The sequence below is a fragment of the Bradyrhizobium sp. LA6.8 genome, assembly GCF_040547935.1.
GTDB classification, from domain to species: Bacteria; Pseudomonadota; Alphaproteobacteria; order Rhizobiales; family Xanthobacteraceae; genus Bradyrhizobium; species Bradyrhizobium barranii.
On sequence record NZ_JBEPQQ010000006.1, the window covers coordinates 1 to 57,671 of the forward strand.

General features: G+C 62.6%; 41 protein-coding genes and 4 pseudogenes (1 of these 45 running past the window's edge). 32 read left to right on the forward strand and 13 right to left on the reverse strand.

Translation table 11 applies throughout. The features are described from left to right. Nucleotides 1-464: 464 nt before the first annotated feature. Nucleotides 465-692 (forward strand): annotated as a pseudogene (locus ABIA90_RS26575) (DNA-binding protein); the annotation flags it as partial. 870 nt (nucleotides 693-1,562) lie between these two features. Beyond that, nucleotides 1,563-2,294, forward strand: a complete 732-nt coding sequence (locus ABIA90_RS26580; protein WP_354121844.1) for an FkbM family methyltransferase — start codon at nucleotides 1,563-1,565, stop codon at nucleotides 2,292-2,294. A 28-nt stretch (nucleotides 2,295-2,322) separates the two neighbouring features. On the opposite strand, the gene ABIA90_RS26585 is transcribed toward ABIA90_RS26580, so the two are convergent. After that, nucleotides 2,323-2,481 (reverse strand): hypothetical protein, encoded by a 159-nt coding sequence (locus tag ABIA90_RS26585; protein WP_354121843.1) that lies wholly within the window; start codon nucleotides 2,479-2,481, stop codon nucleotides 2,323-2,325. 433 nt (nucleotides 2,482-2,914) lie between these two features. On the opposite strand from ABIA90_RS26585, the gene ABIA90_RS26590 reads away from it, so the two are divergent. From ABIA90_RS26590 to ABIA90_RS26610, 5 genes and pseudogenes are all read left to right on the forward strand, one after another. Then, on the forward strand, nucleotides 2,915-4,348 hold the full coding sequence (locus ABIA90_RS26590; protein WP_354121842.1) for a hypothetical protein: 1,434 nt from the start codon (nucleotides 2,915-2,917) through the stop codon (nucleotides 4,346-4,348). A gap of 301 nt (nucleotides 4,349-4,649) precedes the next feature. Continuing rightward, nucleotides 4,650-4,901: pseudogene (locus tag ABIA90_RS26595) on the forward strand (T6SS phospholipase effector Tle1-like catalytic domain-containing protein); the annotation flags it as partial. Between the two features lie 15 nt (nucleotides 4,902-4,916). Then, nucleotides 4,917-5,336 (forward strand): annotated as a pseudogene (locus ABIA90_RS26600) (DNA-binding protein); the annotation flags it as partial. Nucleotides 5,337-5,521: 185 nt separating this feature from the next. Next, nucleotides 5,522-6,301, forward strand: a pseudogene (locus ABIA90_RS26605) (methylase); the annotation flags it as partial. A gap of 20 nt (nucleotides 6,302-6,321) precedes the next feature. After that, complete coding sequence (locus ABIA90_RS26610) at nucleotides 6,322-6,573, forward strand: thiamine pyrophosphate-dependent enzyme (RefSeq protein ID WP_354121841.1); 252 nt, start codon at nucleotides 6,322-6,324, stop codon at nucleotides 6,571-6,573. Nucleotides 6,574-6,614: 41 nt separating this feature from the next. On the opposite strand, the gene ABIA90_RS26615 is transcribed toward ABIA90_RS26610, so the two are convergent. After that, entirely contained in the window at nucleotides 6,615-6,926 is a 312-nt protein-coding gene (locus ABIA90_RS26615; RefSeq protein ID WP_354121840.1) for a hypothetical protein, read from the reverse strand. 17 nt (nucleotides 6,927-6,943) lie between these two features. On the opposite strand from ABIA90_RS26615, the gene ABIA90_RS26620 reads away from it, so the two are divergent. Continuing rightward, the gene (locus tag ABIA90_RS26620) at nucleotides 6,944-8,029 is read left to right on the forward strand and encodes an ABC transporter substrate-binding protein (RefSeq protein ID WP_354121839.1); all 1,086 of its coding nucleotides are present in this window, start codon (nucleotides 6,944-6,946) and stop codon (nucleotides 8,027-8,029) included. A 588-nt stretch (nucleotides 8,030-8,617) separates the two neighbouring features. On the opposite strand, the gene ABIA90_RS26625 is transcribed toward ABIA90_RS26620, so the two are convergent. The 3 genes from ABIA90_RS26625 to ABIA90_RS26635 all read right to left on the reverse strand — a co-directional run bounded on the left by ABIA90_RS26625 (nucleotide 8,618) and on the right by ABIA90_RS26635 (nucleotide 12,856). Continuing rightward, nucleotides 8,618-9,046, reverse strand: a complete 429-nt coding sequence (locus ABIA90_RS26625; protein ID WP_354121838.1) for a GlcG/HbpS family heme-binding protein — start codon at nucleotides 9,044-9,046, stop codon at nucleotides 8,618-8,620. Next, a complete protein-coding gene (locus ABIA90_RS26630; protein ID WP_354121837.1) occupies nucleotides 9,039-12,014 on the reverse strand; it encodes an FAD-binding and (Fe-S)-binding domain-containing protein in 2,976 nt (991 codons plus the stop codon). The genes ABIA90_RS26625 and ABIA90_RS26630 overlap by 8 nt, the downstream gene beginning before the upstream one ends. 104 nt (nucleotides 12,015-12,118) lie before the next feature. Next, nucleotides 12,119-12,856 carry a GntR family transcriptional regulator gene (locus ABIA90_RS26635; protein ID WP_304490682.1) on the reverse strand — a complete coding sequence of 246 codons (738 nt, stop codon included), beginning with the start codon at nucleotides 12,854-12,856 and terminating at the stop codon, nucleotides 12,119-12,121. 133 nt (nucleotides 12,857-12,989) lie between these two features. On the opposite strand from ABIA90_RS26635, the gene ABIA90_RS26640 reads away from it, so the two are divergent. From ABIA90_RS26640 to ABIA90_RS26670, 7 genes are all read left to right on the forward strand, one after another. Then, entirely contained in the window at nucleotides 12,990-14,192 is a 1,203-nt protein-coding gene (locus ABIA90_RS26640) for a pyridoxal-phosphate-dependent aminotransferase family protein (protein WP_502916680.1), read from the forward strand. Nucleotides 14,193-14,244: 52 nt separating this feature from the next. Then, nucleotides 14,245-15,528, forward strand: coding sequence for an MFS transporter (locus ABIA90_RS26645; RefSeq protein ID WP_354121835.1), 1,284 nt, complete (start codon nucleotides 14,245-14,247; stop codon nucleotides 15,526-15,528). Nucleotides 15,529-15,654: 126 nt separating this feature from the next. After that, a complete protein-coding gene (locus tag ABIA90_RS26650; protein ID WP_212102430.1) occupies nucleotides 15,655-16,854 on the forward strand; it encodes a pyridoxal-phosphate-dependent aminotransferase family protein in 1,200 nt (399 codons plus the stop codon). 41 nt (nucleotides 16,855-16,895) lie between these two features. Continuing rightward, the gene (locus ABIA90_RS26655; RefSeq protein WP_354121834.1) at nucleotides 16,896-17,693 is read left to right on the forward strand and encodes an enoyl-CoA hydratase/isomerase family protein; all 798 of its coding nucleotides are present in this window, start codon (nucleotides 16,896-16,898) and stop codon (nucleotides 17,691-17,693) included. Between the two features lie 298 nt (nucleotides 17,694-17,991). Further along, entirely contained in the window at nucleotides 17,992-18,966 is a 975-nt protein-coding gene (locus ABIA90_RS26660) for a Bug family tripartite tricarboxylate transporter substrate binding protein (protein ID WP_354121833.1), read from the forward strand. A gap of 205 nt (nucleotides 18,967-19,171) precedes the next feature. Continuing rightward, nucleotides 19,172-19,714: a tripartite tricarboxylate transporter TctB family protein gene (locus ABIA90_RS26665; protein WP_354121832.1), complete on the forward strand. Its 543-nt coding sequence runs from the start codon at nucleotides 19,172-19,174 to the stop codon at nucleotides 19,712-19,714. Between the two features lie 9 nt (nucleotides 19,715-19,723). After that, a complete protein-coding gene (locus ABIA90_RS26670; RefSeq protein WP_354121831.1) occupies nucleotides 19,724-21,241 on the forward strand; it encodes a tripartite tricarboxylate transporter permease in 1,518 nt (505 codons plus the stop codon). Between the two features lie 46 nt (nucleotides 21,242-21,287). On the opposite strand, the gene ABIA90_RS26675 is transcribed toward ABIA90_RS26670, so the two are convergent. From ABIA90_RS26675 to ABIA90_RS26685, 3 genes are all read right to left on the reverse strand, one after another. Beyond that, complete coding sequence (locus tag ABIA90_RS26675; RefSeq protein WP_354121830.1) at nucleotides 21,288-23,102, reverse strand: chloride channel protein; 1,815 nt, start codon at nucleotides 23,100-23,102, stop codon at nucleotides 21,288-21,290. A gap of 383 nt (nucleotides 23,103-23,485) precedes the next feature. Beyond that, complete coding sequence (locus ABIA90_RS26680) at nucleotides 23,486-24,679, reverse strand: CaiB/BaiF CoA transferase family protein (RefSeq protein ID WP_354121829.1); 1,194 nt, start codon at nucleotides 24,677-24,679, stop codon at nucleotides 23,486-23,488. A gap of 130 nt (nucleotides 24,680-24,809) precedes the next feature. Beyond that, the gene (locus ABIA90_RS26685) at nucleotides 24,810-25,136 is read right to left on the reverse strand and encodes a hypothetical protein (RefSeq protein ID WP_354121828.1); all 327 of its coding nucleotides are present in this window, start codon (nucleotides 25,134-25,136) and stop codon (nucleotides 24,810-24,812) included. Nucleotides 25,137-25,337: 201 nt separating this feature from the next. On the opposite strand from ABIA90_RS26685, the gene ABIA90_RS26690 reads away from it, so the two are divergent. Both ABIA90_RS26690 and ABIA90_RS26695 read left to right on the forward strand, forming a co-directional pair. Continuing rightward, the gene (locus tag ABIA90_RS26690; RefSeq protein WP_354121827.1) at nucleotides 25,338-28,454 is read left to right on the forward strand and encodes a CARDB domain-containing protein; all 3,117 of its coding nucleotides are present in this window, start codon (nucleotides 25,338-25,340) and stop codon (nucleotides 28,452-28,454) included. Between the two features lie 729 nt (nucleotides 28,455-29,183). After that, nucleotides 29,184-29,537: a hypothetical protein gene (locus ABIA90_RS26695; RefSeq protein ID WP_354121826.1), complete on the forward strand. Its 354-nt coding sequence runs from the start codon at nucleotides 29,184-29,186 to the stop codon at nucleotides 29,535-29,537. Nucleotides 29,538-29,553: 16 nt separating this feature from the next. Here the strand turns inward: ABIA90_RS26695 and ABIA90_RS26700 are convergent, their stop codons facing one another. Together ABIA90_RS26700 and ABIA90_RS26705 are read right to left on the reverse strand one after the other, a co-directional pair. After that, nucleotides 29,554-29,790, reverse strand: coding sequence for a hypothetical protein (locus ABIA90_RS26700; RefSeq protein WP_354121825.1), 237 nt, complete (start codon nucleotides 29,788-29,790; stop codon nucleotides 29,554-29,556). 188 nt (nucleotides 29,791-29,978) lie between these two features. Beyond that, the gene (locus ABIA90_RS26705; protein ID WP_354121824.1) at nucleotides 29,979-30,320 is read right to left on the reverse strand and encodes a hypothetical protein; all 342 of its coding nucleotides are present in this window, start codon (nucleotides 30,318-30,320) and stop codon (nucleotides 29,979-29,981) included. A 167-nt stretch (nucleotides 30,321-30,487) separates the two neighbouring features. On the opposite strand from ABIA90_RS26705, the gene ABIA90_RS26710 reads away from it, so the two are divergent. After that, entirely contained in the window at nucleotides 30,488-31,840 is a 1,353-nt protein-coding gene (locus ABIA90_RS26710) for a hypothetical protein (protein ID WP_354121823.1), read from the forward strand. 388 nt (nucleotides 31,841-32,228) lie between these two features. Here the strand turns inward: ABIA90_RS26710 and ABIA90_RS26715 are convergent, their stop codons facing one another. Further along, a complete protein-coding gene (locus ABIA90_RS26715) occupies nucleotides 32,229-33,068 on the reverse strand; it encodes a class I SAM-dependent methyltransferase (RefSeq protein ID WP_354121822.1) in 840 nt (279 codons plus the stop codon). Between the two features lie 184 nt (nucleotides 33,069-33,252). Here ABIA90_RS26715 and ABIA90_RS26720 point away from each other — a divergent pair, with 184 nt between their 5' ends. From ABIA90_RS26720 to ABIA90_RS26740, 5 genes are all read left to right on the forward strand, one after another. Continuing rightward, on the forward strand, nucleotides 33,253-33,456 hold the full coding sequence (locus ABIA90_RS26720; protein WP_354121821.1) for a hypothetical protein: 204 nt from the start codon (nucleotides 33,253-33,255) through the stop codon (nucleotides 33,454-33,456). A 482-nt stretch (nucleotides 33,457-33,938) separates the two neighbouring features. Next, nucleotides 33,939-35,042 carry an acyltransferase family protein gene (locus ABIA90_RS26725; RefSeq protein ID WP_354121820.1) on the forward strand — a complete coding sequence of 368 codons (1,104 nt, stop codon included), beginning with the start codon at nucleotides 33,939-33,941 and terminating at the stop codon, nucleotides 35,040-35,042. 446 nt (nucleotides 35,043-35,488) lie between these two features. Further along, on the forward strand, nucleotides 35,489-35,872 hold the full coding sequence (locus ABIA90_RS26730) for a tetratricopeptide repeat protein (RefSeq protein ID WP_354121819.1): 384 nt from the start codon (nucleotides 35,489-35,491) through the stop codon (nucleotides 35,870-35,872). A gap of 573 nt (nucleotides 35,873-36,445) precedes the next feature. Beyond that, entirely contained in the window at nucleotides 36,446-38,506 is a 2,061-nt protein-coding gene (locus ABIA90_RS26735) for a LamG-like jellyroll fold domain-containing protein (protein WP_354121818.1), read from the forward strand. A gap of 313 nt (nucleotides 38,507-38,819) precedes the next feature. Beyond that, nucleotides 38,820-41,321: a hypothetical protein gene (locus ABIA90_RS26740; protein WP_354121817.1), complete on the forward strand. Its 2,502-nt coding sequence runs from the start codon at nucleotides 38,820-38,822 to the stop codon at nucleotides 41,319-41,321. Between the two features lie 375 nt (nucleotides 41,322-41,696). Here ABIA90_RS26740 and ABIA90_RS26745 read toward each other — a convergent pair whose 3' ends face one another. Together ABIA90_RS26745 and ABIA90_RS26750 are read right to left on the reverse strand one after the other, a co-directional pair. Beyond that, entirely contained in the window at nucleotides 41,697-42,293 is a 597-nt protein-coding gene (locus ABIA90_RS26745; RefSeq protein WP_354121816.1) for a prepilin peptidase, read from the reverse strand. Nucleotides 42,294-42,382: 89 nt separating this feature from the next. Continuing rightward, entirely contained in the window at nucleotides 42,383-45,979 is a 3,597-nt protein-coding gene (locus ABIA90_RS26750) for an autotransporter domain-containing protein (protein WP_354121815.1), read from the reverse strand. 409 nt (nucleotides 45,980-46,388) lie between these two features. Here ABIA90_RS26750 and ABIA90_RS26755 point away from each other — a divergent pair, with 409 nt between their 5' ends. From ABIA90_RS26755 to rfbF, 9 genes are all read left to right on the forward strand, one after another. Further along, nucleotides 46,389-47,003: a hypothetical protein gene (locus ABIA90_RS26755; RefSeq protein WP_354121814.1), complete on the forward strand. Its 615-nt coding sequence runs from the start codon at nucleotides 46,389-46,391 to the stop codon at nucleotides 47,001-47,003. A gap of 340 nt (nucleotides 47,004-47,343) precedes the next feature. Continuing rightward, nucleotides 47,344-48,894, forward strand: coding sequence for a lipopolysaccharide biosynthesis protein (locus ABIA90_RS26760; RefSeq protein WP_354121813.1), 1,551 nt, complete (start codon nucleotides 47,344-47,346; stop codon nucleotides 48,892-48,894). A 3-nt stretch (nucleotides 48,895-48,897) separates the two neighbouring features. Then, entirely contained in the window at nucleotides 48,898-50,736 is a 1,839-nt protein-coding gene (gene asnB / locus ABIA90_RS26765; protein WP_354121812.1) for an asparagine synthase (glutamine-hydrolyzing), read from the forward strand. Between the two features lie 3 nt (nucleotides 50,737-50,739). After that, complete coding sequence (locus ABIA90_RS26770; RefSeq protein WP_354121811.1) at nucleotides 50,740-51,825, forward strand: glycosyltransferase family protein; 1,086 nt, start codon at nucleotides 50,740-50,742, stop codon at nucleotides 51,823-51,825. 103 nt (nucleotides 51,826-51,928) lie between these two features. Next, complete coding sequence (locus ABIA90_RS26775) at nucleotides 51,929-52,552, forward strand: acyltransferase (RefSeq protein WP_354121810.1); 624 nt, start codon at nucleotides 51,929-51,931, stop codon at nucleotides 52,550-52,552. Nucleotides 52,553-52,580: 28 nt separating this feature from the next. Then, the gene (locus ABIA90_RS26780) at nucleotides 52,581-53,390 is read left to right on the forward strand and encodes a class I SAM-dependent methyltransferase (protein ID WP_354121809.1); all 810 of its coding nucleotides are present in this window, start codon (nucleotides 52,581-52,583) and stop codon (nucleotides 53,388-53,390) included. Between the two features lie 2 nt (nucleotides 53,391-53,392). After that, entirely contained in the window at nucleotides 53,393-54,325 is a 933-nt protein-coding gene (locus ABIA90_RS26785; RefSeq protein ID WP_354121808.1) for an NAD-dependent epimerase/dehydratase family protein, read from the forward strand. Continuing rightward, the gene (locus ABIA90_RS26790; RefSeq protein ID WP_354121807.1) at nucleotides 54,318-55,514 is read left to right on the forward strand and encodes a glycosyltransferase family 4 protein; all 1,197 of its coding nucleotides are present in this window, start codon (nucleotides 54,318-54,320) and stop codon (nucleotides 55,512-55,514) included. The genes ABIA90_RS26785 and ABIA90_RS26790 overlap by 8 nt, the downstream gene beginning before the upstream one ends. 1,413 nt (nucleotides 55,515-56,927) lie before the next feature. Further along, nucleotides 56,928-57,671: the 5' portion of a glucose-1-phosphate cytidylyltransferase gene (gene rfbF, locus ABIA90_RS26795; protein ID WP_354121806.1), read on the forward strand. 27 nt of this gene lie beyond the right edge of the window; the window shows 744 of its 771 coding nt (coding positions 1-744); the start codon lies at nucleotides 56,928-56,930; its stop codon lies beyond the right edge, outside the window.

Below are 57,671 nucleotides of genomic sequence, written 5' to 3' on the forward strand. Positions count from 1 at the left end.
GCCCCGTTCCCGGGTGCCGCTATTGAACCGGTCTCGTCGCTGCACTCGGACCCGCGTGCCCCTTCGGGTCGCTATGCTCACGCTCTCCGGGTGCCATTTTCGGTTGAGGCGACGCGCCGTTGGCGCGCGCCTGGTCACGCCTGCGGCCCTAGGCACCTCAAGCCCATCAAGAATGGGACGGAGGGCGGTCTGCGTCCTAGATTTCGCATGCTCTGATGCAGACGCCAATCTGCCTTGGCCGGGTTATACGGCTGCCTTCGAAGACAATCGCGCGATTGTGCGAGCTTCTTCACAAGCTAGCATGGTCATGAACTAGCTCCTTGGAGTCTTGCCGGAGCCCGCGGTCGACATGACGACCACGAGCGGAGCGGGAGGCGGGAGGAGAGTGAAAGGGTTGCGCGGTTTTCCGCGATGGGTTGGAGGCCGAGAGAGAGGCTCCCGGCCGCCCGTCGTGGAGAATCGAGATGACGAAGGATGTCCAAAAGATCACCCTGTCGCCTTCGCGCGACATCCCCTTCAACAAACTGGTACTCAGACAATCGAACATTCGGCGGTTCAAGGCCGGAATTTCGATCGAGAAATTCGCCAATAGTATCACGCACCGTTCGCTGCTGCAGAGCCTCAACGTATGGCCGATTGTGGAGGCGGTAGGCAATGAGACTGTCATGTTTGAGGTGCCGGCGGAAGGTCGACTCCATGAGGACAAAATAAGAACATGCACCGTCGACGGTCAACCTGGAACAGGGCCATGTCCTCGGTCTCAAAGCCGAACGATCAGGACGATGGGCTGGATGCCGCCGTCGAGCAGGCGATCGCCGTTTGAGGCGGCGATATGCGTGCTGCTGTTCGCGCTCTGATCATTGCGAACAACTTCCTGGAATCGGAGATCTCGGAGTTGAAGAAGGCCGTTTCGCATGCCTACACGCGGGGGCGCTTTCGGACCTACACCGGTTAGATGCCGTGCACTGAGGTGACGATGAAACATCCGGACAAGTATTACTTTGTGGCGGACGATCAGACACCGATATGGCTATCCAGCTCATGCTGGTGACCGAGAGCGAGCCCTGAATGTGCAAGCTCTAACCAACCGGAAGTATAGCAAACCAAATCAGATTGGAGTTGCGCGCGGCGAGGAACTCGTCGCGGTAGAGGGCGGACCTGTGGTAGTTGCTCCAGTCCTTGCTCGGCGCCTTTTCAAACGCGTCCATGTAGTCGCGGTTAAGACCGCGAGGAGGAGGCGCCAGAAGACGATACCGACGGTATCCCGTGGGCTGACACTGCATTCACAGAGGTGTGGGGCTATTTCACGATCTACGAAAACGGCCGCTGGCAAAAGATCAGGATCTCCGTGGAAGAATTATACGGCGTTGATCCTGAGTCTCCAGATCCTGAACCACCCCCACCTCACCGTCCTTCCGGAAAGGTGCTGCCGTTTAGGCGCCGCAAGTAATCAAGACTCCTGTCGCGGCAGCCGCGCTGCTCGGGCTTTCACAACTCACTCGCCTCTTGGCTCGCGAAGGTTGAGGGTGTATGCAGTTTCCCGGGTTGGGAGGGGCTGAGGTGTGAATTTCGAGGACCTACATTTTTTGGTTCGTTGCCTGCGCTACCGATTCCGAACGGAGCAGTTGCAGATCAAGACCCTACTGAGCCTCAATCTCAAGGGTGGGACCGCTATCGATATCGGCGCGAACAAGGGTATTTATTCGTATTGGCTTGCGCGAGCTGTAGGACCATCTGGCAATGTCGTGGCTTTCGAGCCCCAACCTGAAATGGCGCTCTACATCGATGACCGGAAGCGCGCTTTCAAATTGAAGAACGTCAGGGTTCTAAACACCGCTCTGTCGAACCGGGCCGGAACTGCAACACTCACTCGACGGCGCGCCGGAGACGGAAGCGCTTCGCTTGAACCGAACCGATTGCAGGCCGATCAGCTTGAGGTGTCGCTCACTGCACTCGACAGCATGTACATGCCGAATCTGAGGTTCATCAAATGCGACGTTGAGGGACACGAACTTGACGTGTTTTCAGGAGGAGAGCGGACGATCAAGACCCACCGTCCGGTTATTCAATTTGAAGCCGTGCCTGCCGAGGCAGAAAAGCTGTTCTCCTACTTTGACAGTCTCGGCTATTCAGGCGTGATGTTTCTCGGAGGGCGCTACCTGCCTCCGTCCAACCCGGATCAAGTCGAACATTACAAATTCGGGTCGGGCGGCCATCGTGATTTTCTGTTCTTCCCGCCGGAGGCGATTGGCACAACTATACCAAGCGGATTAGCAGAGCAGTTTCCTAGATAATCCGGGTTTATAGCACGAACGCTGTGCGCTAAGCTTCAACGCGCATAATTTCGGAATGCTCTACCGCAAGCGCACGATAGTGCGCGGCCATCTCTCGATAGTGCGCCCGCGAAATTGCATCCTTTGCCTCGTCCGCACGCTTCTCAAACATTGCCGCGCGGTTTCGAAGTTCCACGGGGTCGGCCATCAACGATCTCCACAATCCCAACTGCCCACCCTCACACAACTATATGGGACGCGAGCGGTGTTGGAGCCAGTCGAAATCTCGTGACATCACGGAATTGGGTTTGTCGAACCGCGAATGAAGCAGGCCGCCCGTCAAATAAGTCCCCTAGCGAGGATTTGCGTCCCTCACGGCCGGCCGACTTGATGGGGACTCATTCAGGTCACGAGCCCAAAGGGGCAGCCGAATGGCCGTCGGCTTAGACGTGGCCAGATCAGTGCTCAGACAAGTGAAGTAAGCGATCCGAGAACGACCAAAGACGCTTGCTATCCGCTGCGGTTCGGCGCCAAGACCCTGTCAGGCAGCGCAGTGGCAAGCGACCGCTGAAGATCGAACGCCTCATAAGCGTTCGCAAATTGATAAAGCGCGAGTGAGGCGGCTGTGCTATTCAACTTTCATGAACAATGTTCCCAAAGCACTCGCCCCCGACGGCGAGCCATTCGCCGTCGAGGGCTACTATGATGGCGTGCCTTACAGGTTCGTTGACGGTACGGCGATCGAAGCGGTTGTGCGCGGAGAGGTCGTTAGGTTCGAGTCCTTTGAAGAGTTCGTGCAGCCGTCGGCCAACCCGGGCACCAGATATTGGGGCAGCTTCGTCTTTGCAGCTCAAATATGTGTCTGTTGGGTCTCGGCTTTCTTCGTTCGAATCTATTATTCCTACATGCTCGATCTGCACCCTCCGGCGTTCGGTCAGGCCGCTAGCCTGATCCAGATCTTGCCCTTTGTTTGTCTGGGCTTCGTGTTCTTGTTCGCCCGAATCAGTTTCGGGTATTTCGCTTGCTATTATTTTTTTAGTGTTCTTTTGACCTATGTGACGCTCACGGAGGCAACTTCAAGCTGGGAGATGCTGGCCGCTGCCGCAGTGTTATTTCTGCCGGCGATGTTCCTGCCGCTACGCCGGCCTCCGGTCCCTGAGCTTTCAGTTGGTTTGCTGCAAAAGCTGTTAATTGGCGCTCTCGCGCTTAGCGCGGTGGTTCTTATCGCGGCATCGCAATATCATTTCAAATTCGTCAGTTATGAGAACATCTACTTGTACCGGTCGGGGATCGTGCTGCCGACGCCACTCGCGTATCTCATGGGCATCGTGACTGGCGCTCTGCTCCCGTTTACCTTCGCGTGCTACGCGTTCTCAAGGCGGTGGTTAGGAGCCGGCGCCGCTCTTGCGCTCCTTTTCCTAGGCTATCCAATAATGCTCACAAAGATGAATCTTCTCGCCCCGGCCTGGATGTTGTTCCTGTTGCTGCTGTCTACGAGGAACGGGCCGCGTGCAACCGTGATGCTCTCGCTGCTCATCCCAATGGTGGTTGGGCTGCTGTCGATTTCCCTAGTCCTGGTCCCCGGGCTACCCGATGACTATCTCCCCATCTTTGGCCTCTTCAATTTCAGGCTGATCGCGGTTCCGGCTATTTCCATAGACCTCTACGACCGCTTCTTTGCTACCCATCCTCTCACGTATTTTTGCCAGATATCATTTTTGAAGCCTTTCCTTCATTGCCCCTACAGCGAGCAACTGGGCGTCGTGTTGGAGCGTGAATATCGGTTTGGTACACTAAACGCCTCTCTGTTTGCCACGGAGGGGATTGCGTCGGTGGGTCCGCGGTTAGCGCCGCTCAGCGTCTTCGGTTGTGGCTTGGTACTCGCCTTCGGCAATGCCTGCTCATCTCGACTCCCCGCTCGCTTCGTAATCGTCTCTGGTGGGATGGCTGTGTTAGCGCTGCTCAACGTTCCCCTGTCTACCGCACTACTGACGAGCGGACTTGGAACTCTCTTCTTGCTTTGGCTGGTGATGCCGCGAGCCTATTTCGATCGGCCTGCCTCGGGGCCATGTTGATAAGCCAGGGCCCTGCTCCGCTTGCGGCAGCCTTTTCGGCGTTGGGGTAGCCAGCTAGTCCATCAGCCGGATAGCTCTAAAAGGAACGACAAGGGCGGGCGAATATTTGAGTCGTCGCTGGCTCGTTCCCAGAACTGGCGGAGCGGCCCCGGCCTATCCCTTGATCCCCCGCAGTCGGGGCCGTCTCTCCGCCATTGTAGTATCGGAGTAGCGATCGTGCCGGCCGACCGCCTCGACTGCGACATCTAGCTGGTGCTTGAAGACTTCGGCGCGCGCGCCGGTTGCGCCTAGCGCGAGACGGATGAGGCAAGCTGACAGAGCAGGAAAAGTTGCTGCTCAAATATTCCCAGCCGGCGAAGTGAAAGTTGTCGGCGTGTGGGATACCGTTGGATCCGTCGGCGTGGCGGCCGGAAATATTCCGGGCATTAGCCGTTCTCAGTTTGATTATCTGCAGACGGGATTACGCATCCACATCCTGAACGGCTATCACGCGCTTGCCATCGATGAGCACCGCAACGATTTCGCTCCGACGGTGTGGGACGTTCGCCATCCGAAAGATCCGAACGCGGTCAACCGCTACAATCAGGGCCGCGTCTCCGCCCACGGCGTCCGCACGCGACTCGACCATGCCGATGTGCTGGCGCGCGCCGTCTGCCTCGACATGGTGCAGGCTGGCTGGAAACCGACCGTCGACAACTATCTCGGCAGGGTCACGAAGCCTCGCATTCTGGAGGCGGTCCGGGAAGCCAGAGGCGAATCTTCCGCGCAACTGATCGACCACTTGAAGAAGGGCGATATGGCCAAGGAGGCCGAGCGTCTTCTGGATGGATCGGGCTGGTTGCCGGAGCCGCTGCGTTTCGTCGATCCCACTGCGTCGCCAGCGGAGCAAGAGGCCGAAGCGGGGCCGCTGCCCGAATTCCTCGCCGACGCGGAGGATCAAGAGAACGCCAGCGACGATGATCCGCAACAGCTCGACGCGGCTGAGTGACATCATGAAACGGGGTGGCTCCGGCTGTCCTGCGGTTGCTCGGGGACCGGTGCACAGCGCCGGTCCCCATTCTTATGGCCGAGGGTTGAGAGGTCGAGTCTGGCCGCGAAGGGTTTGAATCGCCGTGGTCTTAAGGAGAGCGCCGGGCGGTTCGACCCGTTCCTGCTCTCCTGAGAAATCCTGCCATGACCGAATCTCTCTCCGGCCTCGCTGCCGTTGCGCCGCCCTCGATGCGTGCCGCTGCACGTCTCACCTCTGCCGCCGTCAGGGCAGCGCGACAGCTCCTGACCGATCTCGAACGTGGCCGTCGCATCGATGCCGCCGTTCTGCGTAGCGCCATGGAGGCTGCCTTCGGCGCCTCAGACGCGGCCGGCGTCTGGAACTGGAAGACCGCCTATGACGTCTGCGAGGCGGCAACCGTCCTGTTTCTTCGCAAGTTCGGCCCGGCCATACCGGCCAGGGCTGGCTCGACGACCGCCATGCTGTCGATGCTTGCAAGAGTCGCGAGCTACCTGCCGACTCACACGCGGCGTTCCGAGGACAGTAAGACACTTCAGCAATTCTCGACGCCGATCCCGCTCGGGCTGGTGGCATGTACCGCAGCCGGCATTACGCCTGCCGATCGAGTTCTGGAGCCCTCCGCGGGGACCGGTTTGCTCGCCATCTTTGCCGAGCTCGCTGGCGGCGCTCTGATGTTGAACGAGTTGGCCGAGGCCCGCGCGGAGCTGCTCGATCATCTATTCGCAGACGCTAAGGTCACGCGGTTCGATGCCGCACAGATCGATGATCATCTCGATGCGGGTGTCGCACCTACCGTCGTCCTGATGAATCCGCCGTTCTCGGCGGTGGCGAATGTCGATCGACGAATGGCGGATGCGGCTCTCCGGCACATCTCTTCGGCGCTCGCGCGTCTTTGCGACGGTGGACGCCTCGTCGCCATCGCTGGCGCAACCTTCGCGCCGGATATCAGAAGGATGCCGAGACGGTGAAGTTCGGAGCCTACACCACTGCCTGCCACTTTGCTCCGGTCGATCACGTCGCGATCGCCCGAGCCTGCGGTAGCGTCGGCACGCGCGTCGAGACACCTGCGGAGATCCTCCCGGCGCTGCGCGACGCCTTGCAGGGAGAGCGCTCAACCCTGGTCGAGATCACCACCGATCCGGACGCGCACCCGGCGATTTCTCTCTATGATGGCACGCTCGATCCAGCAGTCGCCCTCGAACTGGAGCTCGTCTGATGGAACGCGCCCCTAGCGTCGGTGTCATCTCCAGTGGCAGCTCAGGCATTTCCCTCGCCACAGCCGAAGTCGTTCGGATGGAAGGCCGGGCGGCCGCTTTGTTCAGCCTGCAGCGCCTTCATTTCCAGCAGATGGGGGAGGCTCGGCAGAGCGTTTCGGCCGAGGCATTGGGCGATGGCCGATTCGTACCGGAAGGGCGTGATCTGAAGAACGAGCCTGCCGAGCTCGGGAAAGCAGCGGTTCCTCGATCCGGCCAACCTCACCATGCTCGCGACGAGCGTGCCTGGCTTCACCCAGGATCCGGCCGCGTTCCGCAGCTGGGCATCGATCTCGCCGGCCAAATCAATGGACATCGATGGGGCTTCCAAACATGATCAAGCCAAGCACACGCGGCCGTCGTCGACCCACCGGCGCAGAGCTCGTCCGGCAGATCGGGCTGAGCCTACTGCTTACAACTGCGGCGGTTGCTCAGTCAGGCGAGATAGTCGTCGCTACCACAGGCGGCGTCTACGATAGGACACTAAAGGAGGTTTGGTTCGAGCCCTTCACGAAGGCGACCGGGATCAAGGTAAGCACCATCGTCGGCACCGATTCCGAGCAGCGGGCGCGGGCCCAGGCCATGGCGAACACAGGTCAAGTCACGTGGGACATCATTAACAACGTCGACATCACCGCCGAGTCGACACAGAATCGATCCTTTACCCGTGACCTCTCGGGTTTTTGCGAGCAGTTCAGGGAGCGCAGAGATCTGGTCGATAAGACCTGCAATCCTGCCGGCGTGCGAATCACGTTCAACGCCACACTCCTTGCCTTCAACGCCGAGTACTTCTCGGGCGCCAAACCTCGAAGCTGGGCGGATTTCTGGGACACCGTCCATTTCCCTGGTCCACGCGCCTTGCCGAGCTTCAACGATCCCTGGCGCGTGTTCGCGGCCGCGCTCTTGGCCGACGGGGTGCCCGCCGACAAGCTCTTTCCGCTCGACGTCGATCGAGCCCTTAAGAAGCTTAACCAGATCAAACCGCAAATCCAGCTCTGGTGGCGCACCGGCGACCAGAGCCAGCAGGGCTTCCGCAACGGCGAATACGTCATCGGCTTGATCTGGGCCACGCGCGCCGCGGCCTTGAAGGCGGAAGGCCAACCTGTTCAGATTTCCTATGAGGGCGCCTTCATGCTGGCCGACACGATGCAGATCCTCCGCAACGGCCCCAACTCCGCTGGAGCGGAGGCGCTGCTGAAGTTCTACCTCGACAATCCGAGCGTGCAGGCGAGACTCGCAGAACGTCTCAGCGTCACCCCGCCGAGCCTCGACGCCATGGCGATGATGAGCGAGGCCGCACGCGCCAACATTCCGAGCTCGCCAGAGGCCTTCCAGGCCATTGTCAAACACGATTCGGCTTGGATCGTTGCCAACCAAGCCAGAATGCTTGACACTTGGAACGCTTGGATTCAGCAGTAGCACAACAATGTCAAAATCGGACTTTGTCGCTTCTCCACCCACGTTGCGCCGCAATTCGCGCAAATCTTCTATTTCGGTGCGAAGCCGTGATCGACCTTGCCGGAGTAAACGCAGTCTGAACTTCCCGCCACAAATGACCTTTTCCGGTTCCCCATTTCCCGGATACCGCGATAAATTTGCTTGTCGGCAAGGAGCTAGACCTCTTGCAATGACATGCTTTCCCACTCTGCCTTCGCGCCGGTTGTGACCTCGGCTCTATCCTCCCGACACTCAGGATATGTGTCGCCAGTCGTGTCGAACGCTTCGACGTTGCGGCGACCGTCGCCTCTAAAGCCGGCCAGCGGATGCCGCGACGTCCAGTGCGCGATCGCGCGCATGAGGGTAGGCCCGATCTAGTATCCACCCGGCCGAGCGTCATCCCCTTGCGGCCAAGGCCCTCCGGGGTGACTTCGGTACTCGGCCATAAGCCCGCGAGGATAAGGGCTTTCGTAGCGCGGCGTGCGATCGGAAACTGCAGAGTGGGGATGAGCTTGAACTCTTAATCAGCGGGTCCCAGGTTCGAGCCCTGGTGCGCCCAGCCGGCGACTACTAGCCCGCGTTCGCCTTAAGCCCTGCCGCCTGGATGCCGGCCACGGCGCAGGCCTCGTCATTGTCGGAGGTGTCGCCGGACACGCCGACGGCACCGAGCAGCGTTGCGCCATCCATGATCAGCACGCCACCGGGGACCGGCACGAGCGCGCCCTTGGCGATGGTGTTCACGGAATCGATGAAATAGGCCTGCTCCTGCGCACGCTGGAACAAGGCGCGCGAGCCCATGCCCATGGCGAGCGCACCATAGGCCTTGCCGTGAGCGATCTCGGCGCGCATCAAGCTGGTGCCGTCCTGCGCCGCGGCGATCTTGAGCACGCCGCGCGCGTCTAGGATGGCGACGACCAGCGGCTTGAGCTTCAGCTCGGTGGATTTTGCGAAGGCGGCGTCGAGGATCTTGCGGGCGGTGTCGAGCGAGAGGTCAGCCATGGCTGGTTTCCTTTTTAGTGTGAGAAGTGGAATTTGCTCCGGTGCGGTCGAGGCTCATCGCCAGCACGCGTGCGACGTGAAGCGCTTCGCGCTGGGCGCCGTCGTGGATCTGATGCCGGCAGGAGGTGCCGTCGGCAACGACGAGTGTAGCTTGGTCGGCGCGCCGCACCGCGGGCAACAGCGACAGCTCAGCCATCTCGATCGAGGCATCATAGGTGTCAGCGCCGTAACCGAACGCGCCGGCCATGCCGCAGCAGCTCGATTCGATGGTCTCGACCTTCAGGCCTGGAATGAGGCGCAGCACCTGCTCGACCGGCTTGAAGGCGCCGAAGGATTTTTGGTGGCAATGGCCGTGCACGACGGCCTTGTCGGCGACGGTGCCGAGCGGCAGTTGCAGCCTTCCGGCCTCCGCTTCGCGCACCAAAAATTCCTCGAAAGTCTGGGCGTGGGCGCCGACCGCCCTGGCATCGTTGTCCTTGCGCAGTGAGGTGAGCTCGTCGCGCAGCGTCAGCAGACAGCTCGGCTCGAGGCCGACGATCGGCACGCCGCGGGCGGCAAAGGGCGCGAACGCCGCCACGAGGCGGTCGAGCTCGGCCCTGGCTTCGTCGACGAGACCGGCTGAGAGGAATGTACGGCCGCAGCAGAGCGGGCGGCTGCCGCTCGCCGGCTTGGGCAGATGCACGCGATAACCGCCCGCGGCGAGCACGCGGAGCGCGGCGTCGAGATTTTCGCGCTCGTAGACCCGATTGAAGGTGTCCGTGAACAACACGACTTCGCGGCCGGTCTCCGGCCCGACCGCTTCCGCGGGCGGCACGAACACGTCGCTGCGGAAGGCGGGCAGGGCGCGGCGCGCGCTGATGCCGGCAAAGCGCTCGAACAGCTTTCGCAGCAGCGGGCTGCGGTTGCGCAAATTGGCGAGTGGCGCGAAGCGCGATGCGAGACCGGCATAGCGCGGGAGGTAGCCGACCAGGCGGTCGCGCAGGGTCAGGCCATGGGACGCGGCGCGGGCGGCGAGCACCTCGATCTTCATCTTGGCCATGTCGACGCCGGTCGGGCATTCGTGGCGGCAGGCCTTGCAGGAGACGCAGAGTTTTAGGGTCTCCATCATCTCGTCAGAGGACAACGCGTCGGGGCCGAGCTGGCCGGAGATGGCGAGCCGCAAGCTGTTGGCGCGACCGCGGGTGACGTCCTTCTCATTGCGCGTGGCGCGGTAGGACGGGCACATCACGCCGCCCTCAAGCTTGCGGCAGGCGCCGTTGTTGTTGCACATCTCGACCGCGCCCTGGAAACCGCCGCCGGCGCCGGGATAGGCGGACCAATCCAGTTTCGTCTTCAACTCGTTGACGCGGTAGTCGGGTTTGAAGCGGAACAGCGAGCGATCGTCCATCCGGGGCGCATCGGCGATCTTGCCGGGATTGAGGACGCCTTCGGGATCGAAGCGCTGTTTCACCTCCCTGAAGTCGGCGACGAGACGCTCGCCGAACATGGTCTCGTGGAATTCAGAGCGCACCAGGCCATCGCCATGCTCGCCGGAATGCGAGCCCTTGTACTCGCGCACCAGCGCGAAGGCTTCTTCGGCGATGGCCCTCATCGCCTTGACGTCCTTCTCCAGCTTCAGGTTCAGCACGGGCCGTACGTGCAGGCAGCCCTCGGAGGCATGCGCATACATCGTGCCGCTGGTGCCGTGCTTTGCGAAAACCTCGCTCAAGCGCGCGGTGTAGTCGGCCAGATGCGGCAGCGGCACGGCGCAATCCTCGACGAACGAGACCGGCTTGCCCTCCTGCTTCATCGACATCATGACGTTGAGGCCGGCGGCGCGGAAATCGGCAATGCCGCTTTGCAGTGCGGGCTCGGTGATCTCCACCACGCCGCCCCATTTGCGCTGCTCGTTGTTCCAACCGAAGCCGAGATCGCCCATCAATTCGCCGAGTTGCTTGAGGCGCACCAGATTGTCCGCCTGGTCCTCTTCGGCGAATTCGACCACCAGAACGGCATCCGGATCGCCCTTGATGGCGGCGGAGATGATCGGCCTGAACATCGCGATGTCGCGGCCGAGTGCGAGCATGGTTCGGTCGACCAGTTCGACCGCGATCGGCTTGAGCTTGACCAGGTGCTGGGCGGCGTCCATCGCCTCGTAGAAGCTGCCGAAATGGCAGATGCCGAGCGCCTTGTTGCGAATGACAGGCCACAGCTTCAGCTCAACCTTGGTGGTGAAGGCGAGGGTGCCTTCAGAGCCGACCAGGAGATGTGCCATGTTGTTGCGCGCATTGCGCGGCGTCAGCGCATCGAGATTGTAGCCGCCGACGCGGCGCTGCACCTTTGGAAAGCGCGCGGCGATCTCGTCAGCCTCGCGGGCGCCGAGATCGAGCATGTCGCGGAACAGGGCGCGCGCGCTGTCGTTCGCATCGAGATCGGAGAGATCGCGCGACACCTCGCCGTAGCGGCCCAGCGTGCCGTCGGCGAGCGCCGCCTCCATCGACAGCGTGTTGTCGCGCATCGTGCCGTAGCGAAGGGAGCGGCCACCGCAGGAATTGTTGCCGGCCATGCCGCCGATGGTGGCGCGCGAGGCGGTGGAGACGTCGACCGGAAACCACAGGCCGTGCTTTTTGAGTTGGCGGTTGAGGTCGTCGAGCACGATGCCGGGCTCGACCACGCAGGTGCGGCCCGCGACATCGAGCGACAGGATCCGGTTCAGGTGCTTCGAGAGATCGACCACCAGGCCGTCATTGACGGTCTGGCCGCATTGCGAGGTGCCGCCGCCGCGCGGGGTGACCTTCAGGCCCTCGTCGCGGGCGATCGCCAGCGCCCGCAAGGCCTCGTCTATGGTCCTGGGGACGACCACGCCGGCCGGCATGATCTGGTAGAACGAGGCGTCGGTGGCATAGCGGCCGCGGCTGAAGCCGTCGAACAAGACGTCGCCGGTCATTTCCGCGCGCAGGCGCCGTTCGAGCGAGGAGGCGTTTGTCATCCCTGGTCCCGGATCGACCCAGCGAGGCCCAGCCTTGCTGAGTTATTCATTATTTCTCACGACCGATTATATTATGAATTCAAAATGAGCAAGTCGGCCGCCCCTCAGGGCGAGGCCGGTGCGTCCTCTTGGGGCTCGGTCAGGTGCTCGATCGCGGCCGCCCGCTTGTTGCGCAGGTGCTGGAACAGGATGTCGCTGAGCTCGCTGGCGGCGCGGCGGCGCAGCGCGTCGAGGATGGTCTCGTGCTCGCGCATCGCTTCCGCCCAGCGCTGCCGCTTGCGGGCGAAATTGGCGGAGTAACGGACCCGGCGGATGCGGCCCGCGAAGTTGGCGTAGGCGCTCTTCAGCGTCTCGTTGCGTGCGGCCGCGACGATGCTTTCGTGGATGCGCTGGTTGGTCTGGAAATAGCCGTGCATGTCGCGATGCAGATAGTGCCCGTACATCTCGTAATGCAGCTGCTCGATCGCGGTGATTTCCTCATCGGTAATGGCCTCGCAGGCGAGGCGCCCGGCAAGGCTCTCCAGCCCCGCCATGACGTCGAACAGCTCCTCGAGGTCGCGCTGGCTGAGTTGGCGGACGCGCGCGCCGCGGTTGGGCAGAAGCTCGATCAGGCCCTCGGAAGCGAGCACTTTCAGGGCCTCGCGCAGCGGCGTGCGGGAGATGCCGAGCATCGCGCAGAGCTGGCGCTCGGGGACTCGCGCGCCGTCGGGAATATTGCCCTCGACCACGTAGTCGCGCAGCCGCAGCAGGATCTCGCCGTGAAGCGAGGCCTCCTGGCGGTCGCCGCCATTTGCGGCTGGTGGGGCGATCGGAACCCCGGTGTCGGGAATCGTGGATTTCATTTGCAGCACAATAGTTTGCCTGTTTGATCGCGTCGATGTTCACAATCGAATACCAAAATTTGATTGAAAGGACAAAAAATGAATGCAAAATAGTCTCCGAAGCCGGCCAGAGTTCGCCGACAGGGAGGTTTTCATGTATCAGGGACGCCATTTCCTTCAGATTCCGGGCCCGAGCCCGGTCCCCGAGCGCGTCCTGCGCGCCATGGACATGCCGGTCATCGACCACCGGAGCGCCGAATTCGGCGAGCTTGGCCGCGCCGTGCTCGAAGGCAGCCAGACAATTTTCCAGACCGCAGGCCCGGTCGTGATCTTCCCGTCGTCGGGGACGGGCGCCTGGGAGGCCGCGATCGTCAACACGCTGTCGCCTGGTGACCGGGTGCTGATGGTCGAGACCGGTCATTTCGCCACCCTGTGGCGGCAAATGGCGGGGCGGTTCGGCATCGAGGTCGACTTCGTGCCCGGCGACTGGCGCCGCGGCGCCGATCCCGCATTGATCGAGGCGAAGCTCACCGAGGACAAAGCGCGCGCGATCAAGGCCGTGATGGTCGTGCACAACGAGACCTCGACCGGCGCGACCAGCCGCATCGCCGAGATCCGCGCCGCGATCGACCGCACCGCGCATCCGGCGCTGCTGATGGTCGACACCATCTCCTCGCTCGGCTCGGTCGACTACCGCCACGACGAGTGGAAGGTCGATGTCAGCGTGAGCTGCTCGCAGAAGGGTTTCATGCTGCCGCCCGGTCTCGGCTTCAACGCGATCTCGGAGAAGGCGCGCGCAGCCGCGAAGACCAACAAGATGCCGCGCTCCTATTTCGACTGGGAGGAGATGCTCAAGCCCAACGCCAACGGCTTCTTCCCCTACACGCCGGCGACCAATCTGCTCTACGGCCTGCGCGAGGCGATCGCGATGCTGCTCGAAGAGGGGCTCGACAACGTGTTCGCGCGCCATCAGCGGCTGGCTGCCGCGACGCGTGCCGCCGTCAGTCACTGGGGCCTCGAGATCCTCTGCCAGGAGCCCTCGGAGTTCTCGCCGGTGCTCACCGCGGTGTTGATGCCACCGGGCCACGACGCCGATCAGTTCCGCAAGATCGTGCTCGACAATTACAACATGTCGCTCGGCTCGGGCCTGTCGAAGGTCGCCGGAAAAGTCTTCCGCATCGGCCATCTCGGCGAATGCAACGCGCTGACGCTGCTCGGTGCGCTCACCGGCGTGGAGATGGGCCTGTCGGTTGCGGGCGTGCCGCATCGCTCCGGCGGTGTCGACGCCGCGATGAAGCTGCTCGAGCAGCGCCCGCAGGGCAATGCCTCGCCGCATCTGAAAGTGGTCGGCACCTAGGTCGCGCGGGACACGCAAGGCCAATCATAAAAAACAGTCAGGGAGGGTGGAGATGGGAATTCGGTTCAAGGCCACGCATGTCGTCTTGGCGATGCTCTGCGCGATGTATTTCATCACCTATGTCGACCGGGTGAACATCGGCACCGCCGCGAGCGAGATCCAGAAGGAGCTCGGTCTGTCGAACACCCAGCTTGGCCTCGTCTTCTCCGCCTTCGCCTATCCCTATCTGCTGTTCCAGGTGATCGGCGGCTGGGTCGGCGATCGTTTCGGGCCGCGCAAGACGCTGTTCTGGTGCGGCATGATCTGGGCGGCGGCGACCATCTCGACCGGCTTCGTCAACGGTCTTGCCGCACTGTTCGTCGCGCGCTTCGCGCTCGGCTTCGGCGAGGGCGCGACCTTCCCGACGGCAACGCGCGCGATGCAATACTGGACGCCCGCGAACCGCCGCGGTTTTGCGCAGGGACTGACACACTCGTTCGCGCGGCTCGGCAATGCCGTGACGCCACCAGTGGTGGCGCTGCTGATCCTCTGGCTGACCTGGCGCGGCGCGTTCGTCGTGCTCGGTCTCGTCAGCCTGGTCTGGGGCGTCGTGTGGGTCTGGTACTTCCGCAACGAGCCGAAGGAGCACGCTTCCATCACCGAGGCCGAGCTCGCCGCACTGCCGCCGCGCCCGACCGGCGAGCGGCCGCGCGTGCCGTGGGGGCCGTTGCTCGGCCGCATGTGGCCAGTGACACTGACCTATTTCTGCTACGGCTGGTGCCTGTGGCTCTATCTCAACTGGCTGCCGCTGTTCTTCAAGAACAACTACAATCTCGATATCAAGAACTCGGCGCTGTTCGCCTCCGGCGTGTTCTTCGCCGGCGTGGTCGGCGACAGCGTCGGCGGCGTGCTTTCGGACAAGATCCTCGATCGCACCGGCAACGTCCGTCTGGCGCGGCTGAGCGTCACCGTTGCGGGATTTACGGGGGCGCTGCTTTCGTTGTTTCCGATCCTGTTCGTCCACGACATCACGATCGTCGCGCTGTGCCTGTCGGCCGGCTTCTTCTGCGCCGAGCTGGTGATCGGCCCGATGTGGTCGATCCCGATGGATATTGCCCCGAAATATTCCGGCACCGCCTCGGGACTCATGAACACCGGCTCGGCCTTCGCCGCCATCGTCTCCCCGCTCGTTGCCGGCTTCGTGATCGACGCGACCGGCAACTGGTACCTGCCGTTCCTGATGTCGATGGGGCTGTTGTTGCTCGGTGGCTTCTCCGCCTTCCTGATGCATCCGGAGCACCCGTTCACGGAGGCCGAGGGGCGCCTGCCGGTCGGAAAGGTGGTGGCCGCGGAGTAGGGGAAGCGCGGCCGGGGCGAGGGCCGCCGGTTATGCATGGGAGGCGCCCTTTGGAGAGGGGACAAGCCGGTCAAATGGTGCTATTCGGCGCCCATCAAAACCAAGGCTAGACCGGGAAGGACGCCGATGACCGTGCACACTGGAAGGCATTTCTTACAGATTCCAGGACCGACCAACGTGCCCGACCGGGTGCTGCGGGCGATGGACATGCCGACGCTGGACCATCGCGGTCCGGAGTTCGCGGAGCTCGGTTTTGCGGTCCTCGCCTCGATGCAGCGGGTGTTCCGCACCCAGCAGCCCGTGATCATCTTCCCCTCGTCCGGCACCGGTGCCTGGGAAGCGGCGATGGTCAACGTGTTCGCCCCCGGCGACAAGGTTTTGATGTGCGAGACCGGCCAGTTCGCCGTGCTGTGGCGCGGCATCGCCGACAAGTTCAAGCTCGACGTCGACTTCATCCCGAGCGACTGGCGCCATGGCGCCGATCTCGCCGAGATCGAGAAGCGCCTTGCCGCCGACAAGCAGCACACGATCAAGGCGGTCTGCGTCGTCCACAACGAGACCTCGACCGGCTGCGTGACGCCGCCGCTCGACGTGCGCAAGCTGCTCGACCGCGTCAAGCATCCGGCCCTCCTGATGGTCGACACCATCTCCGGTCTTGGGTCGATGGAATACGAGCACGATGCCTGGGGCATCGACGTCTCGGTCGCCGGCTCGCAGAAGGGCCTGATGCTGCCCCCGGGCCTCGGCTTCAACGCCGTCTCGGAGAAGGCGCTCGCGGTGGCGAAGGCCAACCCCGGCATGCGCTCCTACTGGGATTGGCAGGAGGTCATCTCCTTCAACAAGCTCGGCACCTTCCCCTACACGCCCGCGACCAATCTGCTCTACGGCCTGCGTGAAGCGGTCAAGATGCTGGAAGAGGAGGGGCTGGAGAATGTCTGGACCCGCCACAAGCGCCACAGCGCCGCGACCCGCGCCGCGGTCAAGGTCTGGGGCCTGGAGACGCAGTGCGCCGATCCCGCCGCACACTCGCCGGCGCTGACCGGCGTGCGCGTGCCCGATGGACACGACGCCGACGCCTTCCGCAAGGTGGTGCTGGAAAACTTCGACATGTCGCTCGGCACGGGCCTGAACAAGGTCAAGGGCAAGGTGTTCCGCATCGGCCATATCGGCCATTTCAACGACCTGATGCTGATGGGCACGCTTGCCGGCGTCGAGATGGGCCTGGATCTTGCAAAGATTCCGCACCGGAGCGGCGGCGTTTTGGCGGCCATGGACGTCCTGAAGGGACGCGACGCGGTGCCGATGGCCAAGGCTCAGGTGGCCTGAGGGCCCAGGTGGCCTGAACTAACTTAGAAAGTGAGCGCGCGATGAACGCACCGACGACGACCAACGAAGACCTGCTCTACTCCGTCCAGGACGGCATCGCGCGGATCACCTTCAACCGCCCCCAGGCGCGCAACGCAATGACCTTCGCCATGTATGACCGCATGGCGGAGATCTGCCAGGAGATCAACGCCGATCGCTCGATCAAGGCGCTGATCCTGACCGGCGCCGGCGACAAGGCGTTCGCCTCCGGCACCGACATTTCTCAGTTCCGTGCGTTCAAGACCGCGCAGGACGCGCTCGACTACGAGGCCCGCATCGACCGCGTGCTCGGCACGCTCGAGCAGTGCCGTGTGCCCGTGATCGCGGCGATCGCGGGAGCCTGCACCGGCGGCGGCGCCGGCATCGCGGCCTGCTGCGATCTTCGCATCGGTACCGAAACCACGCGCATCGGCTTTCCGATCGCACGCACGCTCGGCAACTGCCTGTCGATGTCGAACATCAGCCGCGTCGTCTCGCTGGTAGGACCTGCCCGGACCAAGGATCTGATCTTCAAGGCGCGCCTCGTCGAGGCGCAGGAAGCGCTGTCGCTCGGCCTGCTCAACGAGGTCGTGCCCGACGTCGAGACGCTGCAGCGCCGTGCCGACGAGACCGCCAAGCTGGTCGCAAGCCATGCGCCGCTCACGCTTGAAGCGACCAAGGAGGCGGTGCGCCGCATCCGCCGCACGCTGTCGCGCGACGAGGGCGAGGACCTGATCCTCAAGGCCTATATGAGCGAAGATTTCCGCGAGGGCATGGACGCTTTCCTCAACAAGCGTACACCGAACTGGAAGGGCAAGTAGCGCAGGCCTAAGTCTTGTGCGGTGCCTAGGCAAACGCCTGTATCGGTGCAATCGCCCGACACGGCAGACATAGATTCTCGCCCTCAGGACTTTGCTCAACCGTTGTGAGGCTGCGCGCTCCAACGGCTCGCGTTTTGCGGGCCCGCCTCGCTTGCAATCGATCTCATTCCAAAGTCATAAGCGGGGCGGCGCCGGGCGGCTTGAACTGGCCGGCGTTCGCCCGCACAATGCAATTCGGCTTACTTCACGAATTGCCAATCCAAACAAGAACATAGGGAAGATGCGCGTGAGATATGGAATGAAGGCCGCAATCACGCTGGCCGCCGCGCTTTGTGGCGCGCCGGCTTTTGCCGGCTGGGAGCCGACCAAGCCCGTCGAGATCGTGGTGGCCGCCGGCGCGGGCGGCGCCTCCGACCAGATGGCGCGGATGATGCAGGCCGCCATTCAGAAGAACAATCTGATGAAGCAGCCGATCGTCGTCTCGCTCAAGGGCGGCGCCTCGGGCGCGGAAGCGCTGATGTACATGAAGGCCAGCGAAGGCGACCCGAACAAGGTGCTGATCGCCTATTCGCTGATCTACATGCTGCCGCTGTCGGCGAAGATCCCGTTCAACTGGCGCGAGCTGACGCCGGTCTCGGTGATCGCGCTCGACCAGTTCGTGCTCTGGGACAACAGCGCAGGTCCGAAGACGGTGAAGGAATTCGTCGCGGCCGCGAAGGCGGCGAGCTCGCCGTTCAAGATGGGCGGCACCGGCTCCAAGCGCGAGGATCACGTGCTGACCGTCTTCCTCGAGCAGAAGACCGGCGCAAAATTCTCCTATCTGCCCTATAAGTCCGGCGGCGAGGCCGCGACCCAGCTCGTCGGCAACCACACTGAATCCAACGTCAACAACCCGAGCGAAAATCTCGAAGTCTGGCGTGCCGGCCAGGTGCGCCCGCTCTGCGTGTTCGACAAGGAGCGCATCTCCTACACCAGCAAGGTGACGGACACGCAATCCTGGGCCGACATCCCGACCTGCAAGGAGGAGGGCGTCGACGTCCAGTATCTGATGCTGCGCGCGATGTTCCTGCCCGGCAAGGTCACGCCGGAGCAGCAGGCGTTCTATGTCGATCTATTCCACAAGGTGACGCAGACCGCGGAATACAAGGACTACATGGAAAAGCAGGCGCTGAAGCCGATCTTCCTCACAGGCAAGGACATGGTGCAATTCCTCGAGGAGGACGATGCCACCAACAAGTCGCTGATGACGGAAGCCGGATTCGTCGCGAAGTAGCCGTCTCTCTTCTCCCTCTCCCCGTTCTTGCGGGGAGAGGGCAGGGGTGAGGGGCTCCCTCCCCGAAGAGAGTGGCAGACGGACTCCCGGAGCGTCTCCCTCACCCAGCGCTTCGGCGTTCCAGAAAACGGCCGCGGACGCGGCCTCTGCCTCTCCCCGCAAGCGGGGCGAGGTGACATCACTCCCGGCTTTTGCAAAGCAGCCCATGTCCCAAACCGATCTTGAAATCGTCGTCGACGATCCGACCGCGCCTGAAGACGACTCACCCTCCGTCGTCTCCTCCGGCACGATCGAGATATTCGTCTGCCTGCTGCTGCTCGCGTTGGCCGCAACGCTTGGCTATGACAATTGGCGCACCGGCGCCTCCTGGGATTCGACCGGGCCGGAGCCCGGCTATTTCCCGTTCTATCTCTCTGTCATCCTCGGTGGTGGCAGCCTCTATGGCCTGATTGCGGCCTTCGTGGCGCACCGCGCGGCATCCGAAAGCTTCGTCACGCGTGCGCAAGCCCGCCGTGTGATGGCGGTGTTCGTGCCGACGCTGCTGTTCTGCCTGGTGATGCAGTTCCTCGGCCTCTACATCGCGAGCTTCCTCCTGATCGCGGGCTTCATGCGGCTCGTCGGCAAGATCGCGCTGTGGAAGTCGCTGCTCACGGCTTTCCTGTTCACGGCGATCATGTTCGTCACTTTCGACATCGCCTTCGACGTCATCATGCCGAAAGGGCCGCTCGAAGCGGCCTTCGGCTACTAGGCGCTCACGATGGAAGCTTTCGGTCTCTTGCTTCATGGCTTCGCCGTCCTGCTGACGTGGAAGACGCTCGTGCTGATGATGGTCGGGCTGGTGCTCGGCATCTTCGTCGGCGTGCTGCCCGGGCTCGGCGGCCCCAACGGCGTTGCGATCCTGCTGCCGCTCACCTTCACGATGGATCCGACCTCGGCGATCGTGATGCTGTCCTGCATCTACTGGGGCGCGCTGTTCGGCGGCGCCATCACCTCGATCCTGTTCAACATCCCGGGCGAGGCCTGGTCTGTCGCGACCACCTTCGACGGCTATCCGATGGCGCAGCAGGGCAGGGCGGCGGAGGCGCTGACCGCGGCGTTCACGTCCTCCTTCATCGGCTCGCTGGTCGCGGTGCTGCTGATCACCTTCCTCGCGCCGATGATCTCGTCCTTTGCGCTGAAGTTCGGCCCGCCCGAGTTCTTCGCGGTGTACCTGCTGACCTTCTGCTCCTTCGTCGGATTGGGGCGCGAGGCCAAGCACAAGACGGTCATCTCGATGTCGCTCGGCCTTCTGCTCGCCGGCGTCGGCATGGACACGGTGTCGGGCAATCTGCGCATGACCTTCGGCTCGTCAGAGCTCTTGCGCGGCATCAACTTCCTCGTTGCCGTCATCGGCCTGTTCGGCATCAGCGAGATCCTGCTGACGATGGAGGAGCGGCTGGCGCTGCGCGGACACGCGGCGAGCATCTCGCTCCGCGTCGTGCTCGGCGTCTGGAAGGACCTGCCGAAATACTGGGTGACGCTGCTGCGTTCCTCGTTCATCGGCTGCTGGCTCGGCATCACCCCAGGCGGCGCGATCGCGGCCTCCTTCATGGGTTACAACCTCGCAAAACGCTTCGCCAAAGATCCCGAGAGCTTTGGCAAGGGCCGCATCGAGGGCGTGTTCGCACCGGAGACGGCGGCGCATGCCTCCGGCACCTCGGCGCTGCTGCCGATGCTGGCGCTCGGCATTCCCGGTTCCGGCACGGCCGCGATCCTGCTCGGCGGGTTGATGGTGTGGGGACTCAATCCGGGTCCGCTGCTGTTCGTGGAGCACAAGGACTTCGTCTGGGGCCTGATCGCCTCGATGTATCTCGGCAATGTCGTCGGCCTCGTGCTGGTGCTGACGACGGTGCCGATCTTCGCCTCGATCCTGCGGGTGCCGTTCGCCGCGGTGGCGCCGATGATCGTGGTGTCCTGCGCGATCGGCGCCTATGCGATCCAGAACGCGATGTTCGACATCTGGCTGATGCTGGGCTTCGGCGTCGTCGGCTACGTCTTCAAGAAGATCGGCATCCCGCTCGCGCCGTTCACCCTGGCGCTCGTGCTCGGCAACCGCGCCGAGGATGCCTTTCGCCTCTCGATGATCGGCTCCGGTGGCGACCTAAAAATATTCTGGTCGAACGGTCTGGTCGGCTCGATCACGACGTTAGCCATCCTGTTGCTTTTCTGGCCGGTGATCGACGGTCTTCTTGGGCGCGCCGGATGGACGGGGCGGGCGAAACCCGCGTCGAACTAGCAAAGAGGGTCGTAGGCGCAGATCGTCGGCGAGGCACATCCGCTGTCTAAAGCCGCGCTTCGTCAAGGGCGGTCACCTTTTCTGACGGGCTGCGGCGGCCAAGGCCGAAGAAGGCCGAGCGCTGCTTCTCGATAGACCTTGCGGTGGCTCGAATGCGCAGGAGATCCTTGCGGGCAACCAGGCCGACGAGATGCCCTGTCGCGCGTTCGATGATCGGCACGCGCCCGACGTCGGCCAGAACCATCCGATCCGCAAGATGTGACACCGGTTCGTCGGGATAGCCGAGTGTGAGCGAGCGATCCGACGCGCAGTCGAACAAGGTGTCGCGACCGTCGGCGCTTTCCGCGCGCCAGCGCAGGACGTCCGTGCGGCCGACGAGACCCGAGACCTGACCGCCTGCATCGATCAGCGGATAGGACTTGTGACGCCGCTCGTCCCCGGAGAAGAACGACATCGCTTCGCCGACCGTCATCGTTGCCGGCAGCGAATCGACGTCCGTCACCATCACTTCGTTGACGCGAAGCAGTTCGAAGGGATCGATGCCGTATTCGCGCACCACGTGCTGGCCGCGCCGCGCGATCTTCTCCGTGAGGATCGAGCGCTTGAGCAGCAGCACGGTGAGCGCATAGGAGGCGCTCGTGGCAATCAGAAGCGATCCGAGCAGCGGAAAGTCGCCGGTCAGTTCGACGGCGAACAGGATACCGGTCAGCGGCGAGCGCATGGTGCCACCCATCATCGCGGCCATGCCGACGAGCGCCCAGGCCCCATGCGACCCCGGCAGCAATTGTCCTTCGAGCCAGCCGACGCAGCCGCCGAAAATGAGAAGCGGCGCGAGGACGCCCCCGGATGTGCCCGACGCCAGGGCGACGATCCAGATCGCGGACTTTACCAGCAGGATCAGCACCGCGGCCGATACCACGATGTTGTCGTTGAGCAGGTCGCCGATGATGTCGTAGCCGACACCGAGCGCCCGCGGTTCGATCAAGCCGCCGGCGCCGACGAACAGTCCGCCGATCGCTGGCCACCACATCCAGTGGATAGGCAGGTGACTGAAAAAATCCTCGGCCTTGTATAGCAGCGTGGTCAGCAACCCCGATTGCAGTCCCGCGACCACGCCGACGCCCACGCAGGCAAGCGGCCCCCACCAGGGCAGATCGAGCTGGCCGGCGAACGGAAACAGTGCGCCGCTGCCGATCAGCCAGGGCCGCAGCGACGACGAGATCACGCAGGCGGCGATCACAGGGATCAGGCTGCGCGGCTTCAGCTCGAACAAGAGAAGCTCGACGGCGAGGATGACGGCGGCGATCGGTGTCCCAAAGACGGCCGTCATGCCCGCCGCGGCACCGGCCACCAGCAACGCCTTGCGCTCGGCCGCGCTGAGGTGGAAGCATTGCGCGAAGAGAGAGCCGACGGCGCCGCCGGTCATGATGATCGGGCCCTCCGCGCCGAACGGCCCGCCGGTGCCGATCGAGATCGCCGACGACAGTGGCTTGAGGACTGCGACTTTTGGTTGCAAGCGGCTGCCGCCGATCAGGATCGCCTCGATCGCCTCGGGAATGCCGTGGCCGCGAATTTTTTCGGAACCGAAGCGCGCCATCAGGCCGATGACGAGGCCGCCAAACGCAGGGGCCGCAACCATCCAGGCGTCGGGTTTCAGATTGGCTGTCGAGAGGGTCTGCGTGCTCAGCGTATGCAGCCACACGGCATTGGTGACGAGCGCGATGGCGCGCAGCAACAGCCACGCCGTACCGGCGCCACCCGCGCCGACGAAGATCGCCATGGCGACCAGCATGAGTACTCGCCGGTCTGTCGTGAAGTCGCCGAGGCGCGGCAGGGAATTGGCGGGGATGGGGCGGGGCATGTTAGTCCGATCGGGATAACGCGATTGTGAGGATGATGAAGCGGCGCCGATCACATCGGCCGGCGCCGGAAATATATCGTAGAGCGATATAAATCAACGGATCATTGCTAACGGGAAGGCCGGTTCGCAGATCAGGCGAGAAGGCAACCTAGCGGGGCAGCTCGAGAATTTGGGTGATGCGGGCAAGGGCCGGCACCGTTTCAAATGCGCGCCCGAGCAGGCCGCCATGCAGAATTTGAGCAGGACCACGACGATACCCCGCGGTTCTGCTCCCTGGAGCATGATATTCTTCGGAGCGAAATCGCCGTGGCAGATCGCTTCGGCGGGCCCGCGAGACGATCCCCAAGCCGCGCGCAGGCCTAGCGCGTTAGCGCTGCACGACGTCAAACGACCTTCACTCGCCTCAGTTCGGCGATTTCGTCAGGGGCGAAGCCGAACTCCTTCAGCACCTCGTCGGTCTGCTCGCCGAATTCCGGCGGCCGCGCCACCATCTTGCTCGGCGTGCGCGACAGCGTGACGGGTTGGCCGACCAGTCGAATGTGGCGATCCTCGTCGTTCGGCACGTCCTGCGCGATGCCGAGATGTTTGACCTGCGCGTCCTCGAACATCTGATCGATGGCGTAGATTGGTCCGCAGGGCACGCCGGCATCGTTGAACTCGCGAACCCAGGTCTCGGTCGACTTCGTCACCGTGCGCTTTTCGATCTCGGCGTTGAGCGCGTCGCGGTTCTTGGAGCGGGCTGGGGCGGTCGCATAATCGGGATGGCTGTAGAGCTCCGGCGCGCCGATCGCCTGCGCGCAACGCTCCCAGATCCGTCCGCCCGTGGTGGCGATGTTGATGTAGCCGTCCGAGGTCTTGAACACGCCGGTCGGGATGCTGGTCGGATGGTTGTTACCGGCCTGCTTGGCGGCTTCCTTCTCCATCAGCCAGCGCGCGGCCTGGAAGTCGAGCATGAAGATCTGGGCCTGCAGCAGCGAAGTCTGCACCCACTGGCCTTTGCCGGACACCTCGCGCTCGAGCAGCGCGGTGAGGATGCCCATGGCGCAGAACAGGCCGGCCGTGAGGTCGGCGACGGGAATGCCGACCCGCATCGGCCCTTCGCCCGGCGCGCCGGTGATCGACATCAGCCCGCCCATGCCCTGGGCGATCTGATCGAAGCCGGGGCGCTTGTGATAGGGGCCGTCCTGTCCGAAGCCGGAGATGCTGCCATAGACGATGCGCGGATTGATCTCGCGCAGGCTCTCATAGTCGATGCCGAGCTTCTTCTTCACGTCGGGACGGAAATTCTCGACCACGACGTCGGCCTTGGCGGCGAGGCGCTTGAACACTGCGAGCCCACGCTCGTCCTTCAGGTTCAGCGTCATCGCCCGCTTGTTGCGATGCAAATTCTGGAAGTCGGACCCCCGCCGCGGCCCGCCCGGCTGCTCGCCGCCGGAATCCTCGGTCAGCGCGTCGATCTTGACGACATTGGCGCCCCAGTCCGCGAGCTGCCGCACGCAGGTGGGCCCGGATCGGACGCGGGTCAGATCGAGCACGGTGAAGCGCGACAGGGCTTCCGAGGCATGCGGAAAGGGCATCGTGAAAGGCTCCGGGTCAGATTGCGGAGCCACCATAGTGCCGAAACATCATGCGGCAAGTCTGCGCCGGCGCGGATGTCGCCTGTCGAAATGCAGTGCTTGGTGCGGTTTGCTGCGCTGCATGAAGGGATCAGCGCGACAGGCGCTTCAGCTCGTCGCGTGCCTGCTCGGCCAGCGGGTCATCGCCGTGGCGTGCAATGAAGAGCTCGAACGCCTCCCTGGTTCCCTTCTGACGCGCGGTCTCGTATTCCCGGGTGACCGTCGCCGCGGGGTCGCGGGCCATGGGCATGGAGGGGGCGCGTCCCACCTTACCGCTTTCATTGCCTTTGTCCTTGCCGCCGTCGTCTGCATTGGCTTTCCCGACCATGGCGGGCTGTTCTCCGATGGGCAGACGGTCCGGCCCGGCGAACACCGCCATGACCCCGATGAGACCGACTGAAAATGGGCCTGGTTTCATGATTTCCTCTACAGATCATACCCGCAGGCGGGACCTGAATCCTTGCCTTTGGCCGGTACCGCTACTTGATTTGATGGCTAATACGGCCTTATGAAAGGGGGCCGGCGGCCGCTGCCGAATTTTAACCAAACGTATAACTCTCAAGCTAGAATCACGCGCCTTCGTCCGCGAATCGCGTGATCCGTTGCTCCGGAGAGACCATTGGCTAATTCTGTCACCGTTGGTGCCACCAACAACGCCGATATTGACGGCTTGCTGTCGGGCTACAAGTGGACCGGCACGATCACCTACAGCTTTCCCGACTCGGCCAGCGACTACTCCAATCCCTATTACGGCGGCAACAGTGAGCCGACATCGTCTGGCTTCGCCGCGGCGCCAAGCGCGATGCAGGCGGCGATCAACTACGCGATCGGACTGATCCTCGGCTACACCAACGCCAGCATCCAGTACTTGGGGACCGACGGCGCGGACATCATGATCGCGCAGTCGTCGAAGCCCGCAACCTCCTACGCCTACTACCCCGGCGACTATGCGGCCGGCGGCGACGTCTGGTTCGGGACCCAATACAATTACTCGCTGGCCAAGCTCGGCAACTACGAGTTCACGACCGCGATGCACGAATTGGGCCACGCTCTCGGTCTCAAGCACAGCCAGGAGACCGGCGGCCCCGCCAATGTCGCGGTGCCGAGTGCGCATGACGACAGCGAATATACCATCATGAGCTATCGCAGCTATGTCGGCGCCTCGACGACCGCCGGCTACAGCAACGAGGCTTACGGATATCCGCAGACCTATATGGCCAACGATATCCTCGCGCTCCAGACGATGTACGGCGCGAACTACGCGACCCAGGGCGGGAACACCGTCTACTCCTGGAATCCCACCACGGGTCAGGAGTTCATCAACGGTGTCGGGCAACTCGCGCCGGGCGGCGGTACCGGCAACTCGGCCAACCGCATCTACGAGACGATCTGGGACGGTGGCGGCATCGATACCTATGATCTGTCCAACTATGCGACGAATCTGAGCATCAATCTCAATCCCGGCGCGATGTCGCTATTCTCCACCGTGCAACAGGCCAATCTCGGCGACAACCAAAAACTCGGCTACGACCACTACGCCTCAGGAAACGTCTACAACGCCTATCTCTACAACAACGACGCGCGCTCCTACATCGACAATGCCACCGGCGGCTCCGGCAACGATACGATCATCGGCAACGCCATCGCCAACGTGCTGAACGGCGGCGGCGGCAACGATACGATCGCTGGCGGCGGCGGCAACGACACCATTATTGGCGGCGCCGGTACCGATACGACGGTGTATTCGGGCAACAGGGCGAATTACGCGATAGCTTACAGTGCGTTCACGCAGACCTTTACCGTGGTTGATCAGCGCTCCGGTTCTCCCGACGGCACCGACACGGTGACCGGCGTCGAATCGTTCCAGTTTGCCGATGGCGTGGTGGCAAGCTCCGTTCTGATGGGGCCTCCCAAGCCCGACTTGTCCGAATTCATAACTGTCGGCCAGAGCTCCGTACCGGCCGGAGGCAATGTGACGGTCGATGCCTACAACATGAATCTCGGTGACGCAGTGGCGGGGCCGTCCGTCGCGGGCATCTATCTCTCCACCGACGCGACAATCACCACATCGGATACGCTGCTTGCGACAGTGTCGACCTCGATGACCCTCGCGACGGTAAGTCAGCCCGGCTATTACGACCATCAGACGATACTGGTCGCGCTCCCCGGCAATCTGGCGCCTGGCACGTACTACATCGGTGGTATCGGCGACTACAACAACCAGCTCAGCGAGCGCGACGAGACCAACAACACCTATAATGCGGTCCAGATTACCGTGACGGCGCCGGGCCATCCTGACCTGATCGAATATGTGGCCGTGGCCAAGACCACCGTTGCCGCCGGGAGCAGCCTGACCATCGATGCCTACAACATGAATATCGGCAACGCCGTGGCGGGCCCCACGACGGCCGCAATCTATATTTCGACCGACGCGACGATCACGACGTCGGACACGCTGCTCACGACGCTGACGACATCGTCGACGCTGGCAACCGTCAGTCTGCCCGGTTACTACGATCTAAAGACGGTCAGTGTAACGCTGCCCGGCAATCTGGCGCCCGGCACCTACTACATTGGCGGCATTTCCGACTACAACAATCAGCTGACCGAGAGCAACGAGACCAACAACACCTACAACGTGGTGCAGGTCACGGTGACTGCGCCGGCGCAGCCTGATCTCTCCGAATATGTCGCTGTGAACAAGACGAGTGTCCTGGCCGGCGATAGCTTGACGGTCGACGCGTACAACATGAACCTCGGCAATGCGGTGGCGGGCCCCACGACGGCTGCAATCTATCTTTCGACCGACGCGACGATCACGACGTCGGACACGCTGCTCACGACGCTGACGACAGGCTCGACACTGGCCACCGTCAGCCAACCCGGCTATTACGATCTTCATACGGTTACCCTGACGCTGCCCGGCAATTTGGCGCCTGGCACCTATTACGTCGGAGGCATTTCCGACTACAACAATCAGCTGACCGAGAGCAACGAGACCAACAACACCTACAACGCAGTGCAGGTCACGGTGAGTGCGCCGGCGCAGCCTGATCTCTCCGAATATGTCGCTGTGAACAAGACGAGTGTCCTGGCCGGCGATAGTTTGACGATCGATGCCTACAACATGAACATCGGTAACGCCGTGGCGGGCCCCACGACGGCTGCAATCTATCTTTCGACCGACGCGACGATCACGACGTCGGACACGCTGCTCACGACGCTGACGACAGTGTCGACGCTGGCCACCGTCAGCCAGCCCGGCTACTACGATCTTCATACGGTTACCCTGACGCTGCCGGGCAATTTGGCGCCTGGCACCTATTACGTCGGCGGCATTTCCGACTACAACAATCAGCTGACCGAGAGCAACGAGACCAACAATACCTACAACGCGCTGCAGATTACCGTGTCTGCCGCGGGCAGCTCGGCGACATCGCATGCGCCAGCCGCTTCGCCGTCGCCGTCGCCGGCGCAGACAGCGACGAGTGGAGACGCTGGCGCGGTCGGCGCTCTGCTTGTCCGGCATGCGCACGTTCAAGACAATTTCGCGCTATCGCGGACGGACAACGCGCAAGGCGGCCTCTACTGGGCGGATCATTCCCAACTCGCGCAGCTGGTTTCAGAGCTGGCGGCCAGGACCCAGCAACTGACGGACATGACGGACGCTCATTTCGTGTTCGACAACGTGTCCGAGATGACGCAGCACCATGTCGGCGATTATCACCTGATCTGATCGATGCGCGGTCTCACTGCAGCTCTGGATTCTCCAGCGGCCGTACACTAGTCTGGGAGACTTCAAATCCTCTCGCTCCGACCAATACTTAGCTGGATTTCAGGGCATCCGGATTTCGGCCAGGGTAACGGGTAGGGTAACAGAATCAGCCCCGATGTGAGAAACCGAACGGGAGATGCCGCCGTTTTCCGGGCTGGGCTTTGCCCAATTTCGACATTAACTGATCCCGATGCTCTTTCGTAAGACGCGCAGGCGCGCGCGATACATCTGACACCTTAGCTTTCGCAAAGCTGTCCCTCGTCCGATACTGTTTGGGGTTATTCTTGATCAGTTTCATGATCAGTACGTTCCCAATACCTTCGAAATATCACGGGTTTTGACGTTGGATAGACATCCCGGGGTCTGCTTGCGCGGTGGCCCGTCGTTGACGGACTTGTACAATGTAGAGGTTAGGTCAGAACAAACAGTGAACGTCAGGCTAGTGCCATCCACCGTCTTTGTCCATATCTTATCTTCGCCGCTCTCTAGAAACTGCCAATCAAGGTTGCCATCTACCTGCGCCAGATCGTTCATTGCTTCTAGTGCCGACTGATATCGGTTAGCCGGGTCTACCTCCAGCTTCAGAAGGCAACGTTCGCCCCGCGAAACGCATCACGGGAAACGGCAGGTTTTCCCATCGCAATATCCCTGAAAAATTAAGTTCTCAATGGAGGCAAGTCTGAAGCCCTCGTGCGGGAAAAGCCAGCAAAAATTCAAACGCGGCCTCAGTCGTTCATTACGCTGATCAAAATCGCTCTCAAATCAGCCCTCGCAACGTTGGCCAAGCCAGGCGTCGATGAAAATTCAACAAAAGGTACCAGCCCCGGCGCCGAAAGGATGGGTAAGGTGTTTACGTCCACCCAGCGACATCTGACAAATCTCCGGGACAAAGATGCAATTTTTACCCAGATGCTGCGTCTGATCAAAGCCTTCCTGAAAATTTCAGGCCAGGACGGGGGGCGCTCGGTGGTGTTGTTGCGAGGAGGAGCATGGCGAGAAGCAACTGGAGAAGTCGTGGCAAAGGCCCGGGGGACGGAGCGCTAGCGCTACAGATCCTTGGTCAGCCGCGGTGGGCGAGCGTGTTAGTAGGCTTCGCGATCGCGTTCGCCGCGAGCACACCATGTCGCGCGAGATAGAGATCAATCACTTTCTGCGCTTTGTCGACCGTCCAGGTCAGTGCCTCCGCGATCTCCGGTGCGGTCGCGCCGGCTTCGGCGAGCAGCGTCGCGGCGATGCCGCGGTTGTCGTGAAAATTCAGCGCAGCGGTTTTGACGTAGGCGGGGTCTGCGGCGATCACTTGTGCGACAGCGAGCCCGGTGGCGAGCGCTTGAGCTCTATCAACCCCTAGACGCCGTCAGCGACAAACTTGCCAGAATGATACTGAACAGTGCCGGCCCAAACATAGGCCGATGGAACGCCACGGGCGGCGTACCCGACGCCGTTAAAGCGCTCTAAGTTCGTGAGCGCTCCCCCGATGCCAGTCCTTCAGCTTCGCGGCATAGGGCGAACACTTGACCAGCGCGTCAACAGCCGCATCTTCGAACGACTGGAATGGGCCGCGACCAGCGGGAACATCGTCGAAATCCGGCTCCATGGATCACCCTGCGCGAGGCTGCGACTAAAGTCTTGTGAAGACTCCCGATAGTGACTGACCGCGATGAAGGCCCATGCGATGTCAGGCATTCCGGCCGCTCTCGCGATGGCGAGATGGCGGCCCTTATTGGCTACGGTCACCTTGGCCGGGCGAGTGAACTCGGCTTCGCGCGTGAGCTTGGCTTTGGGCCAGCGGTCGGCGTTCGCCCGAGTAAGGGCGTTGAGGTCTACCACGGGTTGCCCGTTTATGGGTTGGAGTGGTAACAATCCCGCTCTTGCGCGGGAGATTCTGTGGTGTGGATACTCAGGTTTGAACGTCTGCTTTGGTACATCGCGATGGCGATATCACTCGGCGGGATCATCTATGTCGCCACGCTTCCCGGGCTGCAGGGGCCTTTACCGTGAGCCTTGTTGCTGGACCAGCGAGTGAGGAGGTACAGGTTTCCCAGAGATGGGGGCTCGTATACAGGAAGCTATTCGCCCTGCTACAGACCTACGCTGCGCTAGCCACGTTCCTTGCAAGCTACTTCGCTCTCACAGTCGTCGGTAACATCCTGTACTTCACGCCCGTCGGCGACAGTCTCGGCGGCCTTCAGATCCTCGATTTTTCGATCAACAACTTTCAAACGGCGGGATCGCTCGGCTATTGGGCTCTACTATTTCTTCCGTTCGTTGTTGCCCCGCCGATCGTCGTCGCCGTCAAACACATTGCGGCACCGATAGCGCCCTGCATTGCAAAGATGAGAATATCGACGCCGACATACCTTGTGGCGCTTGCCACCTGCTATGCATACGCTTCGGTATCACTTTGGCGCGCCAATGCCGCTGGCCTGTTCCTGCGCGGCGATAACGCCGTGGATTCAGTTCAGGATCGCATCGACCTGATCAACTCGCTGGGATTTTGGCCGCTGGTCACGATCAAGTCTCTGCTTGTCGCTCTGTCCTGCTACGGACTGATAGTCGCGATAGAAACTCGTAAGCCGCTCTGGCTGGCATTAACCGCGGCAAACCTTGTTGCGATGTCAGTCATATTGACGATGTTGATCATGAAGTGGCCGCTCGTCCTTTTCTATTTTGCCCAGATATTTGCCATCGTTCTATTTGCGAAGCGCCCGCTATTCCCGGCCATCGTCTTCAGCGCCCTGGCTCTCACGAGCTATCTATTGGTTTCCATGGTGCTGCTTCGCGCGGAGATCGTGACCCAAGTCATCGATCAGCCGTCAACCGTGAGACGAACCAAGGATCACCTGTCGGAGCAGTCTCCCGCTCCCACATCCGGCGTTTTGACCGTCCTGATGGCCGCACCGCTCAATAGGATGGCGCAGCCCTTTTTGTACTATGTCGAAACCTTCACGAAAGAAGGCCACGTTTGCGGAACATTACTAGACAGAATTAAGCGCAGATCTACGCCCTGCCATCCAAGCAACCTGATATACGCCAGGATGTTCTCCGATAGATTTGCAGGAATAGGAACTGCTCCACAGTCCGCTCACGTAACCGGCTACGCGCTCAACGGCATGATAGGCGCTGTTGTCGAGCTGGCCCTTACGTCGATTGTGCTAGGTCTCTTTGCCGCAATCGCAACCGTCAACACACCCGCCGCAAACACCGTGACGGTTCTTGGCGCCCTCACTGGGTATTTTTTCTCTCAACTCCCATTCGAAGGCCCCATAGTCTACGACCACGGCGCGCTTTGGTGGGCCGCGCTGCTTCTACTTCTTGCCGCTCCCAATCTCAGAAAGCGAGCTACGTGAACTTCGACCCAAACCGTCGTTGTTGTCGATTAGACACTTGGTCGGAATCGTACCGTGGAACAAGTGCCGCCCGTGCCTCCAGTCAAGAAGCCGTTGCTGAGCCCGGTGATTGCCGTGCAGCTTTGCGTATGATTTTCATCGCGAGCAGATTGTCGAGCGGAGACGCAAAGGCCACGATGATAAGAGCGCGATGTATCCAGTTGGGATACTTCGACCAGAGATCGAAAATCTAGAAGTATGTAAACCCGACTGCGATCGCTAACCCTTGTGCAAGGTGTGGGAAGATAATGCGGCGGCCGAAAATAGACGAAAGGCCCTGTCGCAAAGACCGCCGTAAAAGCTAGCAGTGGCCAGAGGTATTGCCGCACCTCAACATGGTTCTAACGTTTCATGTCTGAACCCGAAGAGCATCTGGAGGCGTTGCGGTTGCTATGATGTACCAGCCGGCAAACCGGCCAATGGCGTCAAAGAAAGGTTGCGGCACCAAACGAAGTAACGGCCGCAAGATGCGGGCACCAGGGAAATCGTCCGGAGTGCATTTCCGCACTGCGATACGTCTGATCTCAAATCCACTGCTCTTCAGGAGCGCGGCCAACTCTGCCGTTGAATAGACATTCACGATCGGCTTCGCCTCCGAGGAGGCAGTGGCCTCGATGCGCGATCTGCGATCGGTGAGCGATTCTCGAAAAATGCGACCGCTAACGAGGTGCGTGAGGAGAACCCCTAGGTAAAACACCGAGTAGCGATGATACATCAGGATGGTCATCTCGCCGCGCGGTTTGAGCACGCGTCGAATCTCAAGCAGAGCATTTTGGAGATTTGGAAGGTGGTGGAGCACCCCGTTTGAATAAACAATGTCGAAGGATGCGTCCGGGTAGGCTAGTTGTTCTGCGTTACCCTGGCTCACGTCTGGCGCAAAGCCGAAAAAGCTCAGGTGCTTTTTCGTCCGATCGACGTTCTCGGAAGTGATGTCGATGCCAGAGTAATCGGCGCCACATTGCAAAAACTTCAGCGCGTCGAATCCTGGTCCAAAGCCAATCTCTAGAACGCGCCTACCCTTGGTCTCAACGAAGGGGAACACGTCCTCCAGCCAGGGTTGCTCGATGGTGTCACGGAAGCGGCGCGCCTTATCGAAAAAAGCGAGGGTTCCCGGCATTTCATCTTTTGCTGATGCCCAACCCGTGGGTGAGCCGCCCCAAGTCTTTTGCGCCTCTGTTAATTCGGTCATTTGCGCGCTCCCTTTATGGGGCGACGGGAATATCATTCGCAATTACCCCGCGCAACCTACTCGGGTGCCGCTCGCGCAACAAGGTGTGAGGTGAGTATTCCATCTCGGTTTTTGCCGATAGGCCGGTTCCTGACGTCACGTTGAGGGCGTCAGTTCATCTCGTTTTCAATGAGGGAGACTTGAAATGGTGGATCTCTCCGCACTCCGTGCGGCGAACGCGAACCGCTTTGCGCATGCGAAGCTGACGCGGGCGCCCGAATTCAAGCCTGTTGCCGAGCGGCTGGTCGGGGCGCTGGCCAAGAGCCGCTACGAGGCCGTGGCGACGCGCACCGGCGTGCCCTGGTACGTCATTGCGGTTATCCATCAGTTTGCGAAAATATTCCTGTAAGCGAGACGGGCGCCAGAGCGTACGTTGCTTCGAAGCTGCTCGATGCCGCGGCACATGGACAGCTCTCAACCGACGCGTTGAAAGCGGCGGGTCGGAAGGCCCTGAACCCGCCAACCATGTGGCGCTGATTATCCGCTCCACATCACTCGATCACATCGTATTCGAAGGCGACGCCCTCGGGCTGCGCTGAAACGGAACAGCTTCCCCTCCCGCGAACCGATTTTTACCGTTGCCGTCCCGCGCGGCCAATGCCTGGCCCGCCGTAGAGATTCCAGAGCTGGATCGCGGACACTGAGTGGCCTCGTCGCTCCTCATGTCGTGTCAAACCTCCCTCGACTGGCCCGGTGCGGGGTGCCGCTCGCGCCGGGCTTTTTGCTATCTGATCAGCTTTGTAGACCACACAAAAGGTCTGCGTGAAATGGGATCGGGGCAGTTGCGATCCCGGGCCGAAACGCTCTAGGTTGCCGCAGCTGGAGAATTTTATGGAACGCAAGAATAATTTTGATCTGTTGCGACTTTTCGCTGCCTGTCAGGTCGTATTCATGCACAGTTCGGGGCATCTACTTCTGCCGAAAGCCGGACTATTCGAGGTCTTGCTCCAATTTCCGGGAGTCGCGGTGTTCTTCGTGATCAGCGGCTTTCTGATCTCGGATTCATATCTGCGCAGCACCAGCCTGGCTTCCTTTGCCTGGAAACGCGCCCTGCGAATTTACCCCGCGCTGATCGCAAACCTCCTCGTTCTCGAACTGGTTTTTGGTGCGACTGGCGGCATCAGCGCGACCGCCTGGGCTTACGCGAAACATCTAAGCGTCTATCTCCCATCCGCCTCGAACTATTTTGCTGGGTGGGTGTCTCCCGACGCGATCTACGCTCAGTCGTGGCTCTTCCAAGGCTACCCGAGCGGAGTGCTTTGGACGCTAACGGTAGAGTTATCATTCTACGCAGCTCTTCCGTTTGTTCTCTCTCTTGCAGCTGTTTCAAAAAAAGCGGGATCGCTTTTCATTGTGGCCTTGATGGCTGGATCGTATTCGATCGCGCGCGTAACCGACGATGCATTCTCGCAGGCGCACCCCGCGTTGAACGAACTGGTAACTCCATACTTTTGGATCTTCGGCATCGGCGTTCTCATTCGCCTGTGGTGGGAGCATATCAGCCGGTGGTTTGAAGAGCGCGCTCTGTTCTGGCTGGTGGGATATGTCTTCCTAATTGTCGTTTCTGTCGCGTTTCTTGGAGAGCCCATCAAACTTGAATACAAGATGGAGCCGAACATCATCACCCTGATACGGGTCGCCGTCATGGGCGCAACTGTCATTTCTCTAGCATATACCGCGAAGAGTTGTGCCACCGTTCTCCACGGGAATGATCTCTCATACGGACTTTACCTGTGGCACATGCTCGGCGTCTCGGTGTTCATGGGCCTCGGTATTAAAGGACATTGGTGGCTCTACCCGGCCTGTTACGGAATTGGCTTCTTCTTTGCGGCAGCATCTTGGTTCCTCATCGAGAAGCCCACTCTTGCTCTCAAGCAACATAGGATTCATCGTTCGAATTCAGCGGTAAGACCGGACGGAGTTGCTCAGGCGTAACTGAGCCCGAGTCCACGCCCTAGAATTCCCGCGTCCTTGCCGGAAGCAGAGCCCGCGCGGCGGGGCCGTCTCCCAGGCTCGACGCCGGCGGCCAGCTCGAGCAGCTTGCGCGCGGCGGCTTCCGGATCCCGACGAGCGGGGCACGCAGCAATTCAGGTTTCTGCGAAGCGCACAGGGCAGGGATTCGGGAGTGAGCGGGCTGAGGTTGTTGTCCACCTGTTCCGCGGGCCCAATTTGGTTTATAGTCGGAGCCTAAACACCTGTTTGTTCAGTTAGGGCAAAATGGGCCGGTTTCCAATTTCGGTCGGAGAAATCAACGACTTGCCTGCGCCTGGTGACCCAGACGGGTAAGCGGGTGAGATGAAGACCCTTGATCGGGGGCTTCGCCGGACGTTTTGCGGGGACGGATGCGAGCCTCGACGCGACGAGGACTCTGGGTATTGCCCGTGCTTGCGCTTGTGCTCGCCGCGCCCGCCCACGCCCAGTCGTTGCGCCAGGGCGTCGCCGCGTTCCAGCGCCAGGATTATGGGACGGCCTCCCGCATCTTCATTCCGCTCGCCGAGCGCGGCAATGCGCCGGCGCAGACCTATCTCGGCTCCCTGTTCGAGACCGGCCGCGGGGTGCCGGAGAACTATACGGAAGCCGCGATGTGGTACCGCCGTGCGGCGGAGCAGGGCGACAGCCGCGCCCAATATTCGCTGGGCCTCCTCTACGACCGCGGCCAGGGCGTGCCGCAGAACATCGTGGAAGCCTCCAAATGGCTGAACCTGTCGACGGCGGCCGCGCCGCCGCGGACGCGCGAGGCGCGAGGCGCGAGCCCGGATCCGTGACGCCGTCACCACCAAGATGACGCGCGGAGAGATCGCGCAGGCCCGCCTGCGGGCGCTGGAATGGGCGGCGCCGAGCCGCGAGCACTGACCGTCCGGCGCCTTGCCCTCTGCGACCGCAAACAAAAAAGTCGAAAACAACCCCAGGCGCAGTAGACGAGGACCGCCGGCGCGGCGCCTCACGCCTGCGCCGGAACGACGATTTGTCCTGATATCATCGTGCCTTGGTATATTTCGCCCGACGAATGGAATGCCCGGCGCGGTTGCTGCTCTGTTCGGGACGATTTCCGGCCTCTCTGTTTGGCTGAAGAATCGATCTCCAGATCGAAACCGTCAGAAGTCCCGCCTCGGCTCCTCGGTGAGATGGGAGGGAAACAACAGACCTGTGGGCGCCCGACCAGTCGACCACGACCGGAAGCTGCCGGTTGATAGTCGATGGCGTTGCACGGCCTGATCGCGGCGCGATCGTTTGATAACATCAGTCATGATACATTTCTTTAATCCGAATGTTAATTTCGATCGCTAGAGACCCGCCTACCGTTGCAATTGCGACCGAGTAGGAACAGGCAATCTTCTATGAGCAATGACGACATCGACCGCGCTGGAAACCATCATTCCGGCAGCAACAATTCCACGCGCCAAATGATCGATCGCCGCGCGGTCCTCCAAGGCGCCGCCAGCCTTTCCGTGCTGGCGCTCGGCGCGGGCGCGGCAAAGGCGCAGACCAGCAGTCCGTCATTGACCAGCTTCTCGATCGCGGTGCTGCCCGACACGCAGTTCTATTCGCGTTACGCGACGACCGACGAAAGCCAGCAGTTTCAGAAGGCCTATGGCTCGACGCCGTACGACGCGCAGACTCAGTGGATCGCCGACAACGCGGCGAAATACGGCGTCCGCTTCGTCATCCATCTGGGTGACGTGGTCGACCAGCAGAACAAGCCGAACCAGTGGATCGTGGCCGATGCCGCGATGAAGAAGCTGGAAGATGCCAAGGTCCCCTATTCGATCCTTGCGGGTAACCATGACGTCGTCACCGACAACGACTACCATACCCCCTGGGATCAGAATTCGGGCACTGACGCCCAGCGCAGCCTCAACGCCGAGCCCTATTTGAAGTGGTTTCCGAGCACCCGCGCAGCGCAGCAGTCGACATTCCGCGAGCGAGACAGCAGCGGCTTCCACGAGTACCACATCTTCCAGACGAACGGCGTGAAGTTCATGGTGCTCTCGCTGTCCTGGCGCATTTCGGACGGTGCTATCGCCTGGGCGCGCGACGTGATCGACCGCAACCCGACGCTGCCCGTCATTCTTTCCAACCACCAGCTGCTCAACATCGACAGCGACGGCCTGTCGCCGCTGGAGACCGATTACGGCAAGATGCTGTGGGACAAGCTGATCCGCGACAAGGATCAGATCTTCATGACGCTGAACGGCCATTACCATGGCGCGGCGTATCTCTCCAAGGTCAACGATTTCGGCAATCCGGTTCACCAGATGGTGGTCGACTATCAGATGGATTATCAGGGCGGCAACGCCATGATGCGGCTCTACGAAATCGACCTCACCAACAACAAGATCGACGTGATGTCGTTCTCGCCCTGGGTGGTGCAGAAGCCGAAGAACACGCTCAACCAGTTCGATCACGCCGAACTGACGGCGTCGAACAACAGCTTCTCGATTCCGATCAATTTCAAGAGCCGATTCGCCCGGTTCACGCGCTTCAGTCCGAGCAAGGTGCTGACCGGACCCGCGATCATTCCGTCCGTGCGCGCCGACCTGCTCGCCGGTTATGTCGATCCGCCGACGCCGGAAGTCGTGCTGCCCGCGGATACCGAGGACTATCCGCATGTCGCCGATACCGTGGCGCACTGGCGCGCGCCCTCCACGGTTGTCGAGGGTCAGGTCGTTCCGATCGGCGGGATCCTGCCTGACGTCGCCGGCGGCAACAATCTGATGCGTGCGGCGCTCGTCGCGTCCGCCCAGCTCGGCGACGTCGTGTGGACCACGGACAAGCATCGTCTGTCCTCGGCCGCGGGCAGCGTGGTGTTTCTCAACACCGACAATACGGTCGGTCGCCTCAACGCCTTCCTGACGGCGTCAGCCGCCTCGCTCAATGGCCGCAGCTTCTGGAACGGCTACACGGTCGAGGCCTTTGTGAAGATCCCGGCCGGCTGGACCGCAAACCTGCACAAATGGGGCAATATCCTCGGTCGCGTGGGTAACCGCGGCAACGTTCCCGGCGGCTATCAAGGCGGCGATCCGGAGGCGTCGAGCGTCCTGTTCGCCATCTCGAACCTGCGCGAAGTGCAGTGGGAAGTGGTGCCGGCTACCGTTTCGCACTATGCGCAGACCAACTGGTCGGGCGAGATCATCCGCGATAGCTGGTATCATATCGCGATCGTCAACGATCCGGCGACCCTCACCACCACCCTGTACATTGACGGCGCGCCGGTATTGCGCAACGTCGGCAATGCGGCGATCGGCATGCGCTCGCAGAGCACGCCTCAGCCCTGGATCCTCGGCGCCGGCTGGTGGAACGGCGTGCTGTCCGACGGCTTCTTCGGTGCTGTCGGGGAGATCCGCATGGTCTACCGCCCGATCGGTCGCGACCAATGGCTGACCGCGCGCCGAACCTGACCTGACCGCGTCCGGGCGACGCGATCATTGACACAGACAATGTGGAGCTCGTTTCGACGCGCTCCACATTTTTGTGGGCCGCATGTCCGAATGCGACAACGATCGCGCCGTCGGTGTCTGAGCGTTGTCGCGCGATATTTTGCCCACCTCGGATGCAATCGGACTCATGATCGCTTCATTCACACAATACATAACATACTATCAAATTTATGATATCTTGCGATGCAATACGGACGCTCTCACAACCTCTTGCCCCTAGGCCAGCGGACGACATCCGTGGCCGGCACAGTTTGAATGAAAGCGATCCAGAACTATGGCTGCTCCCGTTGTAAAAGTCGGCTCCGAATTCTCCGTGAACACCAATACGACCGGCGGCCAGGAGGCGCCGACCGTCACCGGGCTCGCCAATGGCGGCTTCGTGGTCACTTGGGATGACGCCAGCGGAACGCTGGGCGATGCCAGCGGCACCAGCATCAAGGCGCAGGTCTACGCGGCCGACGGCAGCAAGGTCGGTTCGGAATTCCGCGTCAACACCGAGACCGCCGACGGCCAGCTCGCACCGGTGATCACGGGCCTTTCCAATGGCGGCTTCGTCGTCACCTGGTTCGACAACAGCCAGACGCTCGGCGACAGCGAGGGCACCAGCATCAAGGCACAGGTGTTTTCGGCCGATGGCACGCCGGTCGGGTCGGAAACCCTCGTCAACAGCTCGACGTCCTATTCGCAGTTCGCGCCGACCGTCACGGGTCTTTCCAATGGCGGCTTCGCCGTCACCTGGACCGACGACAGCGGCGAGGGCGGCGACGACGACGGCACCAGCATCAAGGCGCAGCTGTTCGCGGCCGACGGCAGCAAGGTCGGCCCGGAATTCCTCGTCAATACCGAGACCGGCGGCAGCCAGGACAACGCAACCATCACGGGGCTGGCCAATGGCGGGCTTGTGGTGACCTGGGAAGATCTCAGCGGAACGCTCGGCGATGGCGATGCCACCAGCGTCAAGGCGCAGATGTTTGCGGCTGACGGCAGCAAGGTCGGCAGCGAATTCCTGGTCAACACCGCGACCGCCTCCGACCAGCTCAAGCCAACCATCTCGGCGCTGCCCAATGGCGGCTTCGTCGTGACCTGGTACGATTTCAGCCAGACCGGCGGCGACAGCAGCGGCAGCAGCATCAAGGCGCAGATCTATGCGGCCGATGGCAGCAGGGTCGGCAGCGAATTCCGCGTCAACACCACGACGGTCAACTCCCAGTTCACGCCGACGGTGACGACGCTCAGCAACGGTGATTTCGCCATCGCCTGGCAGGACTGGAGCGGCGCGGGCGGGGATGCCAGCGGCAGCAGCATCAAGCTGCAGGTGTTCACTGCGGATGGTCGGAAGGTCGGGGCTGAATTGCTGGTCAACACCAGCACGGCGTCCAATCAGTTGCATCCCTCGATCGCCGCGTATGCCGACGGTCGCTTCGTCGTCACCTGGCAGGATGCCAACGGAACCGACGTCAAGGCGCAGGTATTCTCGGTCGATACCGTGAAGCCGGTGCCGGTCCTGTCGGCCGTGACGTCCACAAGCCCGTGGGTCGCGGTGCTCGCCGGTTCGGTCGACGTTGACGCCGCCGGCCAGACCCTCACGCTGCGCGACGGTACGTCGCAAAGCGGCGGCTGGAGCACGACGGCGACCGTCGACGGCAACGGCGCCTGGAGCGCCGAGTTGTCCTGGGAGCAGTTCAACACCGCCATCGATCTCGTCGTCACTGACGCGGCCGGCAACACCGGTGTCTCGAACTACGTGTATGGCACCGCCAGCGGCCGGACTTTCGGCGCGGGCAGCCATCAATACATCTACGGCACGGCGACCGATTACGTCGTCGGGAATGGCGCGGAGCAGCACGTCTATGCCGGTGGAACGGCCATCGGCACGACCCTGAACGCTGGCAGCATGCAGATCAACTGGGGTACGGAGCACGACACTGCCGTGACTTACGGCGCTTTGGAATATGTCTATGGCGTCGCCACCGGTTCGACGATCGCCGGCCGGCAAGTGATCGGCGCCGGCGGCACGGCCAGCACGACGCTGATCGTCGCCAACGGCGAGCAGGACATCTACGGCGGTGGCACGGCGACCGGCACCACCATCCAAGGCGGGTTGCAGGCCGTCTACGGCACGGTCGACCAGACCGTGATCGGCAGCGGCGGCGTGCAAATGGTCCACGGCACGGCTTCGCACACCGCCGTCAACGATGGCGGCGAGCAGCGCGTCTATGAGAGCGGAACAGCCATTGGCACCACGCTGAACGCTGGCAGCATGCAGATCGACTGGGGCAGCGCCACCGGCACGACCATCAACGGCGGTATTCAGTACATCTGGGGCACGGCGAGCGATACCACGATCGTCTCCGGTACGCAGTATGTCGGCGCCGGTGGCAGCGCCAGCGGCACCACCATCGGCGCACACGGTCTCGAATACGTCTACAGCGGCGGAACGCTCACCGACGTCACCTTCGGCGGGGGATCTGCGAGGCTGGTGCTTGAGCAGTCGTCGGCCTTCAGCGGGACGATCGCCGGCTGGCAGGATGGCGTGGAGCTCGATCTCGGTGACATCGCCTTCGGCGAAACCACCTCGCTTGGCTATGCGGCAAACGCCGAGAACACAGGTGGCACGCTGACGATCACCGACGGCGCTCATACGGCGTCGCTGCACCTGCTTGGCCAATACAGCGCCGCGGACTTCGCGCTCGCCGCGGACGGCCATGGCGGTTCGATCATCACCAATCCGGTGGATCAGCCCCAGGCACAGCTTTCCATCTCGCACGTGGCGTAAGCTGACGACGAAGCCAAGGCCGGGTCCCGCGCGGGCAAACGGAAGCAGATCAGAGGGGCGCGCCTCATTGGCGCGCCCCTTTGGATTCTCCGCTGTTCATTCGGCCAGAACGGCAGTCGCTGCCGTTGCGACGGCCGCCACCTTGGGCTGGTCGGGCCGTGACCCCGACAAGCGAGCTGCGACGTCTGGTGCCTGTCGGTGCGCGGCCAGCAGGCGTCAAGCTCGCATGGTTGGATGCAACGGAATTGTCGCATAGTGACGGGATGAACCGGCAAACGATCGCTTAATATGAAGGAGGCTTTGGCCTGTTGGCACCAGTCAGGTGTTCGACATGCTTTCGCATTTCACCGGTCGGTGCACCTGCCACATGCCTGACTAGCCCGGCCAGCCGCCGAGCCAGTTGGTGTACCAGCTTTCGCCCAGCCAACCGACCCAGATTGCGGGGGCGAGGAAAAGTCCGAACGGCAGGAAGGCCGTGCCGCGGAGCCGCTCCTTTCTCAGGGCAGCGTTGGCGAGATAGGCGGCGATCGCAGCCAGCGCCGCAAGCTCGATCACCGCGACCACGGTCGCGAGATCCAGCCAGGCGCCGCAGACCGCGGCGAGCTTGACGTCGCCGAGCCCGAGCCCGTCGCGGCCGCGCCAGCGCCGGTAGAACGCCATCAGCAGCAGGAGCGGGAGCGCCACGGCGGCCGCGCGGGCCACCGGCCAGAGCAGGGCCTCGATGCCGATATCGGGCACGAACGCGCCGGCGCGGAGCAGCGCCAGCGCAAAGGCCGCGGCCGTCAGCTCGTTCGGAATGAGGTAGTGGCGGGCATCGTTCGCTGCGATCGCGAGCATCAGGGCGGCGAGGTAAGCTCCGTACAGGCCTTCCGCGCCAGGCGCCGTCACGAGACTTGCGCAGACGCCCAGCAGCAGGGCGACGCTGAGCGCGAGAGCAGGACCCGTCCCCTCGTTCGCAGCCTGATCCGTCACGCCGTCAGCGCGCCGCCCTGGGCGGGCTCACGGTGACGACGGGATTGCTGGTCCCGACCGGGCGGCTGTTCATCTTGCTACGCATCTCTTCACCAGGCGTACTTGAACACGCCCTTGCCGGAATAGCTGGTGACGTTGCCGGAGAACTCGCCGTCGAAGGTGCCGGCGATCGAGAAGCCACTCAGCCATTTCATCTCGGCGCTGGCGCTGAGGAGCGCGGAGTCGGCGTCGACCCTGGCGCCGTTCACGACAAAGCTGGTGCCGGGCAGGGTCTGGAACAGCGCGGTGACGGCGCGGCTCGGATTGTAGTCGTGCGCCCAGGCGGCGCGGCCGCGTAGCGTCAGCACGCCGTTCTGCATCGCATAGGCCTTGTCGGTGCGCAGGCCAAGCTCGGAGCGGGTGTCGGTGAGGGACTGCGAGGCGTAGTTCAGCGCGAACAGGCCGCCGCCATTGAGACTGGCTTCGGAGTAGTTGGGCAGGTTGAAGTTCGTCACCTGCGCCGCCGCATAGGGCGTGATGCCGACCAGCGGCGTCGCGAAGCGATAGCCGCCCTCGAAGCGGGCTGAGAACGTGTCGGCCTTGAAGCGGCCCTGCAGCTGGTCGAAGCCGCCGGGTGCCACGGTGCGGTTGGTGGTGACGTCGTGCCAGCCATAGGCGAGCGCGGCCGAGGCGTAGGCAGGTCCGAAATTGTGCCGGCCATAGACGCCGGCCTGGAACATGTCGGCCGAGCCCGAGCCCATCGCATTCGCGACCGAGTAGTTCAGCCCGCCGCCGCCGAGCGCGAAGCCGACCAGCGTGTCCACCGAGATCCTGTAGTCGGCACCGGCCGCGCCGCCCCAGACCCGTGCGGTCAGGTCCTGCGAGCCGACCTGCGCAGTGCCGCCGACGTCGGCCGAGCCGCCATAGCCGGCGGCCCAGACACTCCAGCGATTGGCCGGCTGCGAGGAGAGCAGCGGCGCCTTGGTCGCCATCGCATAGGCCTCGCGCTCGCGCGCATTGGCCGGACGCATCCTGGCGTAGGCGGCCGCACCATCGCTCTCGGCGAATTGCGCGACGCTGCCCGCCTTGGCGAAGCCGCCCGAGCGGCCGATGACAGTCGGGTCGAGCATCAGGTTCAGGAACTGGCCGTCGGCGTTGATCGCGGACTGGATGATGCCGGTGCCAAGCTCGCCCGAGGCAGTCGTCAGTCCCGCCGGCGACAGCGCAGCAAAAGCTGCAGGAATGCCGCCGGTCGCGTTGAAGAAATTGGTCAGCGTGCTCGCGACGTTCTGCTGGTTGACGTTGAGGCCGCCGGCTCGCGCGAAATCGACGTTGACGTTGAGGAACACGTTGCTGGTGTCGTAGCTCAGCGTCGCGTTGATCGTCGGAATGTTGGAGACGACGGTCGAATTGAAGCTGGTGCCGACGAGAGTGCCGGCCGCGTTCAGGATCGTGTACTGCTTCTTGACCGTACCCGAGGTGAAGTTGGCGCGCACCGTCGCGCCGCCGAGGTCGGTCGCGCCCGTGACGTTGGTGAGGCTGGCATTGCTGGAGGAGACCTGCACCAGATAGGTCGAGGCCGCCGTGAAGATCAGCGATCCATGGATCGTCAGCGGGCCGAACGGGTTCGCCGCGCTGCCAGGCGCCAGCGTGCCGCCGTTGACCTGGACGCCGGCGACCACGCCGCTGCCGGCCAGCATGCCGCCGGTGTTGACGTTGGTTGCGCTCAGGATCGAGCCGTCCACCACCAGTGTGCCGCCGTTCACGGTGGTGGGGCCGCTATAGATGTTAGCGCCGGACAGCGTCTGCGTGCCGCCGGCGATGGTCAGGCCGCCACCGAAGCCGGCATCGTCGATGACGCCCGCGAAGGTGCCGATGCCATTGGTGATCGTCAGCGTGCTGGCGCCGAGATTGACATTGCCCGAGCCCGCCAGCGATTTGATCGAGGTACCGCCGCTGAGCAGGCCCGAGATGTCGAAGATGCCGTTGGCGATGACGTTGCTGGAGGTCGCGATGCTGCCGTTGAGGCTGGCGAAATCGATGAGATCGAGCTCGCCGCCGGCCGCAATGTTTGTGGTGCCGGTATAGGTGTTGGTGCCGAACAGCTGTTGCGTCGCGCCGTTCGCGATCGCGAGATTGCCGCCGGTGCCGCCGCCAATGCCGCCGTCCTGGATCACGCCGCCGAAGAACGTGCCGCTCGTGATCGTCAGCGTCTTCGATCCCAGCGAGACGACGCCGGCGGTGCTCGCAGAGAAGATCCCCCGAACCGAAGCGCCCGAATTGGTCTGGGAAATATCGAGCGTTGCGCCGCCGCCCGCGAGGGCGACATAGAGCGAGTTCGCGATCGATCCACTGCCCTTCAACGCGAGCGTTGTGCCGCCGTCGATCTGGGTGACGTTGCTGTAAGTGTTCACGCCCGAGAGCGTCTGAGTGCCGCCCAAGACTTCGAGTCCGTTAGTTCCTTGAATGACGCCCGCGAATTCGGTCGAGGCGTTGCTGATGAACAGCGCGTGGGTGCCCATGTTGACGACGCCGCTCGAGCCGCCGGCCAGCGTCGAGATCGCCACGATCGGAAACGACGACCCCGACACGTCGAACGTCCCATTCACCGTGACGCCGCTGGAGCTCGCGATGCTGCCGGCGCCGGATAATGCCAGCGTTCCGGCCGAGATCGTCGTCGCTCCGGTGTAGGTGTTGACGTTGGTCAGGGTCAACGTGCCAGTTCCGACCTTGGTCAGGCCGCCGCCGTTGCCGGAGATCATGCCGTCGACCTGGGTCGAGGTGTTGAGGCTGCCGCTGGTGAGCGTGTTCGCGCCGAGAGCATAATTGCCCGCGCCTTCGATCGAACCGGCCGTCATCCCGCCGCTGGTCAGGCCGGAAATGTCGACGGTGCCGCCGCCATTGGTGATGAAGCGGGCGTTGCCGCCGGTCGCCGTTCCGGTGAAGCTCGTGGTGGCAAAAAGCTCGGTGGTGATGGTGGCGCTGCCGGCGGAGGCGGAGCCGGCGAAGCTCAGCGAGCCGCTGTTGGAGATCGTCGACGTGCCCGCGCTGGCCGAGGTGTTGAACGAGAGGAAGCCGGTGGCGGCATTGGTGATGTTGGCGTTGTTGGCCGAGCTCGCGTCGTTGAAGTTCATCACGATGTTGTTCGTGATCGTCGCGGTGCCGGCGTTGCTGCTGCCGTTGAACTCGACATCGCCGTTGTTGGTGATGTTCGCCGAGCCCGCGGTGCTGGTGTCGTTGAAGATCATCGTGCCGCCGGTGACGTTGTACGTCACGACATTACTGCCGCCGCCCGCGCTGCTCGAATTCGTGAACACCATGCTGGAGCCGACGTTGAACGTCTGGACATTGGTCGAATTGTTCGAGATGCCGCCGTTCACCACGAAAATGTCGTTGGTGTTGACGGTATAGGCCTGCGCATCGGGTGCGGCGGTGAACACCACGGCGCCGATGTTGACAACACCATTGCTGTCGACCGTGTTCGCGCCGGTGTTGGTGAAGGTGGCAGTGCCGTCCGGCACGTCCGGATTCGACGACCAATTCGTGCCGTCCGTCCATTCGGTGGTGGCGCCGGCCCAGGTTCCATCGACGGCATGGGCTGCGACCACGCCGAGCGCGGTGGTGGCGAGCAGGATCGCCAGCGAGTGCCGAAGGAGGGACCCCAGCCCGTATCCGGTCCCCTTGCGCCCCATCGTCGGTCCAGCCATCGGTATGCCCAAATCGAAAAACGGAATCATCGAAAAGTATGCAGCTTGAGCGTGTGGTGGAGCCGTGCGCCTACGCGATAGTCTCATGGCGTCGCAGCAGCCGGCAATGAATGGAGGTCTAATTGCGCCGGGTTCCGGCCCGTTCCGCGTGCAATTTCAATGATCGTGGCCGTTGGGCAACATTCTCACACGTTGTAACATGCGAGACGGAAAGCTGATGGATCGCAGTCGGACTTGGGATCAAATCGGTGCCGGTTGATGGCGAGGCGCATCGGAACTAGTGTGGTGGGCGAGGCTCGCCGCGTGCTCGCGTGACAACCATTCGCAAGGGAATTTCGATGTCCGGGGGCTGAGACCGACAGGATTGGCCATGCTGTGCGCGGCCGCCGTGTCATGCTGGATCTTGAGCATGATCATCGGGATTGCCGAGACCGCGGCTGCCACCTCGTCCCGCATGGACATTCTGTCCGACGATGCCGCGCCCAGCGCCGCCGAAAGCGTCGATGTGGGCACCATGAGGCCGATCGCGCGGCGGTCGGTGCCGCTCTCGGCGCTGACCGTGACCCAGGAGCGCCCGATCTTCTCGGCGACGCGCCGGCCGCCGCCGCGCGCGGTGGCCGCGTCTCCGGTCGAGGAGGTGAACGTGCCGGCGCCGCCCAGGCCGGTCGAGGGACCGCCGCCGCTGCTGCTGGTCGGGGCCGTGGTGGGCGAGGGCGGCGACATCGCGATCTTCGTGAACCGCAACGATCAGAAGGTCGTGCGCCTGCGCCAGGGCGAATCGCTCGGCGGCTGGTCGCTGACCGAGGTTCAGCCGCGCGAGGTGACGCTCAAGCAGGGCGATCGCAGCGAGGTCCTGGCGCTGCAGCGGCCGGATCCAGCGGCCTCTCCCCGGACCGCACCGCCGACCCCGGCCGATTCCGCGAGCGTTGAGGGTAAGCTGGTCACGCGGACCACGGGCGACGCGTCGTTCGCTCCTTTCGTGCCCCGTTCGACGCCAAAGAGCGGCGAGTCGGATGGGCTCTGAGCGCTGGCGTCTGGATGCCGGTGCCGCCTCGCAAGCCGATTCAGAACCGCGGCCGATGCCATTGCCTCAGCAATTGAACCACCTTAAGACCCGTTCAATGCCCAATCCGATGGCACCAGGCGGTCGCGCTTGCGCGCGCGGGGCCGATCGCTTGCCGGGAAGGATGCGGCTTGTCCGACACGCAAATTGACGCGCCCGGCGAGGCCGGCGTTCGAAAGGACCCGGCGGTTGCTATCGACATTCCGGGTGCTGGCTGCTAGCCCGGTTTCGCGATACCTAGGGGGGAACTCTGATCGGCGAGGTCGCAAAGGTTTGATGGGGTGAAGGCCGGGTGGCTGGCATGGCGTTGAAAAAAAGACCGCCCGATCTGCTGGGTAACTCGGCGTGGAATGCGATGGCTTTCGTTGTGGCCGTGGTGCTGAACCTGGCCATCCTGCCCTTCGTGATCGCCCGCCTCGGTCTCGCCGCCTTCGGTGTCGCGGGTCTTGTGACCGCCTGCATTGCGCCTGCGCTGGTGTTCAGCAACGCACTCGGACTGTCGACGGCGCGCGAGCTTGCGCTGCGACTGGAGCCATCCGACCGCGATGATGCGCGGCGCCTGTTTGCGACGGCAATCGCGGTCGCGACTGTTGCGGGCGGCCTGATCACTATTTTCTTTTGGGTTGCCGGAGCGCCGCTGGCGCGTCTCGGTTTTCATCTGGCAGGTCCCGCGGCCAACGATCTTGGACTGGCCTTCGCATTGGCCAGTGCGGGCTGGTTTTGCCAATGCGTATCGGCGGTCTTCGTGTCGCTGCTCACCGCGCGGCAGGACTATCGCCGGATTGCGTCGATCGGCATTGTCAGCACGTTGATCTCGACACTTTCGATGTTGCTGTTCATCCCCGCCGCGCCCTATGCCTCGACGTTCCTCGGCTGTCAGGCGCTCGGGTTTGCAACCGGCCTGCTAATGGCTCTGGCCTGGTCCCGTGGCATGGGTCAATGGCTCGCGCCGCCGGCGCTGCATCGCGAGGCGCTCGGCAAATTGGTTCGGCTGGGTGGTTGGCAAGTCGCCGCGCAGGGTGGTGCGCTGCTTGCGGGGCAGGCCGATCGATATCTGCTTGGCGCGCTGCTGCAGCCGCAATTCGTCGGCTTCTATGGCGTCGCGCAGCGCCTGCAGGAGGCGACCTATATCGGCATCCTCAAGATCGGGGAGATCCTGTTTCCGTTCTTCAGCACGCTGCAGAAGGAGAGCGAGGATCGCAAGGTCGATCTGCTGTTCCGATCGTCGTGGATCCTGAACGTCCTGGCCGCAAGTGCCCTGGGCGCATTGATCCCCGTGGCCGGTCCGCTGCTGCATGTCTGGACCGGTGCCGAGGTCGCGGCCGAGGCCGCGCGGGTGCTCGTCGTATTGGCGATTGCCGGCATCCTCGGATCGAGTGCGAACGTGTTCGGTTTTTATCTGCTGGCGCAGGCACGCTCGCGCTCCAACGCGCTCATCGCGCTGGTTACCGGTGTCGTCACCCTCGTCACCAGTGCGATCGTCCTGCCAAGCTTCGGATGGCAGGCCGCAGGCTGGAGCGCCTGCGCCGGCATGATCGCGCAGATGGCGACCATCGTCGTGCTGTTGCACCGCATTTTCGATCTCCCCGGCATTTGGCCGCGCGTCATCCATTGCGTGCTGATGCCGCTTGGCATCGGAATCGCGACGGCGCTGGCGCTGCGCTATGGTGTCGACCGTGCACTGTTCCAGCTTGCGCCGTCCTGGTGGTCCGTCGGCGTCGTCTCGTCGCTGACGGCTGCGATCATCTTTGTCGTCGAAGTTGCCGCGTCGCAGCTCGGACCGTATCGAAATGCCTGCTTGCAGGACCTGCGGGCCATTGTCAGTCGCTTCGTGCCCCTGAAGGCCATCTAGGACATGTGCGGAATCTCTGGAATCGTCAATTTGCGCGGCAACGCGGTCGAGCCGGCCGACATCTCGCGGCTGACCAGCCTGATCGCGCATCGCGGTCCGTTCGGCGAAGGCACCTGGTTCAGTCAGGACCGCACTCTCGCATTCGGTCACCGCCGCCTCGCGATCATCGATCCCGGCGAGGGTGGCTATCAGCCGATGCTGTCGTCGGACGGCCGCTACGTCATTGTCTTCAACGGCGAGATCTACAATTTTCTCGAGCTGCGCCGCGAACTCGAGACACTGGGCGCGGTGTTTCGTAGCCAGTCTGATACCGAAGTGATCCTGGCCGCCTGGGAAGCCTGGCGGGAAGACATGCTGCCGCGCTTCAACGGCATGTGGGCGCTGGCAATCTTCGATACGAGCACGCGCGAATTGTTCCTCGCGCGCGATCGCTTCGGCATCAAGCCGCTGCTCTATTCCGTCTCGCCGGATCGTTTCATCTTCGCCTCTGAGCAGCGCGCGCTGGTGCGGAGCGGACTGATCGATGCTTCCGTCGACATGGACGTGGCGCGCCGACTGTTGCTCGACGCCTTCGCGATCGAAGGCAGCGAGCGGACGCTGTTTCGCCAAGTTCGCCGTCTGCAGGGCGGCCATTGCATGTGGTTGCGCCAGGGCAAGGTCAGTGTCCGGCGGTGGTGGCGGACCGTAGACCATCTGCCGGCGGTGCCGATCACCGAAGCCGAACGTGGGGACCGCTTCCGCGAACTGTTCCAGGATGCTGTGGCCTTGCGGATGCGTAGCGACGTGCCGATCGGAACCTGCTTGTCCGGCGGCTTCGATTCATCGGCGGTGATCTGCACCATGGCGGCGCACGAGCAGGCCGGGATGGGGCCGCGCGATAGTACCGCGTGGCGGCACGCTTTCGTCGCGACGTTCCCGGGCGCCTTGAACGACGAGCGGCCGATGGCCGAAGAGGCCGCCGCCTGGGCCAAGGTCGCGCCGACTTTCCTCGAAATCGGGCCGGGCGACGCGCTGACGGACCTCGATCGGATTCTCGACGACCTCGACGACGTCTATATCAGCCTGCCCAGTGCGGTGTGGCTGATCTACCGGCGATTGAGGCAGAACGACGTGACTGTGTCGCTCGACGGTCACGGGGCGGACGAGTTGATGGGCGCCTATTTGCAAGAAGGGCAGGCGTTTGCGTTTCGGATCCGGAACGCGGCGGAGGACCTGGCCTCGCGATCGCCGCTAGCGCGGCGCGCCGTGGATGTCCTGCGTATGCTGGCGCTCAAGCGCAAGGGCGTCTATTTCCTGCGTGGCGGCCTGCGCGAACTTCCCGCCTTGCTTCCGCTGGTTGCCGAGGAGGATGTGCTGCCGCGTGAATGGGGCGGCCTGAACCGGCGGCTGTACCGCATGTTTCACAGCACGGTGCTGCCCACCATCCTGCGCAACTTCGATCGTCTCTCGATGGCCCACGGCATCGAAGTCCGCATGCCCTTCATGGACTGGCGCCTGGTGACCTACACCATGGCGCTTCCCGAGAGCAGCAAGTCGGCAGACGGCTATACCAAGGCGGTCGCCCGGCGGGCGATGGCCAACTTAATGCCGGAATCGATCAGGACGGCGCGCCGCAAGGTCGGCTTCAATTCGCCGATGCCCGAATGGTTGAACGGACCTTTGGCCGGCTGGATAGCGGATCTGCTCGACCAGGATGTGCCGGCGTTTGCCGAACTGGTGGATGAAACGGCCTTGCGCAAAGCGGTCGGCCGCCTGACAGCGTCGAAGACGTGGGACTGGGAGGCGGTCGGGCGGATCTGGCCGTATCTGAACATGAAATGGATGTTGGCAAGGTACGCCTGAACGATGCGCCTGTTCCAGAATTACGGCCTTTACCCATCTTATCTGCCGCGGCTGAACCAGCTCGCGATAAGCACCCAAAGCTTCGCGGAACGTCGAGACGTGTTCCTGAACGATCGTTTCGGTGCATCGCATTTCCTGCAGCCGGTGCTCGATGGATCGCCGGAGGCCTTCTTCACCAACGGGGACGACGAGGTCCTGCAGCGCCGCTGGGCGCGCGAGCAGGGCATGTCGGGCGAGCCGACGCTCGAGGCTATCCTGCTTGCGCAGATCGAGCATCACGCCAGCGAGGTGTTCTACAACCTCGATCCGGTCCGCTATCCGAGTGCGTTCGTCGCCAAGCTGCCGGGTTGCGTGAAAACCACATTGTGCTGGCGTGCGGCGCCGTCGGGAAACGCCGATTTTACGGCCTATGGCGCCGTGCTTGGGAACTTTCCGTCGATTCTCGACATGTGGCGCGACAAAGGATGCCGGGCCGAGTCGTTCTTTCCGGCGCATGATCCATCGATGGACGAGTATGGCCACGGCGAACGTCCGATCGACGTCGTCTTCGTCGGCGGCTACTCGCGGCACCATCGGGCACGTGCGAGGACGCTGGAGCAGGTCGCGCGTCTCGCGGGCGGTCGCAACATCGTGCTTTGTCTCGATGCGTCGCGCCTGACCAGGCTCGCGGAGAGCGCGATTGGACGATTGCTGCCGCTGCGACAGCACCGCCGCCCGGAGGCGGTCGCCAAAATTGCCCAGCCGCCGGTGTTCGGGAGAGATCTCTATGATCTGCTCGGCTCGGCCAAGATTGTGTTGAACGGGGCGATCGACATGTCGGGCAGCGATCGAGGCAATATGCGCTGCTTTGAAGCGATGGGATGTGGTGCGTTGCTGGTGTCGGACGCCGGGCGCTATCCTGCGGGAATGGATTCCGAGACAATCGTGACCTACGAAGGCGGCAGCGACTGCCTTGCCCAGATCGAGACGTCCCTAAGCAACTGGACGGAGATCAAGGCCAAGGCCGAACGAGGTCGAGCCGCGGTCCGAGAATTGTATAGTAAACAGCAACAGTGGGCCTTATTTAGAAGCCTCGTGAGCCGTCTCTAGGAGCAAGCATGCACGTCGGTGGATTTGCCGTGACGCTCATGAGTGATGGCGCGACAGCGGCCGGCTGCGCTGCGACCGATGTTGCGACGGCAAGGCTGGTGTGATGGCAGCTTCACTCCCAATCCGCGGCTTGGATATCCTGCTGGGGTGGAAAAGCTGGCGATCCGGCACGGTCACGCTCGGGCAGGGAACGTCGGTGGCTTGGCGGCGGCTGCGTCGTGTTCGGGGCAACCGGCTGACGATTGGCGACGAGTCTATCGTTCATGCCAATATCATTTTCGAGGACGGAGGGGCGGACATTCGTATTGGCAGCCGGACCTATATTGGTCTGTCCAATCTGATCTGCTTTCGCAGCGTCTCAATCGGAGATGACGTGCTGGTATCGTGGGGCGCCACCATCGTCGACCACGATTCGCATAGTCTCGAGTGGGATCTGCGACGCAACGACGTACGTGATTGGGCCCGCAACCAGAAGGCCTGGACTCACGTTCCCACCGCACCGGTTGTGATCGCCGACAAGTCGTGGATCGGATTCAACGTCACTGTTCTGAAGGGAGTGACGATCGGGGAGGGCGCCGTGGTTGCTGCGTGCTCCGTCGTGACGCGCGACGTTCCGCCTTATGCTCTGGTTGCAGGAAACCCGGCGCGGGTCATTCGCATGCTGAGTGATAACGACTCGGCGGAACGACAGGCTCTCGCACAGGAGCTCCGCTCGGATGACCGGTGATCGGCAATTCCGAACGTGGGAAGGAGCCGTGGTTTGGCTGCGCAATCAGCCGGATCAAGGCCAGCTCGTGCGTGACGCCTTCTATGACGATCCGCTGGCTGCGGCTGCAGAGCGCTATTTTCGAAGCACCGAATGGCAGGCGGTTGCGGCGTTGCTGTCCGGTCGCTCCGGCTCGGCACTCGACGTCGGCGCCGGTCGCGGCATTGCGAGCTATGCGCTGGCCCGCAGCGGATTTGAGGTGACCGCCCTCGAGCCCGATGGCAGTGCGATCGTTGGCGCCGCGGCAATCCGCGATCTGGCGGCGCAGGCGAAGCTGCCGATCCGCGTGGTCGAGGAGTTCTCCGAGCGCCTTCCGTTCGCCGACGGGACGTTCGATGTCGTGTTTGCACGTGCCGTGCTGCATCACACGCGCGATCTCGAGGGGGCCTGTTGCGAGATGTTTCGTGTGCTCCGCCCCGGCGGCGTGCTGATCGCCGCGCGCGAGCACGTGATCAGCAAGGAAAGCGATCTTCAGCAATTCCTCGATCAGCACCCGCTGCATCACCTTTACGGCGGCGAGCATGCCTACCTGCTCGACCGCTATACCGGCGCGCTGAAATCCGCCGGCTTTGCCGTCGAGACGCTGGCGCCGCTACAAAGCCCCATCAATCTGTTCCCGTATACGACGCAGACGCTGCGATCCGCGGTGGTCGAGAAATTGACGCGGAAGATTCCGGTTGCTCCGCTGTGGCGCGCCGCGTTTGCCTCGCAGCGCGTGTTCGCTTCCCTGCTCTCGTTTGCCGAGCGCTTCGACCACCGGCCCGGCCGGCTCTATTCGTTCGTCTGTCACAAGGTCTAGCGATGTCGATGTGGATTACCGGCGCGAACGGGTTTATCGGCCGCCATCTCGTCCGCGAGCTGGCGGGCAGCGGGCATGCGGTGCATGGCGTCGGTCATGGTGTCCTCGACCCGGCCGATGGGCGGGCGCTCGGCTTGCAGACCTGGATCAATGGCGAGGTCGACGCGGCCAACCTGAACGCGCTCGCCGCCACGCACGGATTGCCGTCACACGTCTTCCACCTCGCCGGTGGATCGTCCGTCGGATTGTCGATGGAGCGTCCGTTCGAGGACTTTTCGCGGACCGTAGCCAGCACGGCGCGCCTGCTTGAATGGCTTCGAAGCTTTGCGCCGACGAGCCGGCTGGTCGTGGTGTCGAGCGCTGCGGTCTACGGTGCCGATCACACCGGTCCGATCCCCGAAAGCGCGGCGCTGGCGCCGATGTCGCCCTACGGCCACCACAAGCGGATGATGGAGCAGCTGTGTGGAAGCTACGTCCAGAGCTTCGGCATTCGTTGCATGGTCGTACGATTGTTCTCGGTCTACGGTCCCAACCTGCGCAAGCAGCTGCTCTGGGATATCTGCTCGCGGCTGCGGAGCGAACAGCGCACGCTTAATCTCGGAGGGACGGGAGCCGAGATCAGGGACTGGACCGACGTTCGCGATGTCGTTCGCTTGCTGGCGCGCGTCGCGGAAGCATCGTGGCAGAACGATTTTGGCGTGATCAATGGCGGCTCGGGGCGCGGCGTGAGCGTGGCCGAGATTGCCAATGGCCTGATCGGGCATTGGGGGAGCAGCACGGCCCTGAAGTTTTCCGGCGTCGCGCGCCCGGGCGATCCGACGAGCCTGCTGGCCGACAACGGGCGCGTGCTCGAGATGAATTTCGATTGGCGCATTCCGCTGGAACGGGGCCTCGCCGACTACGTCGAATGGTTCAGGGGCCAGGCCCGTGCCTGAGCCCGCGCCGGTGCGGATCGCATTCACCAACATTCCACGCCGTCTATGGGCGGGAGGCTACAACTATCAACGCAATCTGTTCGACGCGCTCAACAGGTACGCACCGGGGGCGGTGACACCCGTGCTGTTTGCCGGAACCGCTGACGATGCCGAGGAGATTGCGGCGCTGGCCAGTATTCCCGCCGCCGAGATCGTGCGCTCGCCGGTGTTCGATCACGCAGCAACTGGTCTTGCCCGTGCGACGGATCTCGCCCGCGCGATCGCCTTTGGCCTGGATGGACCCGCCGTCGCCGAGTTCAGGATTCGCAAGATCGACCTGGTGTTCGAATCCGCGCGCTTCTTCGGCTGGCGCCTGCCGTTCCCGGCGGTCGCCTGGTTTCCGGATTTCCAGCACCGCCTGCTTCCGCATCTTTTCTCCAGGAGCGCCTATTGGCGGCGTGATATCGGCTTTCGGATCCAGCTTGCGTCCGGTCGCCACATCATGTTGAGCAGCGCCACCGCGCTCGGCGATCTCAAGCGATTCTATCCGGGCCTGTCGAACGGTGTCTCCGTGGTCCGCTTTGCGACCGAGCCGCCGGCTGGCCTGCTGACCACGAATCCGTCCGAGGTGATCGCAAGCTACGGCCTGCCGCCGCACTATTTCTATCTTCCAAACCAGTTCTGGCGTCACAAGAATCATCAACTCGTCGTCGATGCGCTCGACCTGTTGAAACGCAGGGGGCTGGACGTCGTCGTCGTGGCGTCGGGAAGTACGCTGGATTTTCGTGAGCCCGGCCGTTTCGAGGCGATGATGCGGGCGGTCAAGGCGCGCGGCCTGGAGAAGAATTTTCGGCATCTCGGAATGATCCCGCTGGATCATGTCTACGCGCTGCTGCGGGCATCGATGGCGCTGATCAATCCGTCGGAGTGCGAGGGGTGGAGCACCACCGTCGAGGAAGCAAAGTCGTTTGGTGTCCCGATGCTGCTGTCCGACCTCGATGTGCATCGCGAACAGACCGAGGGCCGCGCCCGGTATTTCGGCATCCGCGATTCCGCGGCGCTTGCCGATCACATGGCGGTGGTCGCGCAATCAGCGGATCCTGCGACCGTCCGGGGCCTGCTGCCTGACGTCGAGCAGCGCGTGAAGGCGTTCGTTGCGGACTTCGTCCGGCTTACCGCGGACGTGATGAAAAATCCGGGAAGTCCCTAGCCGCTCGAAGATGCTTCGCGGCATCACGTACCAGAGCAGGAAGAGAAACGCGGTGCCGTGGCTGAGCAGGGTGACCGTGAGCGGGGTGTTGAGCAGAACGTGAGGCAGCGTGCTGCAGGAGATCAACACGAAGCGCTGCGGCAGCCCTGATGCAGCACGGTTGCCCAGGGCCAGGACGGCGAGTGCGCCTGATCGGCCTTCTGCCCGTGTGCTGCCGGCTAGGGCTGATGCGTTGGTGCCTTGAGCGGCGCGATAAGCCGGGACCCGTCTGCTCGCGCAGGCGGGCCTTCCTTGGGAAATTTACGGGTTGCTGTCCGCGCTTGGAGGGCGTTGTCAGGCTTTGATAGCCTTCCGATAACGTATCTAGTCAATTCCGACAGTTGCCACACTATTTCAATCGGGAGGTGTCCTAGCTCGATTTTGGAGCATTCATTCGAATCTCCGAAACTCGCCATTTGCAGATAGTTCCGCGCGCGGAACAAAAATAGGGCTGGGGCGTTCCTGGAGTGCAGGCGCACACTGAATTTATAGTCAATCGGAACCTGTTATTTATCGATCCAAACAGCAGGCCGCTTTAGTCGTGATCAAGAAGTTCTCCCTTACGTCGCAGGTGCAGCACGCAGTGATTTGTGCGGCTGCGATGGCGGCGGGCGTGGGGCTTTCATTACTCGCTGTGGTCGGCCTTTTTGACGACCTGATAGAGAAGCGAATGTACGCGAATTGTGTAAGAGCTTACCAGCAGTCACCGATCTGCTTAGCAGAGGACCAGGCTTCACGGCTTCCAAAGCAGCCGTAGCCAAGGACTCAGTTGCTCGGGGGCTTCGTATCCGTACTTGTGGGTTTTGGTGTGCAGCGTGGTTCGGTCGCCTGTCAGCTGCTCGACATAGCCGCCGATCGCGCTCCGTAACTTTGCGGTGTCGGCGCCGTGAGCGCGCCGCTCGAAGACCAGGTCATTGCGCAGCCGGCCGAGTTCGGCGCGGTCTGCCGGTGATGAAGGCGCCGTGCAGTTTCGGTTGAATATTTTGTAAATTTCGCTTTATAGTAGCGCGGTGATGTCGTGCTAGGCCGCTCGAACAGCGGGTGTGCGATCAGGTGAGCGATGTTGCGCCGGCTACTGGTGGACTACCTGTCAGCTGAGCCGTCCTCGGCGCTAGCCTCGAGCGGCCTTTCGCAGGCCTGCTACCCGATGAAGCCGCTGCCCGGGTCCACGAAGATTCCGCGGTCTCGCAGCCATTTAAAGGCACGATCGGTTCTCGAAGAGGCTGTCAGCATCATACGGTTACAGGGGAAATGCCAAGAGGGTTGCTCCAGCTAAGATATTGCCTTTAAACCTCTCGCGGAGATGGATTTTCCCGGTTGCCGCCGGTTTGTATAGAAGTTGCCAGGAATGCGTATTCCCGTCTGGAGAGGTCAATGAAGGTCGTAATTCTTGCCGGAGGTCTCGGTACCCGAATCGCCGAGGAAACCAGCACCCGTCCGAAGCCGATGGTCGAGATCGGCGGCCGTCCGATCCTCTGGCACATCATGAAGATTTACAGTCATTATGGCTTCAATGACTTCGTGATCTGTCTTGGTTACCGGGGCTACATGATCAAGGAGTACTTCGCGAACTACTTCCTGCACATGTCTGACGTGACCTTTCATATGGCCGAAAACCGGATGGAGGTGCATCGCGAAACCGCCGAGCCTTGGCGGGTTACACTGGTCGACACCGGCGAGGACACCCAGACCGGCGGGCGGCTGAAGCGGGTGCTGCCTTACGTCGCGAACGAGCCCTTCTTTGCGCTGACTTATGGCGACGGCGTCGCCGACATCGACCTCGCCGCCGAGATCGCTTTCCACAAGGCGCATGGACGGCGCGCCACCGTCTCGGTGGTGCGGCCTGCAAAGCGCTTCGGCGCGGTTGCGATCGAGGGGGACCGGGTCGTCAATTTCGAGGAGAAGCCGAACGACGACGGTGGCTGGATCAATGGCGGCTTCTTCCTGCTGTCGCCGTCGGTCGGCGACCTCATCGGCGGCGACAAGACGATCTGGGAGCGCGAGCCGATGGAGCAACTCGTGGGTGGGGACGATCTCCGCGCCTATGTGCATCCCGGCTTCTGGCACCCGATGGATTCGCTGCGCGATCGCAATTTCCTCGAGGCCGAGTGGGCGGGC

Coding starts and splice junctions, on each gene's coding strand:
- ABIA90_RS26585 (WP_354121843.1), bottom strand. CDS start 2,481: ATGGCCGACCCCGTGGAACTTCGAAACCGCGCGGCAATGTTTGAGAAG.
- ABIA90_RS26670 (WP_354121831.1), top strand. CDS start 19,724: ATGGAAGCTTTCGGTCTCTTGCTTCATGGCTTCGCCGTCCTGCTGACG.
- ABIA90_RS26770 (WP_354121811.1), top strand. CDS start 50,740: ATGCGCCTGTTCCAGAATTACGGCCTTTACCCATCTTATCTGCCGCGG.
- ABIA90_RS26640 (WP_502916680.1), top strand. CDS start 12,990: ATGTATCAGGGACGCCATTTCCTTCAGATTCCGGGCCCGAGCCCGGTC.
- ABIA90_RS26645 (WP_354121835.1), top strand. CDS start 14,245: ATGGGAATTCGGTTCAAGGCCACGCATGTCGTCTTGGCGATGCTCTGC.
- ABIA90_RS26760 (WP_354121813.1), top strand. CDS start 47,344: ATGGCGTTGAAAAAAAGACCGCCCGATCTGCTGGGTAACTCGGCGTGG.
- ABIA90_RS26715 (WP_354121822.1), bottom strand. CDS start 33,068: ATGACCGAATTAACAGAGGCGCAAAAGACTTGGGGCGGCTCACCCACG.
- ABIA90_RS26630 (WP_354121837.1), bottom strand. CDS start 12,014: ATGACAAACGCCTCCTCGCTCGAACGGCGCCTGCGCGCGGAAATGACC.
- ABIA90_RS26650 (WP_212102430.1), top strand. CDS start 15,655: ATGACCGTGCACACTGGAAGGCATTTCTTACAGATTCCAGGACCGACC.
- ABIA90_RS26785 (WP_354121808.1), top strand. CDS start 53,393: ATGTCGATGTGGATTACCGGCGCGAACGGGTTTATCGGCCGCCATCTC.
- ABIA90_RS26775 (WP_354121810.1), top strand. CDS start 51,929: ATGGCAGCTTCACTCCCAATCCGCGGCTTGGATATCCTGCTGGGGTGG.
- ABIA90_RS26725 (WP_354121820.1), top strand. CDS start 33,939: ATGGAACGCAAGAATAATTTTGATCTGTTGCGACTTTTCGCTGCCTGT.
- ABIA90_RS26625 (WP_354121838.1), bottom strand. CDS start 9,046: ATGGCTGACCTCTCGCTCGACACCGCCCGCAAGATCCTCGACGCCGCC.
- ABIA90_RS26675 (WP_354121830.1), bottom strand. CDS start 23,102: ATGCCCCGCCCCATCCCCGCCAATTCCCTGCCGCGCCTCGGCGACTTC.
- ABIA90_RS26750 (WP_354121815.1), bottom strand. CDS start 45,979: ATGGCTGGACCGACGATGGGGCGCAAGGGGACCGGATACGGGCTGGGG.
- ABIA90_RS26685 (WP_354121828.1), bottom strand. CDS start 25,136: ATGAAACCAGGCCCATTTTCAGTCGGTCTCATCGGGGTCATGGCGGTG.
- ABIA90_RS26735 (WP_354121818.1), top strand. CDS start 36,446: ATGAGCAATGACGACATCGACCGCGCTGGAAACCATCATTCCGGCAGC.
- ABIA90_RS26590 (WP_354121842.1), top strand. CDS start 2,915: ATGAACAATGTTCCCAAAGCACTCGCCCCCGACGGCGAGCCATTCGCC.
- ABIA90_RS26665 (WP_354121832.1), top strand. CDS start 19,172: ATGTCCCAAACCGATCTTGAAATCGTCGTCGACGATCCGACCGCGCCT.
- ABIA90_RS26660 (WP_354121833.1), top strand. CDS start 17,992: ATGAAGGCCGCAATCACGCTGGCCGCCGCGCTTTGTGGCGCGCCGGCT.
- ABIA90_RS26655 (WP_354121834.1), top strand. CDS start 16,896: ATGAACGCACCGACGACGACCAACGAAGACCTGCTCTACTCCGTCCAG.
- ABIA90_RS26755 (WP_354121814.1), top strand. CDS start 46,389: ATGATCATCGGGATTGCCGAGACCGCGGCTGCCACCTCGTCCCGCATG.
- ABIA90_RS26740 (WP_354121817.1), top strand. CDS start 38,820: ATGGCTGCTCCCGTTGTAAAAGTCGGCTCCGAATTCTCCGTGAACACC.
- asnB (WP_354121812.1), top strand. CDS start 48,898: ATGTGCGGAATCTCTGGAATCGTCAATTTGCGCGGCAACGCGGTCGAG.
- ABIA90_RS26720 (WP_354121821.1), top strand. CDS start 33,253: ATGGTGGATCTCTCCGCACTCCGTGCGGCGAACGCGAACCGCTTTGCG.
- ABIA90_RS26635 (WP_304490682.1), bottom strand. CDS start 12,856: ATGAAATCCACGATTCCCGACACCGGGGTTCCGATCGCCCCACCAGCC.
- ABIA90_RS26680 (WP_354121829.1), bottom strand. CDS start 24,679: ATGCCCTTTCCGCATGCCTCGGAAGCCCTGTCGCGCTTCACCGTGCTC.
- ABIA90_RS26615 (WP_354121840.1), bottom strand. CDS start 6,926: ATGTCCATTGATTTGGCCGGCGAGATCGATGCCCAGCTGCGGAACGCG.
- ABIA90_RS26620 (WP_354121839.1), top strand. CDS start 6,944: ATGATCAAGCCAAGCACACGCGGCCGTCGTCGACCCACCGGCGCAGAG.